This window comes from Roseburia inulinivorans DSM 16841 (assembly GCF_000174195.1).
GTDB classification, from domain to species: Bacteria; Bacillota; Clostridia; order Lachnospirales; family Lachnospiraceae; genus Roseburia; species Roseburia inulinivorans.
The window spans coordinates 1-57,671 of record NZ_ACFY01000004.1 but is presented as its reverse complement, the minus strand read 5'-3'; the positions used below and the strand labels follow the sequence as shown (position 1 = coordinate 57,671).

Annotated in this window: 46 protein-coding genes and 2 pseudogenes (1 of these 48 running past the window's edge); 46 read left to right on the top strand and 2 right to left on the bottom strand. The window is 48.2% G+C overall.

Features of this window, described 5'->3' with window-relative positions:
* The 3 genes from ROSEINA2194_RS00810 to ROSEINA2194_RS00800 all read left to right on the top strand — a co-directional run.
* Window positions 1–668: the 3' portion of a sensor histidine kinase gene (locus ROSEINA2194_RS00810; protein ID WP_007882187.1), read on the top strand. Its footprint begins 364 nt before the window's first position; only the last 668 of its 1,032 coding nucleotides appear in the window; the start codon falls outside the window, past its left edge; the stop codon is at window positions 666–668.
* Between the two features lie 141 nt (window positions 669–809).
* Window positions 810–1,475 carry an ABC transporter ATP-binding protein gene (locus ROSEINA2194_RS00805; RefSeq protein ID WP_005335790.1) on the top strand — a complete coding sequence of 222 codons (666 nt, stop codon included), beginning with the start codon at window positions 810–812 and terminating at the stop codon, window positions 1,473–1,475.
* 15 nt (window positions 1,476–1,490) lie between these two features.
* Window positions 1,491–4,001: an ABC transporter permease gene (locus ROSEINA2194_RS00800; RefSeq protein ID WP_007882181.1), complete on the top strand. Its 2,511-nt coding sequence runs from the start codon at window positions 1,491–1,493 to the stop codon at window positions 3,999–4,001.
* 305 nt (window positions 4,002–4,306) lie between these two features.
* Here the strand turns inward: ROSEINA2194_RS00800 and ROSEINA2194_RS00795 are convergent, their stop codons facing one another.
* Window positions 4,307–4,540 carry a hypothetical protein gene (locus ROSEINA2194_RS00795; RefSeq protein ID WP_044926718.1) on the bottom strand — a complete coding sequence of 78 codons (234 nt, stop codon included), beginning with the start codon at window positions 4,538–4,540 and terminating at the stop codon, window positions 4,307–4,309.
* Between the two features lie 45 nt (window positions 4,541–4,585).
* On the opposite strand from ROSEINA2194_RS00795, the gene ROSEINA2194_RS00790 reads away from it, so the two are divergent.
* From ROSEINA2194_RS00790 to ROSEINA2194_RS00685, 22 genes and pseudogenes are all read left to right on the top strand, one after another.
* Complete coding sequence (locus tag ROSEINA2194_RS00790) at window positions 4,586–4,999, top strand: sigma-70 family RNA polymerase sigma factor (protein ID WP_015516006.1); 414 nt, start codon at window positions 4,586–4,588, stop codon at window positions 4,997–4,999.
* 551 nt (window positions 5,000–5,550) lie between these two features.
* A complete protein-coding gene (locus tag ROSEINA2194_RS00785; RefSeq protein ID WP_007882178.1) occupies window positions 5,551–5,778 on the top strand; it encodes a helix-turn-helix domain-containing protein in 228 nt (75 codons plus the stop codon).
* Window positions 5,779–5,865: 87 nt separating this feature from the next.
* Window positions 5,866–7,083: a tyrosine-type recombinase/integrase gene (locus ROSEINA2194_RS00780; RefSeq protein WP_044926716.1), complete on the top strand. Its 1,218-nt coding sequence runs from the start codon at window positions 5,866–5,868 to the stop codon at window positions 7,081–7,083.
* 147 nt (window positions 7,084–7,230) lie between these two features.
* Entirely contained in the window at window positions 7,231–8,442 is a 1,212-nt protein-coding gene (locus tag ROSEINA2194_RS00775; protein ID WP_007882176.1) for a tyrosine-type recombinase/integrase, read from the top strand.
* Window positions 8,439–8,663, top strand: coding sequence for a hypothetical protein (locus tag ROSEINA2194_RS20780; protein ID WP_007882174.1), 225 nt, complete (start codon window positions 8,439–8,441; stop codon window positions 8,661–8,663). The genes ROSEINA2194_RS00775 and ROSEINA2194_RS20780 overlap by 4 nt, the downstream gene beginning before the upstream one ends.
* A 357-nt stretch (window positions 8,664–9,020) precedes the next feature.
* A complete protein-coding gene (locus ROSEINA2194_RS00765; RefSeq protein ID WP_002576413.1) occupies window positions 9,021–9,851 on the top strand; it encodes a phage antirepressor Ant in 831 nt (276 codons plus the stop codon).
* A complete protein-coding gene (locus ROSEINA2194_RS20775; protein ID WP_002576412.1) occupies window positions 9,848–10,015 on the top strand; it encodes a hypothetical protein in 168 nt (55 codons plus the stop codon). The genes ROSEINA2194_RS00765 and ROSEINA2194_RS20775 overlap by 4 nt, the downstream gene beginning before the upstream one ends.
* Window positions 9,996–10,670, top strand: coding sequence for a helix-turn-helix domain-containing protein (locus tag ROSEINA2194_RS00760; RefSeq protein WP_005929992.1), 675 nt, complete (start codon window positions 9,996–9,998; stop codon window positions 10,668–10,670). The genes ROSEINA2194_RS20775 and ROSEINA2194_RS00760 overlap by 20 nt, the downstream gene beginning before the upstream one ends.
* Entirely contained in the window at window positions 10,667–11,512 is an 846-nt protein-coding gene (locus ROSEINA2194_RS00755) for an ATP-binding protein (protein ID WP_005929990.1), read from the top strand. Before ROSEINA2194_RS00760 ends, ROSEINA2194_RS00755 begins: the two co-directional genes overlap by 4 nt.
* A 75-nt stretch (window positions 11,513–11,587) precedes the next feature.
* The gene (locus tag ROSEINA2194_RS00750; RefSeq protein ID WP_005929988.1) at window positions 11,588–12,496 is read left to right on the top strand and encodes a ParB/RepB/Spo0J family partition protein; all 909 of its coding nucleotides are present in this window, start codon (window positions 11,588–11,590) and stop codon (window positions 12,494–12,496) included.
* Window positions 12,497–12,509: 13 nt separating this feature from the next.
* Complete coding sequence (locus tag ROSEINA2194_RS00745) at window positions 12,510–13,016, top strand: hypothetical protein (RefSeq protein WP_005929984.1); 507 nt, start codon at window positions 12,510–12,512, stop codon at window positions 13,014–13,016.
* Window positions 13,017–13,026: 10 nt separating this feature from the next.
* Complete coding sequence (locus ROSEINA2194_RS00740; RefSeq protein ID WP_002576407.1) at window positions 13,027–13,662, top strand: DUF3846 domain-containing protein; 636 nt, start codon at window positions 13,027–13,029, stop codon at window positions 13,660–13,662.
* 18 nt (window positions 13,663–13,680) lie between these two features.
* Window positions 13,681–14,163, top strand: coding sequence for a PcfB family protein (locus ROSEINA2194_RS00735; protein ID WP_005929980.1), 483 nt, complete (start codon window positions 13,681–13,683; stop codon window positions 14,161–14,163).
* A pseudogene (locus ROSEINA2194_RS19990) lies at window positions 14,160–15,916 on the top strand (VirD4-like conjugal transfer protein, CD1115 family). The gene ROSEINA2194_RS00735 and the pseudogene ROSEINA2194_RS19990 overlap by 4 nt, the downstream one beginning before the upstream one ends.
* A gap of 208 nt (window positions 15,917–16,124) precedes the next feature.
* A complete protein-coding gene (locus ROSEINA2194_RS00720; RefSeq protein WP_002576404.1) occupies window positions 16,125–16,340 on the top strand; it encodes a Maff2 family mobile element protein in 216 nt (71 codons plus the stop codon).
* 306 nt (window positions 16,341–16,646) lie between these two features.
* Complete coding sequence (locus ROSEINA2194_RS00715; RefSeq protein ID WP_005929916.1) at window positions 16,647–17,513, top strand: VirB6/TrbL-like conjugal transfer protein, CD1112 family; 867 nt, start codon at window positions 16,647–16,649, stop codon at window positions 17,511–17,513.
* 17 nt (window positions 17,514–17,530) lie between these two features.
* Window positions 17,531–17,923 carry a PrgI family protein gene (locus ROSEINA2194_RS00710; protein ID WP_002576402.1) on the top strand — a complete coding sequence of 131 codons (393 nt, stop codon included), beginning with the start codon at window positions 17,531–17,533 and terminating at the stop codon, window positions 17,921–17,923.
* A 19-nt stretch (window positions 17,924–17,942) separates the two neighbouring features.
* Entirely contained in the window at window positions 17,943–20,330 is a 2,388-nt protein-coding gene (locus ROSEINA2194_RS00705) for a VirB4-like conjugal transfer ATPase, CD1110 family (protein WP_005929911.1), read from the top strand.
* 3 nt (window positions 20,331–20,333) lie between these two features.
* Window positions 20,334–22,103: a CD1108 family mobile element protein gene (locus ROSEINA2194_RS00700; RefSeq protein WP_005929907.1), complete on the top strand. Its 1,770-nt coding sequence runs from the start codon at window positions 20,334–20,336 to the stop codon at window positions 22,101–22,103.
* Window positions 22,104–22,138: 35 nt separating this feature from the next.
* Complete coding sequence (locus tag ROSEINA2194_RS00695) at window positions 22,139–22,390, top strand: DUF4315 family protein (protein WP_005929904.1); 252 nt, start codon at window positions 22,139–22,141, stop codon at window positions 22,388–22,390.
* On the top strand, window positions 22,387–23,550 hold the full coding sequence (locus tag ROSEINA2194_RS00690; RefSeq protein WP_005929902.1) for a CD1107 family mobile element protein: 1,164 nt from the start codon (window positions 22,387–22,389) through the stop codon (window positions 23,548–23,550). The genes ROSEINA2194_RS00695 and ROSEINA2194_RS00690 overlap by 4 nt, the downstream gene beginning before the upstream one ends.
* A 527-nt stretch (window positions 23,551–24,077) precedes the next feature.
* On the top strand, window positions 24,078–25,574 hold the full coding sequence (locus ROSEINA2194_RS00685; RefSeq protein ID WP_242410986.1) for a glycosyltransferase: 1,497 nt from the start codon (window positions 24,078–24,080) through the stop codon (window positions 25,572–25,574).
* 309 nt (window positions 25,575–25,883) lie between these two features.
* Here the strand turns inward: ROSEINA2194_RS00685 and ROSEINA2194_RS00680 are convergent, their stop codons facing one another.
* Entirely contained in the window at window positions 25,884–27,287 is a 1,404-nt protein-coding gene (locus ROSEINA2194_RS00680) for an IS1182 family transposase (protein WP_007882151.1), read from the bottom strand.
* A gap of 241 nt (window positions 27,288–27,528) precedes the next feature.
* On the opposite strand from ROSEINA2194_RS00680, the gene ROSEINA2194_RS00675 reads away from it, so the two are divergent.
* The 21 genes and pseudogenes from ROSEINA2194_RS00675 to ROSEINA2194_RS00575 form a co-directional block, all read left to right on the top strand.
* Window positions 27,529–29,607 carry a DNA topoisomerase 3 gene (locus ROSEINA2194_RS00675; protein ID WP_035393366.1) on the top strand — a complete coding sequence of 693 codons (2,079 nt, stop codon included), beginning with the start codon at window positions 27,529–27,531 and terminating at the stop codon, window positions 29,605–29,607.
* Entirely contained in the window at window positions 29,604–30,491 is an 888-nt protein-coding gene (locus ROSEINA2194_RS00670; protein ID WP_005929893.1) for an LPD16 domain-containing protein, read from the top strand. Before ROSEINA2194_RS00675 ends, ROSEINA2194_RS00670 begins: the two co-directional genes overlap by 4 nt.
* On the top strand, window positions 30,488–30,796 hold the full coding sequence (locus ROSEINA2194_RS00665) for a hypothetical protein (protein WP_005929890.1): 309 nt from the start codon (window positions 30,488–30,490) through the stop codon (window positions 30,794–30,796). The genes ROSEINA2194_RS00670 and ROSEINA2194_RS00665 overlap by 4 nt, the downstream gene beginning before the upstream one ends.
* Complete coding sequence (locus tag ROSEINA2194_RS00660; protein WP_005929886.1) at window positions 30,783–31,376, top strand: YodL domain-containing protein; 594 nt, start codon at window positions 30,783–30,785, stop codon at window positions 31,374–31,376. The genes ROSEINA2194_RS00665 and ROSEINA2194_RS00660 overlap by 14 nt, the downstream gene beginning before the upstream one ends.
* Window positions 31,377–31,583: a transposon-transfer assisting family protein gene (locus tag ROSEINA2194_RS00655; protein WP_005929883.1), complete on the top strand. Its 207-nt coding sequence runs from the start codon at window positions 31,377–31,379 to the stop codon at window positions 31,581–31,583.
* 409 nt (window positions 31,584–31,992) lie between these two features.
* Complete coding sequence (locus tag ROSEINA2194_RS23820; RefSeq protein WP_330370210.1) at window positions 31,993–32,730, top strand: TnpV protein; 738 nt, start codon at window positions 31,993–31,995, stop codon at window positions 32,728–32,730.
* Window positions 32,731–34,127: 1,397 nt separating this feature from the next.
* Window positions 34,128–38,969: pseudogene (locus ROSEINA2194_RS00650) on the top strand (helicase-like domain-containing protein); the annotation flags it as partial.
* Window positions 38,966–39,298: a plasmid mobilization protein gene (locus tag ROSEINA2194_RS00645; protein ID WP_002576391.1), complete on the top strand. Its 333-nt coding sequence runs from the start codon at window positions 38,966–38,968 to the stop codon at window positions 39,296–39,298. The pseudogene ROSEINA2194_RS00650 and the gene ROSEINA2194_RS00645, both read left to right, overlap by 4 nt.
* 154 nt (window positions 39,299–39,452) lie before the next feature.
* Window positions 39,453–39,758: a hypothetical protein gene (locus tag ROSEINA2194_RS00640; RefSeq protein ID WP_005929872.1), complete on the top strand. Its 306-nt coding sequence runs from the start codon at window positions 39,453–39,455 to the stop codon at window positions 39,756–39,758.
* A gap of 16 nt (window positions 39,759–39,774) precedes the next feature.
* Window positions 39,775–40,044: a hypothetical protein gene (locus tag ROSEINA2194_RS00635; protein WP_005929869.1), complete on the top strand. Its 270-nt coding sequence runs from the start codon at window positions 39,775–39,777 to the stop codon at window positions 40,042–40,044.
* 60 nt (window positions 40,045–40,104) lie between these two features.
* Window positions 40,105–41,571 (top strand): relaxase/mobilization nuclease domain-containing protein, encoded by a 1,467-nt coding sequence (locus tag ROSEINA2194_RS00630; protein ID WP_173016303.1) that lies wholly within the window; start codon window positions 40,105–40,107, stop codon window positions 41,569–41,571.
* A gap of 323 nt (window positions 41,572–41,894) precedes the next feature.
* On the top strand, window positions 41,895–42,122 hold the full coding sequence (locus ROSEINA2194_RS00620; RefSeq protein ID WP_005929859.1) for a helix-turn-helix domain-containing protein: 228 nt from the start codon (window positions 41,895–41,897) through the stop codon (window positions 42,120–42,122).
* Complete coding sequence (locus tag ROSEINA2194_RS00615; RefSeq protein ID WP_007882141.1) at window positions 42,103–42,711, top strand: DUF1819 family protein; 609 nt, start codon at window positions 42,103–42,105, stop codon at window positions 42,709–42,711. Before ROSEINA2194_RS00620 ends, ROSEINA2194_RS00615 begins: the two co-directional genes overlap by 20 nt.
* A 1-nt stretch (window position 42,712) precedes the next feature.
* The gene (locus ROSEINA2194_RS00610; protein ID WP_005929853.1) at window positions 42,713–43,288 is read left to right on the top strand and encodes a DUF1788 domain-containing protein; all 576 of its coding nucleotides are present in this window, start codon (window positions 42,713–42,715) and stop codon (window positions 43,286–43,288) included.
* Window positions 43,289–43,306: 18 nt separating this feature from the next.
* A complete protein-coding gene (gene brxC / locus ROSEINA2194_RS00605; RefSeq protein WP_099045440.1) occupies window positions 43,307–46,960 on the top strand; it encodes a BREX system P-loop protein BrxC in 3,654 nt (1,217 codons plus the stop codon).
* Window positions 46,961–46,980: 20 nt separating this feature from the next.
* Window positions 46,981–50,607 (top strand): BREX-1 system adenine-specific DNA-methyltransferase PglX, encoded by a 3,627-nt coding sequence (gene pglX, locus ROSEINA2194_RS00600; protein WP_007882137.1) that lies wholly within the window; start codon window positions 46,981–46,983, stop codon window positions 50,605–50,607.
* 26 nt (window positions 50,608–50,633) lie between these two features.
* Window positions 50,634–51,005 (top strand): chalcone synthase, encoded by a 372-nt coding sequence (locus ROSEINA2194_RS00595; protein ID WP_227192419.1) that lies wholly within the window; start codon window positions 50,634–50,636, stop codon window positions 51,003–51,005.
* Complete coding sequence (gene pglZ, locus ROSEINA2194_RS00590; RefSeq protein WP_005929841.1) at window positions 50,993–53,515, top strand: BREX-1 system phosphatase PglZ type A; 2,523 nt, start codon at window positions 50,993–50,995, stop codon at window positions 53,513–53,515. Before ROSEINA2194_RS00595 ends, pglZ begins: the two co-directional genes overlap by 13 nt.
* Before the next feature lie 23 nt (window positions 53,516–53,538).
* The gene (gene brxL, locus ROSEINA2194_RS00585) at window positions 53,539–55,659 is read left to right on the top strand and encodes a protease Lon-related BREX system protein BrxL (RefSeq protein WP_005929838.1); all 2,121 of its coding nucleotides are present in this window, start codon (window positions 53,539–53,541) and stop codon (window positions 55,657–55,659) included.
* Window positions 55,660–55,717: 58 nt separating this feature from the next.
* Window positions 55,718–56,398: a GTP pyrophosphokinase gene (locus ROSEINA2194_RS00580; RefSeq protein ID WP_005929834.1), complete on the top strand. Its 681-nt coding sequence runs from the start codon at window positions 55,718–55,720 to the stop codon at window positions 56,396–56,398.
* Between the two features lie 36 nt (window positions 56,399–56,434).
* Window positions 56,435–57,671: phospholipase D-like domain-containing protein (locus tag ROSEINA2194_RS00575; RefSeq protein ID WP_007882135.1), on the top strand; the 1,237-nt coding region annotated here is incomplete at its 3' end.

Sequence of the window (57,671 nt, the reverse complement as noted above, 5' to 3'; positions counted from 1 at the left end):
CTGACCTGCAAGAACTGATTTCCGACATTTCTCATCAGGTCAAGACCCCGATTGCGAACTTGAAAATGATTAACAGCACCCTGCTTGAAAATGAAGTCCCTGTGCAAAAGCAAAAAGAGTTTCTTACAGCACAGGCCAGCCAACTTGATAAACTGGATTTTCTCATGCAGATGATGATTAAAACCTCTCGTCTGGAAGCAGGTGTCATTTCTCTGGAAAAGAAAAGCCAGCCGCTTTATGACACGCTTGCCGCCGCATTGGGCGGTATTCTTCTGAACGCCGAGAAAAAACAGATCAATGTTCAAGTGGACTGCCCGGAGAACTTGGTCGTTTCCCATGACAGAAAATGGACAGGTGAAGCATTGTTCAATATTTTGGACAATGCGGTGAAATATACGCCGGAGGGCGGTCAAATCCGTGTTTCGGTTGAAAGTTGGGAAATGTATGTGAAAATCGACATTGCAGATACAGGCATTGGCATTTCAGAACAGCATCAGGGAGCAATTTTCAAGCGTTTCTATCGAGAGGACATCGTACATGATGTAGATGGAATTGGTATTGGTCTATATCTGGCTCGTGAGATCGTAACCTTGCAAGGCGGTTATATCCGGGTAACATCCGAGGTTGGGAGGGGTTCAACTTTTTCCGTCTTTCTGCCTCGACAATAAAATAAGTACGCTAAAAAACAAAATGTCACAGACCTATGACATTTGAGATTTAATTAAACAGAGGTATTTTGTTTCCCGTGACATTTCTGTGAGGTTTACCTTTTATGATAGAGCCATCAAAAAGAAAGGGTGGTGTTCTATATGAACATATTACAAACGACAGATTTGAAGAAATATTACGGCACCGAACCGAACATTACAAAAGCATTGGATGGCGTGACCCTATCCATTGAGGAAGGTGAATTTGTTGCCATTGTTGGTACTTCCGGCAGCGGTAAGTCTACTTTGCTGAACATGATGGGCGGGTTAGATACGCCAACTTCCGGCAGTATTAAAGTAAAAGGGAAAGAATTATCGAAACTCAAGGATGAACAGCTTACCATCTTCCGCAGACGTAACATCGGGTTTATCTTTCAGAATTACAATCTTGTTCCTGTGCTGAATGTCTATGAAAATATTGTCCTGCCGGTGGAGCTGGATGGTGATACTGTGGACAAGCGGTTTATGGATGAAGTAGTGAAAATGCTGGCTCTCGATGGGAAGCTGAACAGTATGCCTAACAATCTGTCCGGCGGCCAGCAGCAGCGTGTAGCGATTGCCCGCGCCCTTGTTTCCAAACCAGCTATTATACTTGCAGATGAACCGACAGGCAATTTGGATAGCCGGACAAGTAGTGATGTTCTTGGTTTGCTGAAAGTTACAAGTCAGAAGTTCCATCAAACGCTTGTAATGATTACCCATAACAATGAAATTGCCCAGCTTGCCGACCGAATTATCCGTATTGAGGACGGAAAAATCGCACAGTGACAGGGGGTGACATTGATGGATGATATTTTATTTGGGAACAATAATCAGGCAACAATCAATCGTCTTGCCAAAAGAAGCTACCGCGCTAATAAGCAGAGAAATGTTTTCGTTACCATCGCATTATTCTTGACCGCCTTTATGATTACATCTGTATTTAGTTTGGGGTGCAGTTATTTTGAAACCTATCAAATGCAGCAAATTCGTGCGATGGGCACGACTGCGGATGTGGCAATTACAAGTCTCTCAGAAGAACAATATGAAGAATTGAGCCGATCCAGCTTGGTATCCGTAGTTGGTGTCAGTCAGAGATTGGGCAGCATTGATACATCTGGAATGGACGATGCCCTGCTGAGTATTACTTGGATAGACGAAACAGAATGGCAAGAACACCGTGTACCAACAATTTCGGATATACACGGAGATTATCCGCAAGCAAAAAATGAAATTATGCTACCTACATGGGCTTTGCGTGCAATGGGGATTGATGATCCACAGATAGGGATGAATATTTCCCTTTCCTATCAACTCGGAACAGATTATCAATATATCTCCGATGAATTTGTTTTGTCGGGCTATTATACAGATTATTCGGCTTCACGTGCAGGCAACCGTGGTGCCGCTTATGTTTCGGAGCTTTTTGCAACACAAACAGGGCTTCCCTTTGATAGTGTGTCTACCGCAATGATTTCTTTTTCTGATGACAGTAATGCCCTGCGATCCTGTGAAAAACTAAAACGGAAGATTTCGTTTACAGAAAGTCAGTCCTTTGAAATTGTACCTATTGCTCAGAGCAATTCCGCCACCATTGTTCTTCCACTGGCTGCTATTATCGTCTTTATCATTATCAGCGGCTATTTGCTGATTTATAACATTCTGTATATCTCAATTTCAAGAGATACACAATTCTATGGACAGCTTAAAACGATAGGCACGACAAAAAGACAAATCAAGCGGATCGTGCGTTCTCAAATATTCAGAACGGCGGTGATCGGTATTCCCAGCGGCCTGATTGTCGGTGGTATTGTTTCGCTTGGACTTGTTCCGTTTGCCATGAATATGATGTACTCAAGCGATACAGACCTTGGGGAGATAGTGTCCTTTTCCCCCATTATTTTTGCGGGTGCCGCAATCTTCACATTTTTTACTGCAATCATCGGCAGCATGAAACCAGCGAAAATAGCTGCAAGTATTTCTCCTGTTGCGGCTTCACGCTATACGGAGGCAAATACAAGGAGTTACCGAGATCATAAGAGCCATAGAACAAAATTATCTCGGATGGCACGAGATAATATTTTTAGAAACCCTAAAAGCGCTTTCCTTACTTTTGCGTCCTTATTTTTAGGCTTAATATTGTTTTTGGTTTCTGCTGGTCTACTATCAAGCCTAAGTCCCGACAATTTTGTAAATCAATGGGGAGAAAGTGATTTCGCATTGACTTACAGCATTTCCGAAGAAGGAAACCTGCTCTCTGATGAAATGTTGCAGCAAATTGAAACAATGCAGGGAATTGAAAATCTGCGCGTCACTTATTCTGCTTCACCGTGGCCCACTATGGATGTCATTTACGACGAAAATGTATTCGGGAAATATATTGATTCCTTGGATGGCGTATCAGGTCTTGATTTTTCAAATGCGGAAACACGAAAAAACTATACAGATAATTTTTGGAGCGGCGTTTACGGAATAGATTCCAGATATATCGAAGAACTTAATAAAACGCTTGATAAGCCTATTGACTTAACCGCCTTTGAAAAGGGAGAGTTGGTGGTTTTGTCCGCTATGACGGATGATGAGGGAAACCTATTGATTCAGCCAGGGCAAGCAATCACCGTTGTCGGTGAGTCCGGGGAACAGGTCTTTACAGTGGCAACTGGCTTTCTGGACGCTGATTTTCAGAGTGGTCGAGGAAATGAGAGAGGTACTGCCCCTGATTTGTATATCAGTAAGCAGGCAATAGAGAAGTTGTCTGGAGAAACCAAAATCTTTCGGATTGCTTTTGATACGATTGATAGCAGTTATGACAAAGGGATTATGGAGCAGCTTCAATCCATTACTGCTTCGTCACCGGGCATTACGATTCTGTCACGATATGAAAAGCAGCAAGAAATGGCCGGATATTTGCTGACCTCAAGGATTATAGCCGCAGGGTTGTCCGCTGTATTTTTGCTGATAGGAATTATGAATTTCATTAACACAATGGTTGTTAGTGTAAATACTCGGAAACATGAATTTGCAACACTTGAAAGTATAGGAATGACGAAAAAGCAAATTAGAAATGTATTGCTTTGGGAAGGCGTGTATTATTGGAGTATTTCTTTCCTACTGCTTGCCACACTGGGAACAGCGATATATATTCCAATATACTCAGCCTTTAGAAGAATGGTTCCTTATGCAGCTTTTCACTATCCTGTAATTTCTCTGTTGGTTGTCGCAGCTATTGTTTTGCTGGTCTGCTTGGCAACCCCCGTCATAACTTTCATGCAAAATGTTAAGCAAAGCGTTGTAGAGAGACTGCGGCAGAATTAAATATTTGCGATGAAAACCGGGAGATTATTCTCCCGGTTTTTCAAATCTCACAGGTTCGTGAGATTTCAGCCCATTATTCTGTCGAAACAGCGTGTGTCAGTGACATTTCTGTGAGGATTGCTTGTTAAGATAAGCGCAAAAGGAACAAGCTGCCGCACGACGGCAAAAGAAAAAAAGCCGTCGTACAGCAGCCTATCAACACGCCCATTTGAAACGGCGGCTTTGATTTTCAGAGCCGCCGTTTCTTTGCGATTGCACAAACCAATGACGACTTGCAGGGACACGGTAGCCGATTGGAGGTTAATTTACCGTGTCCCGTTTGCTTTTTCAAAGCTCACATGATCTACATCAGTTAAAAAAAAGCATTGCTCCTCCTCCGGGCAAGTATAATATTGTATCGGCATTATCGTTCTATGTAATTCGGTATAATAATGGCTGTTCTTGGCGCGCCAGTTTTCCCCCACGGAAATCTGGCGTTTTTTGTTGCCGTTTTTTCGGAGATGACCCGGTTGTCTGCCGGTGTCGGTCTCCACCTCCATTCGATTCACCCGTCAATCACCCGTGAATCGAAATGGAGGTACATAATGAAGAAAATTAACCTTCGGGAACTTTATCCTGATGTTTATACAACAGACTTTTTTGTAGATGTGACAGAGGAAGTAATGGAGACTATTCGAGCAGCTGAACGTGCGGAGGCTGCGTATGAGCGAAAGATGTATCGTTATAAAGCACAGTATTCTCTGGATTGCGAGAATGGCATTGAAAATGCGGTGTTGTTGAAGCCGCAGACACCGGAGATGGTTCTGGAGGAAAAACAGTTTCAGGAGCAGGTCTATGCCGCTGTGATGAAGCTGCCGGAGAAACAGGCAAAGAGGATTTATGCCCGATACTATCTGGGAATGACGGTAAATAAAATTGCCGAAGTAGAAGGTGTAGACCCAAGCCGTGTCCGAGACAGTATCCGCCGTGGATTAAAGCAGCTTGTAAAATATTTTTGATAAAATTTCATTTGATACGCCTGTTTTTTGCCTTTTTTGTCAGTGTTAATAAGAAGGACAAGTTTTCCTCCTTCATCAGTACATTGACAATCGAATAGACAGCACAACAGGTACATAACCCATGTACGAGCGAATATGAAACGCCGCGAAGATGGAGCAGTCAGGGAGGTGATGAAAGAACTGCTTCGGAGCGATCTACGATTTCATAAAACGGATTGTGGCAGATTCGGCGCGATGACTGCATGGGGGCTTAAAGATACTTCCTCACGGCCCGCCAAAGACTTGGGGGGAACCCTGCGGCGCACGAGTAAAACGACGCCGCGGAGTTATGACAACCGCGCCAGCGGAGACCTGTTATGTTCCCATCGTCAGGGTTGCGTGGCAAATGTGACGAGAATTGAGTCATATTGAAATAGGAAGCGACTGCTCTTTTGGGTGGCCGCTTTCTATTCAAAATCAGATACCATGCGCTGGCAGTTTCGGCTGCCAGCGTATTCATGTGATTTTGAAAGCACGATGATAACCTTGACAGATTGGAGGGAATATAGTCTATGGAAAAGCTCATTACACGAAAAGAAGCTGCTGAAATCTTAGGAATCAGCATAGCAACGCTGGATGCCGCCCGTAACAACGGCTTGATCTCTTATGTGCAGTATGTTCAGAATGGCTGTGTGTATTTTACTGCGGCAGGTCTCCAGGAGTATATCGCAAAATGCACGCACAGAGCAAAACCAGTTGAGAGAAGCGCAACTTACCGTAAACCTCGAAGCGGAAGATAGTGAGCCGGTCCGTATCCTTGATGGAATCAGAGAGGTCTGATAAAACAAAGGTACAGCGCTGGAGATTATTCTTAGGAGGTGGAGGAATTGGCAAATAGAAAAATAATACTTCCTCAATATGGCACAGTCATGAAAAGAGGTGTCCTATATTATAGGACCAGAATCAAAGACGCGAATGGTAAGCTCGTAGCTATCTACGCAAAAACACCTGAAGAACTATATAACAAAGAAACGCTTGCGTTGGAACAGATTGAGAATGCTACTTTTCATCGGAAAACGCCCACAGTTGCAGAGTATTGTGAAAAGTGGCTGCTGATGCAGTCGGTTCATGTACGAGCCACTACCTTGACGGATTACACCTCAAAGGTCAGGCGGCATATTATAGCGGAATTGGGAGATAAACGGATGGGAGAGGTTAGTCTGGATGATATTCAACTTGCCCTTGTTCCGGTTTCCAAGAAATCTGCATCGGTTTATAAATCTGTGGTGATCCTTTACAAGTCTATCTTTCGCGCAGCGATGGAAAGCAGGATCATTGACCATAACCCAACGATTTATCTGACAACAAAAGGTGGCGGTGTTCCTCAAGAGGAGCGTCAGGCTTTGACAGATGAACAGGTGGAGCGACTTTTGGATGCTATCCGAGATTTGCCGCCTTATGTCTTTGTCATGATTGGTTTGTATGCGGGTCTGCGCCGGGAAGAAATTCTTGCTCTGCAATGGGATTCAGTATATCTGGATACGGATACTCCATATCTGACGGTAAGGCGGGCATGGCATACAGAACACAACAGACCGGTGATTTCGGATGAATTGAAAACCAAGGCTGCGGAGAGAAATATCCCCCTTCCTGTTTGCTTGGCTGAGTGTTTGAAAGCAGCAAAGGAAACTTCGACTTCGGAGTACGTGGTTTCAAACCGGGATGGCGAACCGCTGTCCTACACGCAGTTTAAGCGACTTTGGCAGTATATTGTTACGAGGACGGTCAAGGAGCGGAGCTATTATCGGTATGAAGATGGAAAAAGAGTAAAGCATACTGTCACACCTGTCTTGGGAGAAAAGGCTGCTCATAACGGAAAAGTGGTTTACAGTCTGGACTTTGAAGTAACACCCCATCAGCTGCGGCATACTTACATTACCAATCTCATTCATGCATCGGTAGATCCCAAAACGGTTCAATACCTGGCAGGCCATGAAAGCAGCAAGATTACCATGGACATTTATGCAAAGGTTAAGTACAACAGACCAGATGAGCTGGTCAGATCAATGAACTGTGCGTTTGCAAGCTGGGATGCAGCACAGTAATAACAAATAGGAAATGAAGAAGGAGCGAGGCAAGGATGTCTCGCTCTTTGTTTTACCTCAGCCGTATCTTTGATTAAATCGGGGCTTTCTGATAAAAAGAGAGTGTAGATACGGAGACTACACATTATCAAGAAAGGACGATCAAAGATGGCAAAAAAGAAAACACAGATCCCGAAGTACGGGACCATTACATTGAAAGGAATCCAGTATTACAGAACCAGGATTACGGATGCAGATGGCAAAGAGTTGAGTTTGTATGCCGCAACTTGTGAAGAATTGTATGAGAAGCAGTTAGAGGCCCGGAAGCAGGTGGAAGAAATTATCTTTCACCGGCAGCATCCGACAGTAGCCGAGTATGGCGAGAAGTGGCTGCTGATGCAGTCGGCAAAGGTGTCTGCGTCTACACTCAGAGGTTATACGAGGGATATGACAAACTATATCATCAAACCTCTGGGAGAGATGTATATGGAAGAAGTGACTGCTGACGATATTCGGCTGGCGCTTGTTCCATTGTCAAAGAAATCGGAAGGCTTATACAATAAGGTCAATATGCTACTCAAGTGCATTTTTTATGCGGCAGAGAGAAATCAAATTCTTGAACACAATCCCTGTGCGGGAATATCCGGTAAAGGCGGAAAACCGACAAAAAAGAAGGAAGCATTGACAGATCAGCAGGTAGCCGTGCTTCTGGATACAGTCAAGGGACTTCCTCCATATTTGTTTATTATGCTCGGTTTGTATTCCGGTCTGCGTCGGGAAGAAATTCTTGCACTGCAATGGGATTGTGTATTTCTGGACGAGGATACACCTTATCTATCGGTGAGGCGGGCATGGCGTACAGAGCATAACAGACCCGTGATTTCTACGGTGCTAAAGACTCCGGCGGCAAAAAGGGATATTCCGATACCGAAGTGTTTGGTGGATTGTCTGAGAGAAACGAAAGAAAATTCCATATCAGATTATGTGATTGCTGACAGCAAAGGGGAGCCGCTGGCTGCTTCGCAGTTTCAAAGAGTGTGGCAGTATGTCGTTGTCCGCTCCACTAAGCCCCGGAACTATTATAAGTATGTGAATGGGCAGAGCATCAAATACACGGTTACCCCAACGCTGGGCATGACCCAGAAAAATCAACCCAAAATCAGATATACGCTGGACTTTGATGTAACCCCGCATCAGCTGCGGCACACTTACATTACCAATCTTCTCTATGCTGGTGTTGATCCAAAGACCGTCCAATACCTTGCCGGACACGAAAACAGCAAAACAACTATGGACATCTATGCAAAAGTGAAGTACAATAAACCAGAGGAGCTGTTTGGGGTAGTAAATGGTGCGTTTCAGCAGGCTATTGCTGAATGAAAAAAGACCGTTTTTTATGGTCCGCACACCGGATAACTGAGAGGCAGAAAGCCGGAAAAGCCCGGAGTATCAAGGGAAAACAGCTCAAAAACTCGCGCAGTACGGCCTCAAAGCCGCTCGTCGCGCACCGCAGTTCAGCAAGCGATAATCTACAGCTTAATAATGCTAAAAAAGCCGAATACGCCATTTTCCGGGCTTTTTCTATGCCTGAAATCGCCTGATTCCGATGGTGAAATTTGAGGAAATTTGACTTCAAATTAACCCATTTTGATGGGTTTACCATGGGTTTACGGCCTATTTTTGAGCCTAATGGGTGGGAAAATGGGTTTACAGAAGGCCATTTTGGAGGGGAAATTAGCCCCATATCCTTGACAGATTTTCGGCAAAAATCCGGCTGAAACGGAATGAAAAACAGTGTCAGGTTCGTTTGGCGAGTTCTGACGAATTCTGCAAAAATTTAATATCAGGTATCCTGTTACATAGAGCCTTGGCTCATTCTTTGAAAACGAGAATGGGTCGAGGCTCTATTTTTTTCGCCCGAAATCCGGCGAGACAAATTTGAGCAGGAGGTAACAGGTATGACGGATTTCAATCAGAAGACCCATGACACCGATGTGGGCAGTCATGGCGGACAGTCAAGGCAGATGATGGAGGTGTTTGAGAACCAGGAGTTTGGTTCGATCCGCGTGTTGCAAGAGGCGGGCAAGACCTTCTTCTGTGCAAGCGATGTGGCGAAAGCGTTGGGGTATGTGAATCCCTACGCCGCAGTGAAACGCCATTGCAGAGGCCCCCTAACGAAACGCGAGGGGGTCGTTCAGAAGGTGAATCAGTATGGAGATGCTGGAGAGCAGGTCGTTGAAATCTCCTTTATCACAGAAGGCGATGTTTACCGGCTGATCGTTCACAGCAAGCTGCCATCGGCAGAACGATTTGAACACTGGGTGTTTGATGAAGTTCTCCCGTCCATTCGCAAGCATGGTGTGTATATGAGCGATTCCATTTTGGATCAGGTGATTCAGCATCCGGAGGTCATCTACACACTGGCACAGGAGCTTGTAGCCGAGAGAGAGCAGCTTGAGGGTATCCGCAAACAGCTGGATGCGGCACAGCCCAAGGCAGACTACTTCGACACCTTTGTAAATTCGGAAGATTGCACCTGCATCCGGAATTTCTGTAAGGAAATCGGAATCCCAGAGAAGACGGCAGTAGCTCTCTTACTGGATCACCGCTATCTGTACCGCAGTCCAAGCGGCTGGCTGATGCCTTTTGCAGACAAATCTGCAAGGGGCTATTTTATTGTCCGGGATTGCTACGGCAGAAGTGGAAAACTGGTGCAGCAGACGAGAGTGACCTGCAAGGGAAAGAATCATCTCTTTAAGTTGTTTAAGAAATGGGGTGTGATCGAATGACGCTTTTTACAGAGGGACGCCTTCAGGCGTTTGAACGCATGATGCAGGATACCGGCAAATACCATCGACGGGAGGACAGCGAAGATCGTCCGCGCAAATGTCCGAAGAAAAAAACGGAGCCTGCGAAAAAGGATGGTGAGCACCATGCCGGTATTCAGGGTTGAGAAAAACAGCAATTACACAACGATGTGCAATTACCACCTGCGGGATCAGGGTCTCAGCCTGAAAGGAAAAGGACTTCTCTCCATGCTGCTTAGTTTACCGGACACATGGAACTATTCGGTACGGGGGTTATCTTCGATTACGCCGGATGGCGTAGATGGAGTGCTTACGGCTCTGAAGGAGCTGGAGCGTCTTGGGTATCTGGAAAGGAACCAGCAGCGTGAGAGTAACGGTCGGATGGGCAGAGCGGAGTATGTGATTTATGAGATGCCAAGGAAAAAGCCGTGTTCGGAATCACCGTGTACGGAAAAGCCGTATGCGGTAAATCCGGATACGGACACACCGGTTACGGAAAATCCCGCGCAATTAAGTACTAATAGAACAAGTACTAAAACAATCAATAAAAGAGAGAAGAAGGAAATCCAACACCGGTATGGCTCATACGAAAATGTCCTTCTTTCTGACACGGAATACGGCAAGCTCCGGCAGGAGTTCCCAGGAGATTATCAGATGCGAGTGGAACGGCTCTCTGAGTATATGGCTTCCACCGGCAGGAGCTACAAAAATCACCTTGCCACAATCCGGAGCTGGGCAAAGAGAGAAAAGCCGAAGTATAACCCGGCAGACTACACATTTGAGGAAGGAGACAGCCTATGAGCGACATGGTGCCTGAAGTATTGAATGCGGCGTTGGATTCGCTCTTTACGCCGAAAGAACCCGGAGAGCAGGAATACCAGGGCGTGGACGGACTGCTGTATTGCCGGAACTGTCATACTCCGGTGCAGTGCAGGGTAAAGCTCTGGGGCAGAGACAAGATTGTTCCCTGCCTTTGCAGATGCCAGCAGGAAGCGATGGCGGAAAAGAAACGCCAGGATGAACTGGTGGAGCGGCAGCGTAAAATCAGGCAGCTGAAAGCAACTGGGATTCAGGAAAAGCATCTTCTGGAATGGAATTTTGGCGTTGCAGAAGACAACAAGGACATCCAGATGGCAAAACGTTATGTGGAGCAGTGGAAAAAGGTCAAGGCTGAAAACCTTGGCCTTTTGTTATGGGGAGATGTCGGAACCGGAAAGTCCTTTGTGGCGGCATGTATAGCAAATGCGCTGCTGGATCAGGGCATTCCGGTTTTGATGACGAACTTCTCCAAAATCCTGAACCAGATGGGTGCCATGTATTCGGAAGAACGATACCGGTATATCGCTTCGTTTTCCAACTATTCTTTGCTGATTCTGGATGATCTGGGAATTGAGCGCAGCACCGAATATGCGCTGGAGCAGGTCTACGCTGTCATTGATGAGCGGTATAAGTCCGGGCTTCCGGTCATTATCACAACCAATCTGAAAATTGCAGAAATCCGCAATCCGCAGGATGTGGCATACGCCCGGATTTACAGCAGGATTCTGGAAATGTGTACGCCGGTGCGAATCAGCGGAGAGGACCGCAGAAAGAGCATTGGAAAAGAAAAACAGCAGGTCGTTAAGGAGGTACTTGATCTATGAAGTGCAAGGCAAAAAAGGCGTTTTTCGCAGGTAAGAATGACATCTATCACCGCTGGAAGGAGGTTAAGAAGCTGAATGGCAAAAGCAAAAACCAGTATTACAACAGAAAACCGCAGTGGCTCAGCTGCCGACGCTGCGGCTAAGGAGAAGCGGACGGAGATGCCGCTTTCTGACCTGCATCCTTTTGAAGGGCATCCCTTTAAGGTGCTGGATGACGAGCTGATGGAACAGACCGTAGAGAGCATCAAGCAGATCGGTGTGGTATCACCACTGATTGTCCGACCTGACCCGGAAGGCGGATTTGAAATTCTTTCAGGACACCGCAGACTTCATGCGGCGCAGCTGGCAGGTTTGGAGACTGTGCCGGTCATCGTCAAGGAAATGGACGATGATGCAGCAATCATCTTTATGGTGGACAGCAACTTGCAGCGGGAGAATATTCTTCCCAGCGAGAGAGCGTTTTCCTACAAGATGAAGTTGGAGGCGATGAAACATCAGGGTCAGAGAAAAGATTTGACTTCGGAGCAATTTGCACCGAAGTTGTCTACGGAGATTATTGGTGAAGCTGTTGGAATGAGTAAGGATACGGTTAAACGCTATATCCGCCTTACCAACCTGATTCCTGAAATTTTGGATATGGTGGATGAGAAGAAAATCGCCTTTAATCCGGCGGTGGAGTTGTCTTACCTGAAACCGTCTGAACAGAAGGAATTTCTGGAGGCAATGGACTATGCACAGGCATCTCCATCCCTGTCGCAGGCACAGCGGCTGAAGAAGCTCTCACAGGAGGGCGGCTGCACGTTGGATGCCATGTGTGAAGTGATGAATGAAATCAAAAAGGATGAGCTTGACCATGTGACGATTAAAAACGAGGTTCTTCGGAAGTATTTCCCGAAATCCTATACGCCGAAGCAGATGCAGGACACGATTATCCGGCTGCTGGAAAAATGGCAGCGAAGTAAACAACGAGATATGGAACGATGAGAAGGAGATTTTTATGATGATGAACTTTAAGAAGAATCAGAACAACGCAGTGTGCAGCATGGATTGCAAGAACTGCCCGCACGGTGCATCGCAGCCCAATCCGATGGATGATCCCATGTTTGAGAAGTCCATTGCGATGCTTCATAACTGGCTGATGCTGGAGGCAATCCGTGAAGATCACCCGAAGGAGCGCATTGTGATGGTGATCCTGCCGGGGGCTGGCGGCGAACTCCTGACCGAGGATGGCAGTCGAGACATCTTTGAGGATGTTTACGATGAGATGGAGGCTGATCTGGTGGCAGATGGGGAACTGCTTCTCCATTATGATAAGAGCGATGTGATCGAGACTGACAGAACCCGCTATCTGTTGGGAGCTGCGGAGGTTTCGGAAATCGACCAGAACGGCAACGAATGCAGCATCAATCTGTTTACGCTGGAACGCACCATCGACTATGTGAACGAGAACCTGACGGTGGTTTCCATTGGCGGCGAGTTGGTTCCGGCACTGCGCCTGATCTAAGGAGGTGCCTATGAAGAAATTTGATGTGGAGATTACAGAGACTCTCCAGAGAAAGGTTTCCGTGGAAGCTGCCTCACAGGAAGATGCGGAACGCATGGTGACGCAGGCGTGGAACAATCAGGACTATGTTCTGGATTCCGGCGATTTCACCGGTGTGGATTTCAAGACCGTGGGAGAACATGAATTGGCAGAGACCAGGACAATGGATGTGCTGCTGGTACAGCCCAATGCCTATCCGAAGAAAATCAGTGTTGGCACGGAGCTGGAAGATTTGCAGGCCATGGTCGGCGGCGATATTGAAGTCACCTATCCATTTGAGGATGAAGTGGCCATTATTCTGAATGAATCCGGCAAAATCAATGGTCTGCCGCTGAACCGTGCGATTTACACCGAAGACGGGGATATGCAGGACATTTATGCCGGTGATTTTCTGGTGGTAGGGCTGACAGAGGATGACTTTGGTTCTCTGACTTCGGAGCAGATGCAGAAATTTGAGGAGCAGTTCCATCAGCCCCAGATGTTCGTTCGTATGGGGCGCAGCATCATGGCGATTCCGGTTCCGGATGACATGGTGAAGAAGATGGAGGAAAAGGCTGCAAAGCCCCAAGAAAAGAGTAAACCGGCACCGGACCGGGACAGTTTGTAAGGAAGGAGGCGGAGATTCATGCAGGAAGAAGTTGAAAATCGTACCGTCAATCTGGCAATCAGTACCACGAAACTGACATTTCGCACTATCGTGAATGGCTATAATGCGTGGAAACGGCACCATCAGGCAAAGGCGGCTCAGAAATCAGCGCAGATGCCGCTTGGAAAGCAGAGCATCAAAGAACTGATCGGTCAGAATCAGGGAGTCAGCAGTATCCCCATTGAGAAAACGGATTTGAAAGGCTTTGAACAGGTGGCGCGGAAATACGGTGTGGATTATGCCATTACGAAAGACCAAAATGTGATTCCACCCAAGTACACGGTGTTCTTTAAGGCGAAGGATGCGGATGCACTGACTTCCGCTTTTGAGGAATTCACCAACCGCAAGCTGAAAGCAAAGGAAAAACCGAGTGTTCTGGAGCAGCTTAACAAGCTCAAAGAACTGGTGGCTGCAATTCTGCCGGATAAGGTTCGTCACAAAAGTCAGGAGCGTGATCTATGAGTAATAAGACCAAGAAGCTGCTGATCCTGAACCTGCCGTACTTCATTGCCGGTCTTGTATGTACCAATCTGGGAGAAGCGTGGAGAATTGCCGAGGGCGCAGACATGTCTGAAAAGCTCCTCGGCTTTCTTTCTGCCCTGGGTGCAGCATTTTCCAACCCGATGCCAAGTCTGCATCCGCTGGATTTGCTGATTGGTGTGTGCTGCGGAGCGGGTCTGCGGCTTGCTGTGTATCTGAAAGGCAAAAATGCCAAGAAATATCGTCATGGTATGGAGTATGGCTCTGCCCGGTGGGGTACGCAGAAAGACATCGAACCGTTTGAAGATCCAGTGTTTGCAAACAATGTGATTCTGACCCGGACGGAGCGGCTGATGATGGGCAATCGCCCGAAGAATCCGGCAAATGCCAGAAACAAAAATGTGCTTGTGGTCGGCGGTTCCGGCAGCGGTAAGACGAGATTTTGGCTTAAACCCAACCTTTTACAATGTCACAGTTCCTACGTGGTCACTGACCCGAAAGGTGATATCGTAATCGACTGCGGCCAAGCCCTTTTGAAGAACGGATACAGTATCCGGATTTTCAATACTATCAATTTCAGAAAGTCGATGCATTATAATCCCTTCGCGTATATTCACAGCGAAAAGGATATTTTGAAGCTGACCACAACCCTCATTGCCAACACTAAAGGGGACGGCAAGGCCGGTGACGAATTCTGGACGAAGGCAGAGACCTTGCTGTATTGTGCTTTGATTGGTTATATCCATTATGAGGCACCGCTGGAAGAGCAGAACTTTGCAACGCTGATTGAATTTCTGAACGCGATGGAAGTGCGCGAGGATGATGAAACCTTTCAGAATCCAGTGGATCAGATGTTTGAAGCTCTGAAAAAGAAAAACCGAACCACTTTGCTGTCCGCCAATATGCCAAGTTCAAGCTGGCGGCGGGCAAGACCTTAAAGTCGATTCTGGTGAGCTGCGGTGCACGTCTGGCTCCCTTCGATATTGAGGAAGTCCGCGATATCACCATGTACGATGAGCTGTCGCTGGATACGGTGGGAGATAAGAAAACGGCTCTGTTCCTCATTATGAGCGATACAGACCCGACTTTTAATTTCCTGATTTCGATGATCTATACACAGCTGTTTAACCTGCTGTGCGAGAAAGCGGATGATATTTACGGGGGCAGATTGCCGGTGCATGTGCGCTGCCTGATTGATGAGTGTGCGAACATTGGTCAGATTCCAAATCTGGAAAAGCTGGTAGCCACCATCCGATCAAGAGAAATCTCGGCATGTCTGGTACTTCAGGCACAGAGCCAGTTGAAGGCAATCTACAAGGACAATGCCGATACCATCATCGGCAATATGGATTCTCGTATTTTCCTTGGCGGTTCGGAGCCGACTACGCTGAAAGAGCTGAATCAGGCATTGGGAAAAGAAACGATTGATCTGTACAACACTTCCGATACCAGAGGCAACAGCCCATCTTACGGCACCAATTACCAAAAGGTTGGGCATGACCTGGCTTCGGTGGATGAACTGGCTGTGCTGGATGGCGGAAAGTGCATTTTGCAGCTGCGCGGTGTCAGACCGTTCAAGTCAGATAAATACGATCTGACCCAGCATCCGAACTACAAGCTCACTGCCGGTGCTGATAAGAAAAACACGTTCAGCATCGAGACGTTTCTCGATCATCGGCTGAAGCTCAAGCCCGGTGATAAGTACGAAGTAGTTGATGCAGATCATGCCAAATAAGTTTGTTCCGGTGACGAAGATGTCATGGGTACGCTGCTGGTAACAGAATAAGATAAGGGGCGGCGAGCTGCCGCCTCTTTACATAGCCAGGTTTCTGATTGGGATTGGAGACCTGGCTATATGTTTGCCCATTTGCAGGTGCACATGCAGATGGAAAATCACTATTCATTAGCCCGCAAGGGCGCATCGTACAAGGAGGTACACATTTATGGCATTTTTCAACAGCGCAGTAACCGTTCTTCAGACTCTTGTCATCGCACTGGGTGCCGGTCTCGGCATCTGGGGAGCCATCAACCTGCTGGAGGGCTACGGCAACGACAACCCCGGTGCCAAATCCCAGGGTATGAAACAGCTGATGGCTGGCGGCGGCGTGGCACTGATCGGTACGACTCTGGTGCCGCTGCTTTCCGGTCTGTTCGGTTAAGCAAAAGCTGTCGGAGCGAAGATTCCGGCCGGGCGGCGAAAGCTGCCTGTTACATAGTCAGGTGCAGGCAATCTCCGCAGCTGGCTATTTTCTGCGCTCTCTGGCAGGTGCACATGTTGGAAGTATGGCGCAGAACCGCAGTTTAGAATCGCACCGGCGGATAGGCCGGACAAGTTACAGGAGGACAAATCTATGGCGTTTCTTACTACAACTGCATCGGCACTGTCTCTTTTCTCTCAGCTGTTCATGCTTCTGTCCCGGATGGCGAAGCTGTTCGGCGTGTTTGCGTAAGGAAGGAGGCGGCTCATGCAGAGTATCCTTGAACAGATCACAGATTGGCTCAAGAGCATGATCATCAGCGGTATCATGGGAAATCTTTCAGGGATGTTCGATTCGGTCAACCAGCAGGTTGGACAGATCGCAGGCGATGTGGGAACCACACCGGCGAACTTTTCACCTGCTGTTTTTTCTATGATCCGCAACATCTCGGAATCCGTGATCCTGCCCATTGCCGGAATGGTGCTGACTTTCATCGCCTGTTATGAGCTGATCCAGATGCTCATTGAGCATAACAATCTGGCAAATTTCGAGACATGGACATTTTTCAAATGGGTCTTTAAGACCTTTCTGGCAGTGACCCTGATCTCGAACACATTCAATATCACGATGGCTGTCTTTGATGTGGCGCAGCAAGTGATCTCCCGAAGCGGCGGGCTGATTTCCGGCAGTACGTCCGTCAGCGATGCGACCCTGACAGCAATGCAGGCCACGCTGGAAGGCATGGACTTAGGACCGCTGCTGGGACTGTATTTGCAGACCTTTGTGGTTCAGGTCACGATGCTGGCGTTGTCGGCTATCATCTTTGTCATCGTGTATGGCCGAATGGTGGAAATATATCTCATGGTGAGCCTTGCGCCGATTCCGTTCGCAACCTTTGGAAACCATGAGCAGAGCCATACCGGTCAAAACTATCTGCGCTCCCTGTTTGCACTGGGATTCCAGGGCTTTCTTATCATGATCTGTGTAGGCATCTATGCAGTTCTGATTCAGAACCTGTCCTTTTCGGATAACATCATCAGCAGCATTTGGGGCGTTTTGGGCTATACGGTTTTGCTGGCATTTACGCTGTTTAAGACGGGAAGCCTCGCGAAATCCGTGTTTGCAGCGCACTAAGAGAGGAGGAATGATTCATGGCATCTTATATTTCTGTGCCGCGAGACCTTTCAAAGGTCAAGACCAAGGTCTTTATGAACCTGACCAAACGGCAGATTCTCTGCTTCGGAGCCGGTGCGCTGATTGGCGTTCCGGTTTTCTTTTTGCTCAAATCCAGCGGAAATCTGAGCCTTGCTGCACTTGGCATGATGGCAGTGATGCTGCCGCTCTTCTTTCTTGCCATGTACGAGAAAGACGGTCAGCCGCTGGAAGTGGTGGCAAAGCATTTCTATGAGGCGAAGTTCAAGAGGCCGAAAACGCGGCCTTACAAAACGAAAAATTACTATGCACTGCTGGTTCAGCAGGCAGACGTGGAAATGGAGGTAAATCGCATTGTTCAAAATTCTCGAAAAGCTGACAGCGAAGAATAAAAAGCAGGATGACATCCGAATGCCGTCTCATCTGTCAGCCGCAGAGCAAAAACAGGTGCAGACGGTGATTGATCGTGCAAGGGGTGACCGCACGGTTCCGCATTCGGCACAGGAGAGCATTCCTTTTCAGCGGATGTTCCCGGACGGTATTTGCCGTGTGACGGACAATTACTACACCAAAACCATTCAGTTTCAGGACATCAATTACCAGCTGGCGCAGCAGGAAGATCAGACGGCTATCTTTGAGGAATGGTGCAGCTTCCTGAACTTCTTTGATTCCAGCATCCGCTTTGAGCTTTCTTTTATGAATATGGCTACGGATGCCTCGAATTTTGAGAAGATGGTGCGCATCCCGTACCAGAAGGATCATTTTAATCCGGTACGCACAGAGTACAGCACCATGCTCCGCCGTCAACTTGCCCAGGGCAACAACGGCCTGACCAAGACGAAGTACCTGACGTTTGGCATTGAGGCGGAATCCATGAAGCAGGCAAAGCCGAGGCTCATTCACATCGAGATCGACCTGATGAACAACTTCAAACGCTTGGGTGTCCGGGCAAAATTGCTTAACGGCAAGGAACGGCTTCATTTGATGCACGATATGTTCCACATGGGTGACCATGACCGATTCAATTTCGATTGGAAGTGGCTGCCGGAGAGCGGGCTGTCGGTAAAGGACTTTATTGCACCGACCGGTTTTGCCTTTCCGAAGAACCGTGTTTTTCAGATGGGTGGGATGTATGGTTCCATGTCCTATCTCCAGATTACGGCTTCCGACCTGTCGGATCAGCTGCTGAAGGACTTTCTGGATATGGAATCCAGCCAGATTGTAACCATGCACATTCAGTCGGTAGACCAGAACAAAGCAATCAAGTCTATTAAGCACACCATCACGGAGCTGGATCGTTCCAAGATTGAGGAACAGAAGAAAGCTGTACGTTCCGGATACGATATGGACATCATTCCGTCCGATTTGGCAACTTACGGTAAGGACGCAAAGGCACTGCTGAAGGAATTGCAGAGCCAGAATGAGCGTATGTTCCTGCTGACCTTTCTGGTGATGAACACCGGCGAAACGGAGCAGGAGCTGGAAACCAATGTGTTTCAGGCTTCCAGCATTGCACAAAAGTACAACTGCAACCTGCGCCGTCTGGACTTCCAGCAGGAGCAGGGGCTGATGAGCTGCCTGCCGCTGGCACAGAACCTGATTGAGATTCAGCGCAGCATGACTACCAGCAGCACGGCAATTTTCGTGCCGTTTACCACCCAGGAACTGTTTCAGACCGGGAAAGAGGCTCTGTACTATGGGCTGAATGCTTTGTCCAACAACCTGATTATGGTTGACCGGAAAAAGCTCAAAAACCCCAACGGGCTGATTCTGGGTACCCCCGGTTCCGGTAAATCCTTCTCTGCCAAGAGAGAAATCGCCAATGCGTTCCTGGTGACGGATGACGATGTAATCGTGTGCGATCCCGAAGCTGAGTACACAGCACTGGTGCAGAAATTTGAGGGGCAGGTCATTAAAATCAGCCCTTCCAGCACGCAGTATATCAACCCAATGGACATCAATGCGAACTATTCGGAAGAGGATAATCCGATTGCCCTGAAAGCAGATTTCATCCTGTCCCTGTGTGAGCTGATCGTGGGCGGAAAAGAAGGCTTGCAGCCGGTAGAAAAGACGGTCATCGACCGCTGTGTTCATCAGATTTACCAGACCTATTTTGAACACCCGGTGCCGGAGAACATGCCCGTTTTGCAGGATTTGTACGAAGCTCTGCTCCGGCAGGATGAAAAGGAGGCACACCATGTGGCAACGGCACTGGAAATCTATGTAACCGGTTCTCTGAACCTGTTCAACCACCGCACCAACGTAGATATCAATAACCGGCTGGTCTGCTATGACATCAAGGAGCTGGGCAAGCAGCTGAAAAAGATCGGGATGCTGGTGGTGCAGGATCAGGTCTGGGGGCGTGTGACCGCCAACCGTAATGCCGGTAAAGCCACCCGCTACTATATGGACGAGTTCCATCTGCTTTTGAAAGAAGAGCAGACAGCGGCCTACAGCGTGGAAATCTGGAAGCGATTCCGTAAATGGGGCGGTATTCCCACCGGCATCACCCAGAATGTGAAAGACCTGCTTTCTTCCCGCGAAGTGACGAACATTTTTGAAAACAGCGACTTCATTTATATGCTGAATCAAGCAGCCGGTGATCGTCAGATTCTGGCGGATCAGCTGAATATCAGCCCACATCAGCTGTCCTATGTGACCCACTCCGGTGAAGGCGAAGGACTGCTGTTCTACGGAAATGTGATTTTGCCGTTCGTTGATCGTTTCCCGACCGATCTGGAACTGTACCGGATTATGACGACAAAATTAACCGAAGTGCAGGAAGCGAAGGAGGCGTAAGCGATGGCTGGCAAGAAAAATCCGAATCTCGGAGACAAGCTGCGGCAGGAGCGCGAGGGTGCGGAGAACACCCTTCGCGATTCCAGAAGCAAAACCGCAGATAGCAGTACGGGAGACGGCGGCAAGAAAAAAGCGGAACACCGAAGGCAGATTCGTCACGAGGCCGATCTTGCTAAGATGCGCAGTAAGAAGCTGAAATCAGATCAGGAAGTAAAAGCGAAAAAGAATGCAGCAGCTTCCGGGAAAAAAGGCGGAAAGCCAAAGAAGCCGGGAAATCTTGCGGCAGATGCACTTTCAGCCAAGGCACATCAGAGTGTGCGCAATGCCGACCAGGATAATAATTCTGGTGTGGAGGCAGCGCATTTTACCGAAGGCTCAGCGGAAGGTGCAGCCCGTGCTGGTTCCCGGTTCCAATATGGTCGAAAGCTGCGGCAGTACAAAAAGCTGGAGCGGTTGGAGAAAAAGGGAAATAAAGATGCCGTAGATTCCATCTTTGCGGAACGCATGAAGTCTGATCCGCAGGCTGGTTCCAATCTCTTTTCCCGATGGCGGCAGAAGCAGGCCATCAAAAAAGAGTATGCCGCTGCGAAGGCAGGTGCGGCCGCTGCGGAGAACACAGCATCTGGCACAGCCAAAGCTGCACAGGGTACTGTCAGTATAACGGAAAAGGCATTTCAGTTTGTGCAGAGCCACTCGCATATCATCATCGGTATCGCAGCCGTGGGACTGCTTGTTTTGGTGATTGCCGGGTCGGTTTCGTCATGCTCCGTCTTGATCAATGGCGGCGGCAATGTGGTGCTGGGGACTTCCTACACGGCAGAAGATGAAGATTTGAAAGGCGTGGAGACGGATTATACCAGGCTGGAAGATAAACTTCGCAAACAAATCGACCGCATTGAAACCGACCATCCGGGCTATGACGAGTATCGCTACAATCTGGCAGAGATTGGTCACAATCCCTATGAGCTTGCATCTCTGCTGACCGTAGAATTTGAAAACTATACGAGAAGCCAGGTGCAGGCGCGGCTCCAGAGTATTTTTGAAGCGCAGTATGAGCTGAAGTTGGAGGAAAAGGTGGAAATCCGGACAAGGAAGGAAACCCGTGTGGGCTATCGCTACAATCCAATCACCGGAACCGGACACACCTACACCTATCAGGTGACGGTACAGTATGAGTATAAAATCCTCAATGTAACACGGCTCAATCGGGGCGTTGACTATGTTGCAAGAAATTCCGGCTTTACAGATGACCAGCTGCAACGATACGAAGTCACACTGGAGTGCCGGGGCAATCGAGATGACCTGTTTGCAGGCATAGCCTTTGCAACGCCGGATGGCGCGGGTTCCAGCGGAGAATACCAGGATTACGACATTCCGGGCGAAGCTCTGACGGATGAAAAATTCCGGAAGATGATTACCGAAGCAGAGAAATATCTCGGTTATCCCTATGTTTGGGGCGGCAGCTCGCCGAGTACCAGTTTTGACTGCTCCGGTTTTGTAAGCTGGGTCATCAACCACTGCGGCAATGGCTGGAATGTAGGCAGGCAGACGGCCAACGGTCTGATGGGAAAATGCGACATTATCCCGAAGAGTGAGGCAAAGCCCGGAGACCTGATCTTCTTCCAGAAAACCTACAACACCAGTGGCGCATCCCATGTGGGCATTTATGTCGGCAACGGGATGATGATCCACTGTGGCTCACCAATTTCCTATGCTTCCATTGAGACGAGCTACTGGCGGCAGCACTACTACTGCATGGGAAGAATTCGATAAAAATAGGGCGTTTATTCGCCCGGAAAGGATACGATATGAGCTTGAAACTGGAAAAGATTGCTGCGGAGCGCGAGAAAGCCCGCAGGAAACGCGATGAATGGGAGGAGCGCAGAAAGGAATGGGACAGAAAGTACCACGAGCAGGAAAACAGCGAAATCTGTGAAATGGTACATGCCCAGAGCCTGACCCCGGAACAGCTGGCAGTCATCATTCAGCTGGCGCAGGCTGCGGTTCCCAACCCGGAGAACCTGAAACTGGATGAGAAAGAAACGGAGGATATGGAATGAAAAAGATGATGGCAATGCTGCTTGCCAGCGTGATGGCGGCAGGAACCTTTACGACCACTGCATTTGCCTATACGGGCGATGATGTGCAGAAGAACACGCCTGTCAGTACCGCTGCACAGGAGACGGATGCAGCAGAAAGCACAAATGCGGGGAAAACGGACAATACCGACAGCATCGAAATCGACCCGGACATGCAGGTTCTGCCGGATGGCTATGAGGTCTCTACGGATGCGGATGGGAACCTGATCGTTACGGTGGGCGGCAAAGAATACAATATCGGCAGCGAAAAGTCCCAAAAGCAGACTGGTACGGTGGTGCCGGGGATCACCAGTCTGCATTTTCGTTCCGGTCCCGGCATGGATCAGGAGATTATCGGATATCTGCATTCCGGCGATACGGTGGAGATTGTCGAAAAATGCGGTGACTGGTATAAGGTAAACTTCAACGGCAAAACCGGGTATGCACATGGAAAGTACCTGAATGTCACGGATTCTGCAAAAGACAGCAGCATGTTCAGTGAAGATGCGCTGAAGCTGTTTCTGGATCTGATGCAGAGTGGAATGTCATACGAGGATGAGACGAAATCCAGTGCAGCTTTGACTCCGGAAGGAAATATGACGCTGGTGGACGATATCGGTGAGGAAGAAGATAAATCCAGCCAGCAGTTCATTACGCTGGTGACAAAGGCGGGCAACACCTTTTATCTGATCATCGACCGCGATAAAGACGGCAACCAGAATGTGCATTTCCTGAACATGGTGGACGAGGCCGATCTGCTTGCGCTGATGGATGAAGAGGAAGCTGCCAAGTATCGGGAGAAGGAGCCGGAAGTCACGGAACCTGCGGAAACCGAAAAGCCGCAGGAGACGGAACCGGCACCGGAAGAGCAGAAAACAGAGAGCGAGCAGAAGAAATCGTCTCCGCTTCCGATGATTATGCTGCTTCTGTTTGTGATCGGTGCAGCCGGTGTCGGCGGTTATCTCTATATCAAGATGAAGGGCGTAAAGCCTGCGTCCAAGAAAAATCAGCCGGACCCGGATGCGGATTATCACGATGAGGATGAAGATACGCTCCAGCTGCCGGAGGATGATGGTGACGAGGACGAAGAAGTGGATGTCAACGAGGATTATGAAGCGGAATCGGACGATGAACCTGTCTGATTAACGCAGCGTTGACCGGTGGGGCGGCTGAAAAGCCGTCCCCTTTACATAGCCAAATGGTTGGTGGGTGAACTGTTTTGAGCTATGAAGCTATGGACTCTGTAGGCGATATCTGATAAAATAGAAAGTAAGAACAGCTCAACAACTCGGAATTTTACCATTCAGATTTCCGTGCTCTGCCACTTTTATGAGCGTTCTTTTCAGTATTTTGCCACTTTCATGAGGGAATAATCCGTGCTTCATTACACTTTCATGAGCGAATTTATGCTGTAATATGACATTTTCATGAGGGAATTGGTGCTTCGATGCGACGTGAGGAGGTAGTGGGCGGAGGCATGGGCGCGATAAAGGCAACGAGTGCGAATGGGTGGACGCGACGTGAGAAGGTGGAGGGTGCGGACGCGTGGGCGCGGAGTGAGCAGGCGGAGGGCCGAGACATTGGCCCGGGAAAAGTGAGCAGAAATATACGAGTGTCAACGGGAGGGTTTTATGGTACAACTAGAAGTAGTTTTTTGATGGAGGTGCCTATGGAGCCGAAGGTCAGTATCATCGTGCCGGTGTATAACGCGGAGAAGAGTCTCGCGCGCTGTGTGGACAGTATTCTGAATCAGGAGTTTCGGGATTTCGAGCTGATCCTCATGGATGATGGAAGTAAGGATCGGTCCGGGGAGATCTGCGACGGATATGCGCGGGCGGATGCGCGCGTGGTGGTCGTGCATAAGGAGAATACGGGGGTGTCGGATACGCGAAACCAGGCGATCGCGCGGGCGCGGGGTACGTTTCTGCAGTTCGTGGACAGTGATGACTGGCTGACGGCGGATGCGACGAAGCTGATGGTGCGGGCGGCCGAGGAGACGGGCTGCGACATGGTGATCGCGGATTTCTATCGTGTCGTCGGAGAGATGGTGTCGCAGAAGGGGGATATCGACGCGGACCAGGTGATCGGGCGTGAAGCGTTCGTTGGCTTCATGATGGAGAACCCGGCGGACTACTACTATGGGGTGCTGTGGAATAAGCTGTACCGGCGCTCGCTTGTGGAGGCGCACGGGATCCGGATGGATGCGAAGCTCAGCTGGTGCGAGGATTTTCTGTTTAATCTCGAGTATGTGCGCTATGCGACGACGTTCTATGCGCTGCGGACGCCGGTCTACTATTATGTGAAGACGAAGGGTTCGCTGGTGAATCAGAAGATCAGCTTCGCGCGGACGGTGGAGATGAAACTCGCGATGTTCGAGTGCTACAACGACTTCTTCAAGCATGTGCTGGATGAGGATGCGTATGAGCGGAAGCGGCTGCAGGTCTATCATTTTCTAGTGGATGCGGCGAAGGATGGTTTCGTGTTCCCGGCGACGATTCCGGGGACGCAGAAGCTCGGTGAGGAGCGGAGCCAGGCGCTGCAGGAGGTGATTTCGGAGGATGGGATCATCGTGGAGAAGTACCGCGACCGGAAGCTGCTCGAGCGCTATCTCGAGTCGGTGGCGCTGAAGTATGATATGACGCTGGCGGAGCTGTCGCTGCTGCTGTATCGGAAGGACGCGGGAAAGGCGCTCACTCGAGGGGCTGAAGCGCAGATGCCTGCGCGGGAAGATGCCGTGGAGGCGACTGATCGAAAGGATGCCGGAAAGGCGCTGAGCCGGAAGGATCTCGCGGAGCTGATGCATATGAGCCGCGGGGATCTGCGCGCCGCGCTGCAGAAGCTGGTCTCACGCGGGATGCTCGAAGTGGTCGACGTGCCGAGGAAACGACGTGAAGCGGCGGAAATAGCCGAGGCGACCGGTCTTTTCGGAAAGCGTGGCGAGGCACAGGATGCAGACGCGAACGGAATGACGAAGAAAAAACGCGAGCCGCGGAAGATTCGTCTCGAGCTGCTGCCGGCGTCGGATGCGGTGCTGCAGGATATCGCGGCCGCGGAGCGTGACTACGAGCAGGCGAAGTTCCGGGGATTTACCGAGGACGAGCTCCGGCAGTATACAGCGCTCGAGCGGCGTGTGCAGGAGAACGAAAAGCAGATACTGCAGAAGTGAGGATGGGCAGACGAACACCATCAGCGATGCCTGGCGATGAGTCAGCGAGGGGCAGAATGCGTTGCGGCGAGGCACAACGCATGCGCGGAGTGATGATGTGGAGGGCCGAAACATGGGCACAAGCGAGTAGGAGGCGGTGACTAGCCGCCGTCCTCTCACACCACCGTGCGTCAGACTGTCTAACAAAACCCTTTTGAGGTGGTAAAATCGACAGTCTGATAAACGGATTCTCATATTTTTCTTCATTCTATTGAATAGAGGGCTACTCCAAAAGCTATTTCTGATATCCTGTTTTGTTTTTCTTTGTAACTATTCAAATTTTTTAATCAATTCCTGTGTCGAGAACAAACTTAATAATCGCTTAAAATTATAAGCGATAAACATGGATGCTGCTTCAGCATCAACATTTTCCTTTTTACGCCTAAGAAAGAAACTATACCCCAAAGAGCGTTTGACCGTTCCAAATGGATGTTCTACGATGCATCGTCTCTGTCTATAAACGTTGTTGTTTTCCAATGTTGATTTATGAACATCAGCAAGGATATTTTCATATTCCCAACGTTGAAGCGTCCTTCCAGTTTTAGATGATGTACAACTATTATGGTATTTACACGTAGAACAGGATGTACACTTATATTTTTTATATCTCAATCCATTCTTTGACGTGTTTTCAAAAAATAATAATCGTTCACCTGCTGGGCAAGTGTATGTATCATTTTCCGAGTTATAGGTGAATTTTTCTTTACGAAATTCATTGTTCTTTGTACTATTATTGGCTTTTGATTTTTTGATATATACAGTCATACCATCATCAATACAGTTTTTAATTTCAGTCGCATTATAATAGCCGGTATCAGCGATGACAGTACATTCCTCGATATCTAAAAGCTTTTTTGCGTTCTTAGCCATGACATGAAGCTGATTTTGGTCATTGATATCATTTGTTGTAGATATATCTACGACAAAATGATTTTGTGAATCAACTACAGACTGTACATTGTAACAAATATCCAAAGACCCGTTATTTTTCATTCGCCTGGAATCAGGATCGGTAAGACTTTTTTGTTCTAACCCTTTTTCTGAAAGTTCCTTCTTTTGGCACAAGTATTCTTCTTTTAGCTTCTGATAGGTTTCCAACTTATCTTTATATTCAGAATCAACAGGAGTTTCTTTTTCGATAGCCATAAGATACGAATTTATTCTCTCATCAGCATAAGCAATTTTTTTATCCAAACCGCTTTGGGTGATACAATTGTGCTTGCTGTTTTGCGCACGAATTTTAGTGCCGTCAATTGCCATTAGCTTTCCATCGATCAATCCCCATCCTTTAAGGATAAGTGTCAATTGCTGCAATGTGTTATGAAACGCTTTTCTATTCTCTTTTACAAAGCCAGCGATAGTTCCATGATCTGGTGTTATTGCGTTGATCAACCACATGAGTTCAAGGTTTCGTTTACACTCTATTTCCAGAGCTCTGCTCGATCTGATTTTATTTAAATATCCGTAAATGTGCAGTTTCAACAAATCGGAACGACGATATGGAGATTGTCCTCTATTAGTCCCATTGTATTCTGTAAAACCCAGTTCGAGTAAATTTAATGAATTAACATAGGCATCAATTGCGCGAACCGAATTATCTTTATCAATTAGATCATCTAACGATGCAGTAATCATTCTGGATTGATTTCTGTCTGTTCCAACAATATATGCCATAATTAAGCCCCCAATCTCTATATCTTGTAACTTAATTATATCATGAATACCAATCGTTAGACAGTCTGGCGTACCGTTCGGTACACGGCGGTTTCAACAGTTGACGTGCATAGACTGATAAGCTGTGGCAAGATCATAAAAGCCCCAGTTTGTAGACCTAAAACAGAATACCGTTCCTTACATAGCAGTCATGCGCTTCGGTGCCTGGCTGCTAATTTTTTTGCGAAAGGAGCAGTATCGAATGAAGCTTGTATTAGCGGAAAAGCCCTCGGTTGCCATGAGTCTCTCGAAAGTGATCGGGGCAGATCAGCGCGGGGACGGTTATATGGAGGGCAATGGCTACCTTGTCAGTTGGTGTGTGGGGCATCTGGTGGAACTTTCCCAGCCGGAAGCCTATGATGAAAAGTATGCAAAGTGGAAGTATGATGATCTTCCGATTTTGCCGGAACATTGGCAGTATCAGGTGTCCGCCAGCACGAAAAAGCAGTTCGGAATCCTGAAAAAGCTCATGCAGCGGAAAGATGTGGAGAGTCTGATCTGTGCAACCGATGCAGGGCGTGAGGGCGAACTGATTTTCCGACTGGTTTACCATCAGTGCGGCTGCAAAAAGCCGGTGGAACGGCTTTGGATTTCATCAATGGAGGACAGTGCTATCCGGGAAGGCTTTCAGAAGCTCAGACCGGGAACAGAATATGATGCCTTATATGAGGCGGCTTTATGCCGGGAGCGAGCCGACTGGATTGTCGGAATCAACGCCACCCGGCTTTTTTCATGTCTGTATGGGCAGACCCTGAATGTGGGGCGCGTGATGACACCAACGCTTGCGATGGTGGTTATGCGAGATGCAGCAATCCGGGCGTTCAAGCCGGAGCCGTTCTACTCGGCAGAATTAAAATTTCGGGATTTTCAAGCGGGCGGTGAGCGAATGAAAGAAAAAGCAGAAGCAGAAAAACTGGTGGCAGAGTGTTGCCAGGCAGGAAGTGCCATCATTACCAAGGTAGAGCAGAAAGAAAAATCAGAGAAGCCCCCGGCCTTGTTTGATCTGACATCGCTTCAGAGAGAAGCAAACCGGCAGCTGGGATTCACTGCCCAGCAGACCTTGGATTACACGCAGGCTCTGTACGAGAAGAAACTCGTGACCTATCCCCGTACCGACAGCCGGTATCTGACGGATGATATGGCACCGCTTGTGCCGGAACTTGTTTCCGTGATTCAGCAGAGCTTTCAGATTCAGCCGGATGCACCGGCACCGGTGAATACAGCACAGGTCATCAATACCAAGAAAGTTACCGATCACCATGCTATTATCCCTACAAAAACAGCGGCGGGTTATGACATTTCCTCTCTTCCCAGTGGAGAACAGGCGATTCTTACCATGCTGACGGTGCGGCTGATTTGCGCGGTAGGCACTCCCTGCCGCTATGCAGAGACCATAGTAGAAGCCGAGTGCGCCGGTCAGAAGTTCCGCACGAAAGGCAAAACAGTCACGGATATGGGCTGGAGGCAATATGCAGGAAAGGCAGTTGAAGATGCTGAGAAGAATGCAGAGGCAGGTGAACTTCCGATACTTTCGGAAGGCATGACACTGGAACTTGCCGGTGTCGATCTGAAAGAGGGCAAGACCAGCCCGCCTAAGAGATTTACCGAAGATCTTCTGCTTTCAGCGATGGAGAGTGCCAGCTCGGATGAATTTCCGGCTGGTGTAGAGCGAAAAGGCATCGGCACACCAGCTACACGCGCTGCCATCATCGAAAAACTGGTGCAGAAAGGCTTTATCGAGCGTAGGGGTGATAAGAAAACGAAATACCTTTGCTCTACGGACAAGGGAAATGCGCTGGTGACGGTGGTGCCGGAACAGATTCAGTCTCCATCCATGACGGCAGACTGGGAGGAAAAACTGCTGAAAATAGAACACGGCGAGTATGACAGCGATGCCTTTATGGGCGAAATCAGCAGCATGGTCAGCGGACTTGTTAAAACCTACGAGGCTGTAAAAGGAGCCGATGTGCTGATGCAGCCGGAATGCAAAGTCATTGGTTCCTGTCCCGCCTGCGGCAGTGATGTCTGCGAAACGGCAAAAGGATGGTTTTGCAGGGATAAGAGCTGTAAATTTGCGCTCTGGAAGGAAAACAGGTTTTTTCAGACACTGGGAAAGCAGATGACAGAGGAACTGGCAAAGCAACTGGTAAATCGTGGAAAAGCACGGCTTACCCATTGCTATTCCAGGAAGTCCAATCGTTACTATGACACAACCGTTCATGTAGAGACCGGCGAGGACGGTGCAGCAGCATTTAAGCTGGAGTTTGGAGGTAAAAAATGAGCATGAAAATGATGAATGCAGCTTATCTGGTGGATAATGTCGCTCTGCTTTCCTTGCAGGAAAAGCAGGACGGCGTGGAATTCCATTGTTTTGATATGGACAGCAAGGTGCAGATTGCCGAGGGACACATTGGCTGGGATGTGTTGGATAAACAGCCGTTTTCTACGCTGGAAGAAAGCGCGAGGGTGGCAGCACTCAAGGAGATTCCCCAGCTGGACGGTCTTACCGTTGCGCCGGTAGCCCCGGAGATGCTGGAGCAGATGCGCGGCGGCAGAAAGGTTCTTTGGCAGATGAAAAAGGCTGATCCTGAACTGGAGAATGCTAAAAATATCCGGTTTATCACCAGCAGCTACGAGGATCGTTTCAAAATTCCGGATGGCAGTGCAGTGGAGATCGAGTATCCGAACCGGAAGTTCTCAGCTCGCTGCGAATATATGGACGAATATCATTTGCGCCTGGGGTATGATGTTTTGCACATCTGTCAGCTGGCAGAAATGCTGGAACGCGGCGGTGGTACATGCCGCCCGGAGCCGCTGATTACGGAAGAACGCAGTGCATGGGATTTGGGAAGCAAGGGCTTTCTTGCCATTCAGACCTGTGAGGACGGTTACGACTATACCTTATATCATAAGGACTTTACGGAAATTGACGGTGGACAGATCGACAACCCGGAAATCAGCATGAATGCAGCCAGAGACCAGATTCTTTCGGATTATGGGTTCGGTGGCCGCACCATGACGCGGATTGACTATGATGAACTTTGTGATCGTGCAGAGGAAGCGGAAATCAGCAGACGGGAATCTGTGCTGGGTAAACTCTCGGATTTGTCTTCCAGAACGGATACGCCGGTGAAAGCTGCCAAGGCGAAGGAGGCAGAGCGATGAAATACAAGCTTACGAAGGCAGAGCAGGAAACCGTCATCAATTTTGATAATGAACTGGATAACGCCAGCATTTATACCCATGACAGCCGCCTGATTAAGAAGCTTCGGGAACTGCGAAAACAGTATCCGGAGCAGTTTATTTTGGAGCACCGGGAGCATGGGTCGGTCACTTATACGATTCCGAAACGCTGCGTTGGTATCCGACCGCCTTATAGTGAAAAGCGGCGGGAACAGCAGCGGAAGGAAGCAAAGGAAAACGGCCTGCCGTTTATGGAGAAGGGAGAAATGAACGATGGCAAGAATTGAAAAATGGGATGAAGTGCATGGAACGCAGGCACCGGACGAAAGAATGATGGCATTTCTCGACAGTACTACCGACCAGTATGCGATTTTGCAGCTTCGCCGCAGCGAGGATACGGTATATGAACGCTTTTCGTCTATGCGCGAACTGGAACGGATGGGGCTGGAACCGGATATTGACCATTATGAGGTGGTTTATACGGCTCCGCTTCTTCCCTACAAGGATCAGAATACGATGTTGGAGGAACTGTATGCGAAATTCAATGTTTCCCGCCCTGATGATTTTACTGGTCATAGTCTTTCTGTGTCTGACATCGTGGCTTTACGGCAGAATGGTGTTGTAAGCTGTCACTATGTGGATTCCATCGGCTTCCAGGAACTGCCCGGATTTTTGAAACCGGAGAAATACCTGAAAGCCGCAGAAATGGCGATGGAGGACGATTACGGCATGATTGACGGCGTAATCAATAACGGAAAGAAGGAAGAACCGGTGGAGAAAGCATCGGTTCTGGATCAGCTGAAGGAAAAGCAGGAGGCTGTGCCGCCTGCGCCGCCTCGCAGGTGCTGCGAAGAAAAGGAGTTATAAATGCGTTTTACGGATGACGAATGGATGCTCATGATGCTTTACAGCCCTGGCACACGGACAGGGCTGATCGAAGAGCTTCAAAAGATGCAAAAAAGTCTGACGGGCAGAGACAGAAACCTGCGCAGGTGGACGGCCTCGCTGCTTGCAAAACTGGCAGAGATGACGGATGCAGAATATGAGGCACTGGATTTGTATCCGGACGAATAAAGGAGAGGAGGAAAAAGACAGATGATGACGAAAACGGCTTATTATATGCAGATGGCGCAGGAAGCTGCGGCACAGATCACTGGCAGCAAAGAACAGTGGACAGCGTTTCTGACCACATCCGCGCGGCTTTATAAGTATCCCTTTGCGGAGCAGCTGATGATCTATAAGCAGAGGCCAGAAGCGACGGCCTGTGCAGAGTACGATCTCTGGAATGATCGGATGAACCGCTATGTGAAGCGTGGCTCCAAGGGCATTGCTCTTTTGGACATGCGCGGCGAGCAGCCGAAACTGCGGTATGTATTTGATGTGGCAGATACCGGAGAACGGAAGAATTCCCGACCGGTACAGCTCTGGAAAATGAATGCGGAGCATGAGCAGCCAATCATTCGCGCACTGGATGTAGCATTTGATGTTCCTGCCGGTGCTGGGTCTCTGGAAAATCATATCATGGAAGCGGCAGAACGCCTTGCAAGGGATTACTGGGAGGAAAATCGCAGGCAGATCAGTGACATCGTTGCAGATTCCTATCTGGAAGGATATGATGAACTCAACATCGGAGCTTCCTTTAAGAGAGCTGCCGCTGTCAGCATCGCATATTCCGTCTTTACCCGGACGGTGGGCAATGCAGATGACTATTTTGAGCACGAGGATTTTCTGGACATTTTTGATTTTAATACGCAGGCTGCCGCCAATGTGCTGGGAACTGCGGTCAGCGAAATGTCCAGCCAGATCTTCCGGGAAATTGAACGCACGATCCGAACCTATGAAAAAGACAAGCAGGCAGAAAGGAGCCAAAACTATGATGGAGCTGAATTACACGAAGAACGGCGATTACCTGATTCCGGATATCCAGTTGTCGGTGCAGGAACAGAAGCCTCTGGGCAAGTACGGGAGGATGCGCAGAGCGTTCCTGCAGGAGAACAACACGCTGCTGTACAATCACCTTATCCTGACCGAGAAGCTGTATCCGCACCTGTGGGAGATTCAGGAGACCGCGACCGCACGGATGGAGCAGATGATGGCGGAGCTTCTGAAAGCGAATCCGGCACCGGACAAGAAATCGAACCAAATGGCCTGGGTGCAGCACATGAACATGCTGAAAGCGCAGGCAGAGGAAGTCATTCTGACGGAACTTATCAACAGCTAAACTTTATGAGCCTGTTTCAGTCCGAGGCAGAGCAGATTCAGAAAATTGATGCGGCGGCAGAAAATGCAGCCAGAGAAGCGGAGAGCGAAAAGCCCTCCGCTTTTGTCATTTCTGAGGATGAAATCGACCGGATGTTGCGAGCAGGTTCTAATTTTGAGGGCGGAAAAATCCGTATTTATGCGCTGTATCAGCAGCAAGGGGACGCGAAAGAACGAGCTGCATTCTTGAAAGCGGAATACGGTCTCGGTGGCCACAGCTATACCTTTATGGATGGCAGTCGCGGTTTTGCCGATTATAACGGAAGAGGTATTCTGCTTCGCAATTATGACCATGACCGGGAAGTGCGACTCACATGGTCGGCGGTGGATAAGCGGTTAGACCGGCTTGTGGAAAATGATCAGTACCTGACCGCGCTGGAAATGGAAGAGTATCGGAAGCTGGAGCAGGAATACGGCGCGCCGCTTCCTATGCCGACTGCCGCCCATGTGTTTCCGCCAACGCCACCGGAACGCTACGATACCGGAAATGAGCATGTGGACAACATGCTGAATACGGCTGCGGATGTATATGCCCGGAGTGAACTGGCGGCACCACAGCGGTTTACCGTGATGGAGACAGACGATGGTTATGCGGTCTGGGATGATATTCAGGACGGCATTCATGTGGAGCCGGATGGCGTCAGCGAAGAGTTTACCAGCGAATGGGAGGCAGAGACCTACCGCCAGCAGTTGATTGAAAAAGTTCAGGAACGGGAAGCAAAAGACTGGCTCTATGTTGAACAGAGCAAGCAGAATTTGCAGCAGGACATTCCATTCCCAGATGTGGAATCCGAAGAAGTACAGGAATCGGCTCACGCAGAGACAGATCCTCTGGTACTGGAAATGCAGGAACACGCCAGCGAACTTTCCAGAGAGTCTGGCTATGCACCGGATGAACGGTTTGTGGTCACAATGACCGGCGAGAACTTTCCGGATTCTAAAGATGCGTTTGCCATCTGGGATTATGTCAAAGAAGAGTATTACGGATATTCGGACGGAAAAGTGCAGACATTTGCCGATTATGTGAGTGCATCAGAGGCGTTGCAGGAGATTCGCGGCAGGAACATGGAGGCTGAAAAAGAGCCTGCAACTGTGCAGCCAGAACCCGCAGCTCCGGTGCAGCCGGATTATCGCGTTGGCGATACGCTGTATCTGGACGGAAAGGCATTTACGATTGAAAAAGTCGGGCTTTTCGATGTGGAACTTCGGGACCCGGATTCCGTGTATCCGATCTTCCGCTCGGAAAGCAAGGAAAATCTGGCAAGAATTTTGGGGCATGAGGAAAATGTTCACCTGCACAATCTGGTGGTTGATCTGAATTCTGGAAAAAAAGAAGCGTTCCGGGCAGGGCATGAAGCAAAACATGCGGAGAACTACCGCATCAACAGCTTTCACCTCGGCGAAGGCAGTCCTAAGCAGAAATTCCGTGCCAACATGGATGCCATCTACACGCTGAAAGCCTTAGAAAATCAGCATAGGGATGCGACACCGGAGGAACAGGAAACGCTGGCCAATTATGTCGGCTGGGGTGGGCTGGCAGATGCCTTTGACGCAGAGAAAACTGCCTGGACAGGCGAATATAAGGAGCTGAAAGCAGCTCTTACGGAAGAAGAATATGCCGCAGCCAGGGCTTCGACTCTGAATGCGCATTACACCAGCCCTACCGTGATCCGTGCAATCTATGAGGCATTGGACGGTATGGGATTTGAGAAAGGCAATATTCTGGAACCGTCGATGGGTGTCGGCAACTTCTTCGGTATGCTGCCGGATTCCATGCTGGGAAGCAGACTGTATGGTGTGGAACTGGATTCCATCACCGGGCGCATTGCGCAGAAATTGTATCCGCAGGCAGAAATCAAGGTGGCAGGCTTTGAAACCACCGACCGGCGCGACTTCTATGATCTGGCCGTGGGCAATGTGCCCTTTGGCAACTACCGTGTCAGCGATAAGCCCTATGATAAACTCGGATTTTCTATCCACAACTATTTCTTTGCCAAGGCATTGGATCAGGTTCGTCCCGGTGGCATCGTGGCCTTTGTTACCAGCCGCTACACGATGGATTCCAAGAATCCGGACGCGCGAAAGTATCTGGCGCAACGGGCAGAACTCCTGGGAGCCATTCGACTTCCTAACAACGCATTCCGTGCCAATGCCGGTACAGATGTAGTGTCGGATATCATTTTTCTGCAAAAGAGAGACCATCCAATTGATATCGAACCGGATTGGGTGCATCTGGGGCTGACATCGGAGGGTATTACCCTCAACAGCTATTTTGTTGACCACCCGGAAATGGTGCTGGGTGAGATTACAACGGAAAGTACCCAGTACGGCAAGGAAGAATGTACGGTCATTCCGATTCCGGATGAGGATCTGGGAGACCAGCTGCATGAGGCTGTGCAGCATATCGGCGGTCACTATGAAGCGCAGGAGCTGGCACCGGAGGAAGAACTGTCCTTGCAGGGCGAAACCATTCCGGCAGACCCCAATGTAAAGAACTTCTCCTATGCGGTGGTGGATGGGGATGTCTACTTCCGTGAGAACAGCATCATGCGAAAGGCTGACCTTTCTGCGACAGCCACCGGCAGGATCAAGGGCATGGTGGAGCTTCGTACCATTGTGCAGGAACTGATCGACTATCAGCTGAACGATTATCCGGAGGACGCGATTGCCCAGAAACAGCGGGAACTGAATGTAGCCTATGACCGATTCGCCGATCAGTATGGGCTTATCAACTCCCGTGCAAATGCGCAGGCTTTTTCAGAAGATTCGTCTTATTATCTGCTCTGCTCTCTGGAAAATGTAGATGAAAACGGCAGGCTGGAATCCAAGGCGGATATGTTCACCAAACGGACGATTCGACCGGAACGGGCTGTTACCAGCGTAGATACTCCGGCAGAGGCTCTGGCAATCTCCATCGGAGAGCGCGGCAAAGTGGATTTGCCCTATATGTCGGAGCTTTTAGGTACACCGGGAGAATTTGAAAAAATCCAGCAGGAACTGCATGGTGTCATTTTCAAAGACCCGATGACGCAAGGCGGCGAGGAAACCGGCTGGGTGGCGGCTGATGAATATCTGTCCGGCAATGTCCGGGAAAAACTCCGCGTGGCAGAACTGGCTGCGGCTTCTGACCCTGCCTTTGCGGTAAACACGGAATATTTGAAGAAAGCACAGCCGAAAGACCTGGATGCGTCGGAGATTGATGTGCGCCTTGGTGCCACATGGGTCAATCGGGATTATATCCAGCAGTTTATGGAAGAAACCTTTGAACCGCCGTTCTATCTGCGCAGAAATATTGAAGTGAAATTCTCTCCCATGACGGCAGAATGGCAAATTACCGGCAAGAGTACACCGAGCCGGAATGATGTTCATGCCTATATGACCTACGGCACCAGCCGTGCCAATGCCTACCGAATTCTGGAGGATACGCTGAATCTGCGGGATATTCGTATTTACGATACCGTGGAGGATGCAGACGGCAAGCAGAAGCGGGTTCTGAATAAAAAGGAGACCACCCTCGCCCAGCAGAAACAGCAGGCCATTAAGGATGCGTTCCAGAACTGGGTGTGGAAAGACCCTTATCGCCGCGCGGAACTTGTGGAAAAGTATAACGAGCTGTTCAACAGCACTCGTCCCCGTGAGTATGATGGTTCTCATATCCGCTTTGGCGGCATGAATCCGGAAATCCGGCTGCGGGAACACCAGCAGAATGCCATTGCTCATGTGCTGTACGGCGGCAATACGCTGCTGGCCCACGAAGTGGGTGCCGGTAAGACTTTCGAGATGGCCGCTTCTGCTATGGAGGCAAAACGGCTGGGACTGTGCCAGAAATCCATGTTTGTCGTTCCGAATCATTTGACCCTTCAGTGGGCAAACGAGTTTCTGCGTCTGTATCCGAGTGCAAAATTGCTGGTGGCAAGCAAAAAGGACTTTGAAACTGCCCGCAGAAAGAAGTTCTGCGCACGAATTGCTACTGGTGATTACGATGCAGTCATCATCGGGCATTCCCAGTTTGAGAAAATTCCGGTGTCCGCAGAACGGCAGGAGCGGATTTTGACTGTCCAGATTGATGAAATCGAAAACGCCATTGCTGAGATGAAATCCCAGAATGGCGAACGTTTCTCCATCAAACAGATGGAAAAGACCCGGAAAGGATTGGAGGCGAGATTGGAGAAACTTCGGGCAACCGACCGAAAAGACGATGTGATTACCTTTGAGCAGCTGGGCGTAGACCGACTGTTTGTAGACGAAGCACATGCCTTTAAGAATCTGTTCCTCTACACAAAAATGCGCAATGTTGCAGGCTTGTCCACATCGGAAGCGCAGAAATCTTCGGATATGTTTATGAAGTGCCAATATATGGACGAGTTGACAGGCGGGCGCGGCATCATTTTTGCGACCGGCACCCCGGTTAGCAACAGCATGACGGAGCTTTACACCATGATGCGGTATCTCCAGTACGGCACGTTGCAGCAGAAAGGGCTGACCCATTTCGACAGCTGGGCTTCAACCTTTGGTGAGACCACCACGGCCATTGAACTGGCACCGGAAGGAACCGGATACCGGGCAAGAACAAGATTTGCAAAGTTCTTCAACCTGCCGGAGCTGATGAACATGTTCAAGGAAGTGGCGGATATCAAGACCTCCGATCAGCTGCATCTGCCGGTGCCGGAGGCAAAGTTTGAAACCGTGGTGGTGCAGCCATCGGAGCATCAGCAGGCGATGGTGGCGGAGCTTTCGGAACGGGCGGCGGCTGTGCATTCCGGTGTGGTAGACCCGTCGGTCGATAACATGCTGAAAATCACATCGGACGGCAGAAAACTGGGATTGGATCAGCGGCTGATGAATCCGCTCCTGCCGGATGACCCAAATAGCAAGCTCAACGCCTGTGTGCGGAATGTGCTTCGGATTTATGAGGAAGGACAGTCGGATAAGCTGACCCAGTTGCTGTTCTGCGACCTCAGCACGCCGAAGAACGATGGAACCTTCAATGTCTATGAGGATATCCGCGCCAAACTAATTCAGTCCGGTGTGCCGGAAGAAGAAATCGCATTTATTCATGATGCCGATACTGAGGCAAAAAAGAAAGATTTGTTTGCCAAAGTGCGTACCGGACAGGTACGGGTATTGTTAGGTTCGACACAGAAGATGGGTGCAGGCACGAACGTGCAGGACAGGCTGGTGGCCGTGCATCATCTGGATGTGGGCTGGCGGCCTGCGGACATGACCCAGCGAAATGGTCGTATCATCCGTCAGGGAAACCGAAACAAAGAAGTGCAGGTTTATCAGTATGTGACGGAAGGAACTTTTGATGCCTACCTCTATCAGACACTGGAGAATAAGCAGAAATTTATCAGCCAGATCATGACCAGCAAATCTCCGGTACGTTCCTGTGATGATGTAGATGAGCAGGCTCTTTCCTATGCAGAGATCAAGGCACTTTGTGCCGGAGACCCGCAAATCAAGGAGAAAATGGACTTGGATGTAGATGTTGCAAGGCTGAAAGTATTGAAGGCGGATCATCAGAGCCAGCAGTACCGATTGGAAGATAAATTGATGAAATATTTCCCTGCGGAGATTGAGAAAACGCAAGGGTTCATCAAGGGCTTTCAGTCGGATATTCGGACGGTGGCGGCACATCCGCTGCCGGAAGAGGGGTTCTGCGGTATGGAGGTGAATGGCACACAATTTACTGAAAAAGCCGAGGCCGGTGAAGCAATTCTTGCGGTCTGTAAAGCCAATCAGAGTTTGGAGCCGGTGCCGCTTGGCAGCTATCGTGGTTTCAAGATGGAGTTGTCATATGACAGCTTCCAGAAAGAGTATCAGGTGCTGCTGAAAGGCGAGATGACCCACCGGGTGCCCATCGGCACCAGTGCTGCGGGCAATATCCAGCGTTTGGATAATGCTCTTGCCGGGATTCCTGCAAGGCTGGAGAAGGCGGAACAGCAGCTGGACAATCTTAGGAGCCAGCAGGAAGCTGCGCAGGCCGAGCTTGGAAAGCCGTTCCCCCAGGAGGCAGAACTGGCGGAAAAGAGTGCAAGACTGGCAGAACTGGACGCACTGCTGAATATGGATGACCGTGAAAATGATGATCCAGACCGTGAGAGAACAACGGAAAAGCCGTCTGTCCTGGCAGAGCTGCGTGACCGTGCAGGGCGCATTCCGCCGATGACACATCGAAATGATGAGGAGGTGGCACTATGAGTGTTCGGGAACACTGGATCAATGTCCGGGTAAACCCGGAAGAGCTGGCGAGGATTCGTGAAAAGCAGAAAGAATTGGGGATTCGGAATACCGGTGCCTATATGAGAAAAATGGCGATGGACGGGTACTGCGTAAATCTTGATTTGTCGGATGTGGCGCAGGTATCCACACTTCTTCGCCGATGCAGCAACAACCTGAACCAGTACGCAAAACGCGCCAATGAATCTGGAAGCATCTATGCGGAGGATATCCGGGATTTGCAGAAGCGACTGGATGAACTCTGGGAGATGCAAAAGCTGATCTTAAAGAGGCTTTCTGGTATTCGATGACGGCGCAAACGTGCGGAATTTCTATTGCACATGGCACAGATGAAACAGTCTGTGTCATTACATATTTTTTGCAGGTCTTCCTGTTGACATCGTGGTGTTTGACAAGCGGGTACGATAAAATGAAGATGAAAAGAAAAACGAAGGGGTGAAATCCATGAAGGTCGTATGTTTTTTGTTGAAGCTGGTGCTGAAAATCCTGTTGCTGCCGGTTGCGTTTCTGCTGCGATTTCTGTGCTTTATCTGGAATCTGCTGATGCAGCTATCCCTGTGGGTACTTTCGCCGGTTATGCTTTTCGTTCTTGGCTGCGGTATCTATTCGGTGGTTCGGGCGAGCTGGACGGATGTGTTCCTGCTGACCCTGATTGAGATGGGACTGTTCGCAGCTGCGGTTGGAGCGGGCGGCATCATGGAACTGATGGAACGGCTGTGCGAGTGTATAGAGGATGTTTTGACAATTTGAGTTCAGGAGGGATTGGATGGATATTCAGTTTATGAAAGATTATTATGATTTGCGGTACGAGGAAACGGATGGAGAAAATCATTTTGTGGATGAGACTGCTTATCAGGAAAAACAGTCTGAGCAATCGAAGATGGAAGACCAGCTGATGGAGATGGTGGGAGGCAGCGAATCTAATGTGTGGAAGCTGTACGAAAGCATCATGTGTGTCTATTTCGATATGGAAGAGATCATCAAGCAGGCCGTTTATTTGCAGGGAGCTTATGACCGGGAACGGATGTTAAAATGAGAATAGTAGATTGGTAAGAGCTGCCTTCGGGTAGCTCTTTTTAGATGGAGGAATATGAAAATGGCGGCTACAAGACTAATTGCGCTGCATATCAATAAAGGAAAGACGGTAGCGCAGTGTCTGGCTGACCGTACTGATTATTCTGAGAATGCAGCAAAGACGGAAGATGGAAAATATATCAGCGCGTATGCCTGTGATGCAAAGACCTGTGATGAAGAATTTCTGCTTTCCAAACGGCAGTATGAGCATATTACCGGTAGAACACAGGCGCATGATGTGATTGCATATCAGATTCGACAATCCTTTAAGCCCGGAGAAATCACGCCGGAGGAGGCGAACAAGGTTGGGTATGAGACAGCCATGCGATTCACCAAGGGAAAACACGCATTTATCGTGGCTACCCATGTTGATCGCGCGCACATTCATAACCACATTATTTTTAATTCGACTACATTAGACTGCACCAGAAAATTCCGAGATTTTCGCTTATCCGGTCTTGCGCTGGCAAGGCTCAGTGATATCGTCTGCCTGGAACATCGGTTGTCGGTCATTGTCCGAAAGCCCTACGGGGAGCGGAAGAAGAGAACGGAATACCCGGAGAAAAAGTCGCAGCGGGATGAAATCTGTGAGGCCATTGATGCAGCATTGGAAAGAAAGCCAAAAGACTTCCAGGAACTGATTGGAATTTTGCAGGAAGCAGGGTACGAGTATAAAGAGGGAAAACAGCCTGCCCTGCGGGGGAAAGGCCACGCCAGATTTGCTCGTTTCCGTTCTCTTGGTAAAGGATATTCGGTTGAAGAACTCTGCGAAGTGATTGCCGGGAATGCGGTTCATAAAAGTAAATTTGCAGAGAAAAACCGCACAAGCGCACGGTCGGCGCAGGTGCATCAGAAGGCGGAGTTGTCGTTCCTTATTGATGTCCGTGCCAAAATGCAGGCGGGCAAAGGCGCAGGGTATGCGCGCTGGGCGAAAGTCTTTAATCTGAAGCAAATGGCAAAAGCCATGATGTTCATGGAAGAGCATGGAATCAAGAGCTATGCAGAGCTGAAAGAACAGGCAGATGGAATTTCTGAAAAATGTGATGCGCTGCTGGAATCTGTAAAGGCAGATGAGGCACGGATGTCGGAAGTGTCGGTGCTGCGAAAGCATCTAATCAATTATGCCAAGACAAAAGATGTTTTTGCCGCGTATAAAGCATCCGGCTACAATCGGGAGTTCTATGAAGCCCATCGGGATACGCTGGCCTTGCGCAGCGCAGCGAAAAAGGCGTTCGATGCCTATAAGAAAGAGAACGGTTCTGACAAAAAGCTTCCACGCATCAGCGAGCTGAACGCAGAGTATGCGATGCTTCTGGAACGAAAGAAAAGCTCCTATGCAGAGTACCGCAGGACCAAATCGGAAATGCAGGATTGGCTTGTGGCACAGAAGATTGTGCAGGAAATTCTGAAAGAGGACGAACAGAAGAAAGAGCAGCTGCATGAGCAGGAAGTACGGCAGGAAGAAGAAAATAGACAAAGCAGTCGATGATGGAAAGTCCGGTGCAGTGTGGGCGTAATGCTCATGCTGCACCGGGCCTTTTTTCTTTGGCAGGAACTGCCGTTAAAGCATCCGGAACGGATGCGCAGCCCGATGCCGCAGGCAGCGTTCTATGGGGATTGGGGAGTTTCCCCAACAAGCAGAAAATCGCTTTCGTGTCACGAAAGCCCTGCTTGCAGAAGAGTGGGTTCTAAAAAAATCGTTCAAAATTTGGAAGAACTTTCGATTGATTTTGTTCGTTTCTTGGAGTAGAATATAAATGAGAAATTTTAACTTGCTGCGAGTGACTTTAGACATCGAAAAAGAGGTTCCGTATGGATTTCATGACGATTAAGCAGGCTTCTGAAAAATGGGGCATCTGCACAAGGAGAGTACAGACATTATGCACGGAAGGGCGAATTGATGGTGCCGAGCGTTTAGGCCATCAGTGGGTCATTCCTATTAACGCCGAAAAGCCGAAGGATGCCAGAATCAAAAGCGGCAAATACATTAAAACAAAATCCGGAAATGGAGAGAACGAAGATGGAAAGAAAACCGTATAGTGCCGGAGCAGTGAAATTTTCGTTCTGGTTCATGGAATTTCGGAAAACCGTGCAGCTTTTGAGCGAGGGTAAGAGCTTTGCGGATATTAAAAAGTTGAATGAAGAGACAAACATCTATGGTGCACCGACAAAACTACGAGCGCAGCAGATTTATTCTACCGTAACAGCCCGTATCAAGACATTAGATGAAAGCTTTTATCCAATCTTTTTGAGCAGTGATCTTGCTACACAAAAACTATTTGTGCTGACTGCGGCTCTTTTGCATGACACGCTGTTCTTTGATTTTGTGTATGAAGTAGTGCGGGAAAAAATGATTCTTGGTTCCGATGAGCTGACGGATGCAGATATCCGGATATTTTTCAAAAATAAGCAGGAACAGAGTGAGAAAGTGGCTTCTCTTCAAGACTATACGCTGCGCCGCCTCGGTTCCTGCTATAAAACGCAGCTTTATGAAGCGGGGCTTTTAGAAAGCAACCGGGCAAACAGCACAAGAAAAATACTGAAGCCAATTCTTGATATTGCATTTGAGCATTGGCTTTATGACCATGATCTTGGCATCATGGTAAAAACACTGACGGGGGTAAGATGAAATGGATTTAAGCCAAAGACTGGACGAGATGGAGCTTGCAATCCATAAGCCATCTTTCCGAAAAGGAACAGGCCGCGCAAATGAGGTCAACTATTGGGTGTTTGATTATCCACCGGAAAAGGAACTGGAAGTTCGGGAGCGTGTAGAGTATCTGAAAAATAAGAATGACCGGGGCGATGATGATTTTGAGCTTGTGGTCTTTGACCTGTATGATATCATCATTGACTTTTTGGAAAAGAAAAACTTTATGGAAAAGTGCTATGACTTTGAAAAAAAGCGAGGAATCGAGCGTATCGTCAAGGCAGTGACCAACTCCATGAAGGTGAATGACGATGACAGCCTGATCGTGCAATATATCAAAGAACATACGCCGGAGAATGCAGTCGTGTTCTTAACCGGTATCGGCAAGTGCTATCCGATTTTGCGCTCCCACAAGGTGCTTAACAACTTGCATCAGGCATTTGTGCGCTGCCCGGTCGTGATGTTCTTTCCGGGAACCTATAATGAACAGGAGCTGATTCTGTTCAATGAGATTAAAGACGATAACTATTACCGTGCATTCCGACTGGTAAAGTAATGGATGGAGGAAACTGTTATGCAGATCAAGGACATGTTCCGAAAGAAAATTGACCGTGAGATACAGGGCGTTATCATTGTCGGTCAGGGTGAAGAAACAAATGTAGCGCAGGAGCTGGAAGAGTACGTTGTGACCCGTGAGCTTCAGCGTCATTTTGCGGATTTCTTTGCAGCATATAAAAAAGGTATTCAGGGAACCACACCGAAAATGGGTGTCTGGATTTCCGGCTTCTTTGGAAGTGGTAAATCTCATTTCCTGAAAATCCTGTCCTATCTGCTTCAGAATAAACAGGTCGGAGACAAACATGCCATCGACTACTTTATCGAGGATCAGAAGATTACCAATCAGATGGTGCTGGCAGATATGCAGCTGGCAGCAAACACCCCATCGGACGTAATTCTTTTCAATATTGATTCCAAAAGCGATTCTAATGGCAAAGAAAATAAAGATGCCATTGTGAACGTATTCCTGAAGGTTTTCAATGAGATGCAGGGCTTCTGCGGTTCCATGCCGCACCTTGCTGACCTGGAGCGCAGGCTTTCCGAGGAAGGACGTTTTGAAGAGTTTAAGGAAAAGTTTGAAGAAGAGTATGGCGATCCGTGGGAAAGCTCTCGTCAGGACTTCGATTTCATTCAGGATTCCGTTGTCGATGTTCTTTCTGACATGGATTTCATGAGCGAATCAGCTGCCCGTAACTGGTGCGAGAAAGCAACCGAGAGCTACCAGATCAGCATTGAGGATTTCGCCAAGCGTGTAAAGTCCTATATTGATAAAAAAGGGAACAACCATCATGTTGTCTTCCTTGTGGATGAGATCGGCCAGTACATTGGTGATGATTCTAAGCTGATGCTGAACCTTCAGACAGTGACGGAAGAACTGGGCAAGGAATGCATGGGCAAGGCTTGGGTAATCGTAACGAGCCAGCAGGATATCGACTCCATTACCAAGGTGAAGGGTAACGACTTCTCCAAGATTCAGGGACGTTTCGATACACGTCTTTCTTTGTCCTCTGCCAATGTGGACGCTGTTATCAAAAAGCGTATTCTGGATAAGACAGAGACCGCAGCACAGAGCCTGCGTCTGCTTTATGACCAGAAAGCAACCATCATCAAAAATCTGATTGTCTTCAACGACGGCGTGGAGAAAAAACTGTACGCCAACGCAGAAGATTTTGCAGAGGTTTATCCTTTTGTTCCATACCAGTTTAATTTGCTTGCCAGTGTGCTGACCAGCATCCGTACCCACGGTGCATCCGGTAAGCACCTGTCCGAAGGTGAACGTTCCATGCTGGCTCTGTTCAAAGAGTCTGCCATGCAGCTGATGGACGATGAGATGGGAGCAATCGTGCCGTTCTATCGATTCTATGATGCATTGGAGAATTTTCTCGACCACAGCCACAGCAGCGTGATCATCCGCGCCTATGACAACAGCTATATCAACCCGGAAAAGAAGGAAAAAGATGTCTTTGCGATCAATGTGTTGAAGACCCTTTTCCTGATTAAATATGTTCTGGAGATCGAAGCCAATGTAGACAACATCGTCAGCCTGATGATTACCAGCATTGACGATGATCGCATCTCTTTGAAAGCACAGGTGGAGGATGCACTGAAAGTGTTGATGCGCCAGATGCTGATCCAGAAGAATGGCTCCATCTATGTATTCCTGACCGATGAGGAACAGGAAATCAACAACGAAATCGAAAAAGAAAATGTGGAGATGCCGGAGGTCATCACGAAGATTGCGGAGATGATCTATGAGGACATTTTCTCCAGTAAGAAGTATCAGTACCCCAGCTTTGGTGGGCGGTATGCATTCTCCTTCAATCAGACAGTGGATGACCGCCCCTATAAGGCAAACCAGAATTACGATATCGGCCTCCGTGTGCTGACCCCGTGGTATGAGGGCGGCACCGATGATGGTACGCTGCGCCTGCTCTCCGGCCAGGGCAAGGAAGTCCTTGTGGTTCTGCCGAATGATGATGCGTTCCTGACGGAAATGCGGGCATACTTGAAAATTGAGCGGTTCCTGCGCAAGAATACCTCTGTGCAGCTTGCCAAGTATGAGACCATTAAGGAAGCAAAGCGCGTGGAGATGCGGGAACGCAACGGTAACGCCAAGCTTTATCTGACGGAAGCTCTGAAAGAGGCTACCATCTATGTCAATGGCGATGTGCTGCACACCTCCGGCAAGGAAGTGACCAGCCGCATCAACGAGGCTATCGGACGACTGGTGCAGACGGTTTACCACAAGCTGTCCTATATTGATGCAGCGATGGGTGAAGCAGACATCCGGAAGATGTTCAAGACCAGCAACCAGCTGTCGCTGGCACTGGGAGATACCGGAGAATCCAATGTTCACGCACTGGATGATGTGCTGCAATTTGTGGCAGGCAATTCCCGGATGCACATGAAAACTTCTATGAAAACCATCAAGGATCGCTTTATGAAAGCACCCTATGGCTTTGTGGAAGATGACATCCATTGGCTGGTGGCACGTCTCTTTAAGCGTGGAGATCTGTCCTTTACGGTCAACGGTGAGAGCGTCAATCTGAACAACCGCTCCGAAGAAGAAATCATCGGCTACATCACGAAGAAGCAGTTCGTGGATAAACTGCTGACGGAAGTGCGCGTCCGTGTGCCGGAAAACCAGAAAAAGGCCGTCCGCACCGTGATGAAAGAGCTGTTCAAGGTGGCACCGCCTGCCGATGACGAAGATACCATCATGAAGAACTTCCAGCATTACTGCGAGAATCGAATCACCGAGATCGAGCGGCTGGAACCAAAATATGAGAATTACGCCTATCCCGGAAAAGAACTTCTGGAAAAGGGCAAGAAGCGGCTTTCCGCACTGGTGCAGATTCAGGCACCGCTTGAATTCTTTAAGACCGTATTTGACGAGCAGGATGATCTGATGGATTTTGGCGAGGACTATGAGCCTATCCGTGATTTCTTTGGCGGTGAGCAGCTGACCATCTTCACCCGTGCGCTGGATATGCTGAATATCTACGAGGACAGTAAGACCTACATCGTGGATGCAGAACTGGAAGACGTGGTGGCCAAGATGCGCACCATCGTCCGGATGCCGAAGCCCTACAAGGAGATTCCGAAGCTGCCAGAGCTGCGCGAGAAGTTTATGAACTGCTATATGCGCATTCTGGAAGAGCAGGCAGAGCCGGTCAAAGATTCCATCAATCAGGATCGGAACCGTGTCTTTGAAGTGCTGAACACCAAGCCCTATAAGGATGCGAAGTTCAACCGTTATCTGGAACTCTTTAAGGAGATCATGGACGGTGCGGAGCACTGCAACAATGTTTCCACTCTGCGCAGTTATGCAGATAAGGCGGAGGCACTGAAGCTGCGCCTGCTCAACGAGATGAACGCAGAGGACATTCGCCTTGCGAAGGAGGCAGCGGCAAAGGCCGAGGCAGAGCGTAAGCGTCAGGAAGAAGAGGCGGAAAAGCGCGGCGAGACCGTGAAACCGGCAGAAAAGTTGGCAGAACCGCAGCCGGTATATAAGGTGCGCACCACGAAGAATGTTTCCATCAAGACGGTTGCCAAGACTGCATCGTGGCGGCTGGAAAGTAAGGATGATGTTGATAAATACCTTGCTGCATTGCGTGAAAACCTGCTGAAAGAGATGGACGAAGATACAATCGTCAACATTGAACTATAAATGACAGGAGGATTGGCTCCATGAACAAAGCAGCCATAAAGAATTTTGCGATCTGGGCGCGGAATAAGCTGATTGCAGATGTCAGCTATGATGCCCGCCTGATCGGTATTACGGAGGACGGCATTGCAAAGCCGTTGCCGCAGAGCTTCGGCGGCACTCAGTTCTTCGATATCGGCACTGCAGAACCGTATTCGATTTCCGGCGAGGCCGTGCGCCAGCGTGACAAGCTGATAGAGGTCATCCAGCAGAAGGAAAAGGATACCGACTACAAAACCGCATATCAGTATGTGATCGAGGAGGTTGCCTATACATGGTTTAACCGCCTGATCGCCATCCGTTTCATGGAGGTCAATGACTATCTGCCTTCCCATATTCGAGTGCTTTCTTCCGAGAGCGGAAAGTTGGAGCCAGATCTGGTCACGACACCGTTTGACGCAGAGCTTCCCTTCACTGCGGAGGAAGAAGCTCAGATTTTCCAGCTGAAGCAGGACAATAAGCTGGACGAAGTGTTCCGCATCCTGTTCCTGAAACAGTGCAACGCCCTGAACGAGATTTTGCCAGCGCTGTTTGAAAAGACAAAGAACTACACCGAGCTGCTGCTCAGCTTGTCCGTTATTGACCAGGATGGTGTAGTCTATCACCTGATTCACGATATCCCGGAGGATGACTTCAACATCGAGCGCGGCGGTCAGGTGGAGATCATCGGCTGGCTGTACCAGTATTACAACACTGAGCCGAAGGCCGCTGCCTTTGCCAAAAGCGGCAAGATCACCAAAGAGGAAATCCCTGCCGTGACCCAGCTGTTTACCCCGGACTGGATCGTTCGTTACATGGTGGAAAACAGCCTTGGCCGTCTGTGGGTGGAAGGACACCCGGAATGCGACCTGAAAGAAAACTGGAAATACTATCTGGAAGAAGCACAGCAGGAGCCGGAGGTGCAGGTAAAACTGGCAGAAATTCGCAAAGAGTACGCTGCCCTGAACCCAGAAGATATCAAGCTCATTGACCCCTGCATGGGTTCCGGTCATATCCTGGTATATGCTTTTGATGTGCTGATGCAGATTTACGAGAGTGCCGGCTACAGCCAGCGTGATGCTGCAAAGAGCATTCTGGAACATAACATCTACGGTCTGGATATTGATGATCGTGCCTATCAGTTGGCGTACTTTGCCGTGATGATGAAAGCACGGCAGTACAACCGCCGTATCTTAAACGGTGAGAACACCTGCCATGTCTATGCCATTCAGGAGAGCAACAGCATCAACCGTGCACACCTGAAATATTTCGGCGCAGGAATGGACGATATCGAGAAGAACGCGGCCAAAATGCAGCTGGAAGGTTTGCTGGACACCCTGACCGATGCCAAGGAATACGGCTCTATCCTGAATGTGGAGAGCTATAACTGGGATTTGCTGCGTCGGTTTGTGGCAGCGGAAGATACCGACGGTCAGATCAGCATGGACAGCGTGGGCGTGGAAGATACCGCCGAGCAGCTGAACCGACTCATTGATATCGGTGAGACGATGGCACGGAAGTATTGGGTTACCTGCACGAATCCGCCCTATGCTGGAACCAGCAAATTGGATAAAAGAGTAAATGCTTTTCTGAAAGACAATTATGTGGACAGCAAAGCTGACCTATACGCTGTTTTTATTGAACATTGCAAGGAAATGATCGTAGCCAATGGATTTCAAGCAATGATAACACAACATTCTTGGATGTTCCTAGCAACATTTGAGAAATTGCGCAAGAAGATGCTTCAGATGGATATAGTTAATATGGCGCATTTGGGAGCTCGTGCGTTTGAAGAAATTGGTGGTGAAGTTGTTCAGACTGTGGCATTTGTACAGAGAGAAAGTTATGTGCCAGAGTATAATGGTAGTTATTGTCGGTTAATCAGTGCAACTACACCAAAAGGAAAAGAAGAATTATTTATAAAAAAAGATACGCTGTATACTGCTAACCAAGCAGATTTCAAAAATATCGCTGGAAGCCCTATTGCATACTGGACAAGTTCTCACGTGTTCAAATTGTTTTCAGAGGATTGCTTGAGAAGCCATATTGATGCGCGAAATGGTATGTCTACTACAGATAATAATAGGTTTCTACGATTTTGGCCGGAATGCAGCTTTGAAAAGATTGGATTCTCGTCTAAATCGGCTGAGCAGGCAAAAGTAAGTCAAAAGAAATGGTTTCCTTATAATAAAGGTGGAGAGTTTAGAAGATGGTATGGTAACAATTCGTATGTTGTTAATTGGTTTAACGACGGCGAGGAAATGAAGAAATGCGTAACGGAAAATTATGGAAGCTACAGCAAGGAACTGAGAAGTGAAGATAAATATTTTGCAGAGGGAATTTCTTGGTCTGCATTAAGCTCTGGTAACATATCAATGCGTTATTCGGAACCGGGATACATTTTTGATAGTAAGGGCTCTAAAGCATTTATGCGTGATGAAACGAATGTTTTTTTGATTCTATCATATTTGAATTCTTGCGTAGCACAACATTTTTTGGGAATTTTATCCCCAACCTTAGACTACAATAACGGGAACATTGAAAAACTTCCATATATTTCCACTAAAAACGATGATGTTATTATTGACTTGGGAATTGATGCAGAAGAGCAAAGCAAAGCCGATTGGGATTCTTTTGAAGTCTCTTGGGACTTTAAGAAGCACCCATTACTCCGCAACGTTTCCACGATTTACGAAGCCTTTACCCTGTGGCAGTCAGAATGTGAAGACCGCTTTAACCAGCTAAAAACCAACGAGGAAGAGCTGAACCGCATTTTTATTGACATTTACGGCTTACAGGACGAGCTGACCCCGGAAGTGGAAGATAAAGATGTGACGGTGCGTAAGGCCGACTTGCAGCGGGATATCAAGAGTCTGCTCAGCTACGCCGTGGGCTGCATGTTTGGCCGCTACTCGCTGGATGTAGAAGGATTGGCCTATGCAGGCGGCGAGTGGGATAGCAGCAAATACCAGAGCTATATTCCGGACGAAGATAATGTTATCCCTATCACCGATGAAGAATATCTGGACGATGATATCGTATCGCGCCTGTGTGCATGGCTGAAAGCGGTGTATGGTGCAGATACGCTGGAAGAAAACCTCGATTATATCGCAAAAGCCCTTGGCAATAAGGGCAGCACCAGCCGGGAGATTATCCGTAACTACTTCCTGAACGATTTCTTCAAGGATCACTGCCAGACCTATTCTGTTACCGGTTCCGGCAAGCGTCCGATCTACTGGCTGTTTGACAGTGGCAAGCAGAACGGCTTTAAGGCACTGGTTTACCTGCACCGCTATACGCCGGATACCATCGGCAACCTGCGTATCGACTACCTGCACAAAATGCAGCGCGTGTACGAATCTGAGATTAACCGGATGCAGGATATGATGGATCACAGCGGGAATGCCCGCGAGGTGGCAGCAGCCTCCAAGCGCAAGGATAAACTTGCCAAGCAGCTGAAGGAATGCCGGGAATACGATGAGAAGATCAGCCATCTGGCACTTTCCCGTATCGAGCTTGACCTTGATGACGGCGTAAAGGTCAACTACCGTAAGCTCCAGACCGCCCAGGACGGCAAGTTCTATGAGGTGCTGGCAGACAGTAAGAATATCATGGTGAAAGAAAAGAAATAAGAAAAATGACCGGAGGGAGTGGGAAAATGCAAAATCACTGGACAAAGGATGATGTCGCGGCGGCATGGCAGCGTTTTGAACGTACATATGCCCATGATCCGGTGGCATACCGCTTCCTCTGCGGTCATTGTATTCAAGATGAAACCGATGAAGATGCGTTGGATTACAATATCATTGGTGTCTGGCTTGTCTGTCATAGAAAATATCGTGACTGGTCAACCGAGAAATCCTATGATCTGGCATGGATACTGGAATTTATGCAGGCGTATCACATGACGATTCCACGGTACATCAAAAGAACAAAGTTCTACCGGAAAAAGATGAAGCTATTGCTGAGTTCTCTTGTAAGAGATAAAGACCAATCACAGGAAAAAAGGACAATGATATGGCAGAATTGAACCTGAAACAAATTATAGACCGCCTGAATGCGGAATTTACCGGGGAGACCCGGAAACTGGTTTTCTGGTACGATGACAAGGCGGAATTTGCCGAGGATATGGAGACGGTGGAGCTTCAGAATGCGAAGATCTACCATCTCCAGCCGGATAACCAGTTCTATACAAAGTATTTTCTTGAGCGTGTGGATAAGACCACGAATTATCTGATCTATGCACCGTTTCCTAAACCGGATGTAAGGGACAACCATCTGGAAGACACAATGCTGTATTCCAGACGGTTCTTTGCTGACCGAGCCTCCTTGCTGTCGGTTGACCTGGGTATTGAGGAAAAGTACAAGCCGGTTATTGAGAAGCACATCAAGTTTTTCGCCAACAAAGAGCGCACTCAGCGGTTCTATGATTTGGAAATCGAAAACTTCAATGAAGAAAATATCCTTGTCGGTCTGCTAAGTGCAGTCTGCAAGGCGCGTACCTGCTCTTTTGAGGAAGTCGTGCGCATCGTGTTGACAGATGGCGAGCTGGTGGACAATGCTTTCTTGCAGGAGTTTGAAAAATACGACCTGCTGTCTGCATTCTGGCAGCTCTGTGAGCAGCATTTCGGATACACCGATACAAAACCGAGTTTGGAACGGCTGCTGGTAACATTGTTCGTTACTTATACTGGGCGATATGTGCAGGCAGAGCTTCCGGCAGCATGGAAGAGCTTTGTCTCCTACAAGTCCGGCAATATCATCGCATTTCTCGATAGCCTGATGAACAGCGTCCTGTACCGGGACAAATACGACGCTCTGTCGACGCACGTTGCCAAAGGGCTGAATGTTCTTTCGGCATTTGCAGGAATGCGAGTGGACGATTTGGTGGAGTGCGACACTTTCCTTGCCGTGGATCAGGTGCTGGTAAAGTGGCTCATTGGCAGACTTGTTTCGGAAGATATCGGTGCAATCGTAAACGGATTTACCATTCCGGAACTCTGTGAAAAACGGGCTAAAATGCACTTTGGCAGAAAGACCGGGAAAACCTATCAGATGCTTTCCAGTGCATACAGCATGGTGAAGGAAGCGGATTACCATGCCGCAGATGGCTTAAAGCCAATCATCGACCGATATCTTGCTGCGGATTACAATATGGATCAGCAGTATCGGAAATTCTACTATTATTACGACCAGCTGGAGAGCACGGAAAGCTTTGAGTCGCTTCGGGAGCTGGTGGAAAATATCTACACGAACGAATATCTGGCTTGTCTGCTCCCAGCATGGAATGCTGGAATCCAGCAGGATGCCGCATTTTCGGCAATTCCGTTGCAGCGGGAGTTTTACAATGCCAACCTGCGCTATACCAAGGAACGCACCGTGGTCATCATTTCGGATGCCATGCGTTACGAGGTCGGACAGGAATTGTTTGCCCGAATGCAGGATGACCCGAAATGCACGGCAAAACTTTCCGTACAACTAAGTGTCCTGCCGTCTTATACAAGGCTCGGTATGGCAGCACTTTTACCGCATAAAACACTGGAGATGACGGATGACTTCCAGGTGCTGGTAGATGGTATCCTTTGCGATAATCTGGCAGGTCGGCAGCAGGTGCTGCAAAGCTATAACCCGGATAGTGTCTGTGTACAGTTCGATGATATCAAAAATCTGAAAGTGGCAGAGCTGCGAGATGTGCTGACAAAACGTCAGATCATCTATGTATACCATAATCAGATCGACGCGCGTGGAGACAAGGCAAATACCGAGGATGAGGTGTTTCATGCGTGTGAGGAAGCCGTTCAGGAAATTGTGGATTTGATTCATCGAATCTCCGTCAGCGGCAACACCTATCATTTTATCGTCACTGCCGATCATGGCTTTATTTACAAGCGTGATAAGCTGACAGAAAGTGACAAGATTTCCGGGAAAAGTGCGGACAAAGCATTTGTCAATCGCAGATTTATTGTGTCCAAGGCGACACTGGAAGATGATGGCATCGACCATATGAGCATGGGACGCATTCTGGGGAACGAGGACAGCAAGGTGGTGTCCTATCCTGTCAGCAGCAATGTCTTTAAGGTGGCCGGAGGCGGTGCTAACTATGTGCATGGCGGTTCCTCACCGCAGGAAATGCTGGTGCCGGTGCTGGAGTTTAAGATGGAGCGCGGTCACATGGAAACAAAGAATGCAGAGATTGCTCTGGTCAGCATTGTCCATAAGATTACGAACCTGATCACGTCCATGGACTTTATTCAGTCGGATGCCGTTAGCGATACTGTAAAAGCTGCAAAATACCGCATTTTCTTCCTCTCGGAAGACAATGAGAAAATCTCGAACGAAAACAGTTATGTGGCGGACAGTCGTGAGGAAAATGCGCAGAAGCGTATCTTCCGGATGCGGTTCACATTCAAGAATAAGAAATATGACAAGGACAAGCAGTATTACCTTGTGGTTTACGACGAAGAAAGCGGTCTGGAGCAGTGGAGGCAGCCTGTCATCATGGACATTGCCTTTGCAGATGACTTTGGATTCGGATTCTGATATAGAGGAGGCAGGAATTCCGTATGGAAATGATGGATATGGCGGCAGATGATACCCGTGAAGAACTGCGCCGGAAGCTGCGCAGCAACTTTGACGGTCGGATCGTCCGCAAAGACCTGACAAAGAAAATAAAAGAAGGAGCGAATGTTCCGGTCTATGTGCTGGAGTTCCTGCTGGGTCAGTATTGTAGTTCAGACGATGAGACAATCATTGAGCAGGGCGTTCAGAATGTAAAACGAATTCTGGCAGATAATTTTGTCCGCCCGGATGAGGCTCAGAAAATTCTCTCACAACTGCGCAAGAACGGTCACCATACCATTATTGATATGGTGACCGTGCATCTGGACATCAAAAAGGATTGCTTTTTTGCAGAGTTCTCTAACCTTGGTCTCACCAATGTGCCGATTACGGATGATTATCCGGAAAAATATGACCGGCTGCTTTGCGGCGGTATCTGGTGCATCGTGCAGCTGGAATATGAGTCTGAGGGAGACAGCAACTTTGGAATCACGGATATAGATGGACAGCCGATTTCCTCTAAACAGAAAAAGCAGAAGGACATCTCTCCCATCAGCATCCATAAGCTGACTCCGATTCAGATGCCCCATGTCGACATTGAAGAAGTTCGAGAGGGACGCAAGGCATTCACACAGGAAGAGTGGATGGATGTTATGCTGCGTTCCTGCGGATATGAGCCAGAACAGTTGAACAATCGGGAAAAGTGGCTGCTGCTTGCGCGTATGCTGCCGTTGGTGGAGAACAACTTCAATCTCTGTGAATTGGGGCCGCGCAGCACAGGCAAGTCCCATATCTATAAAGAAATCAGCCCGAACAGTATCCTGGTATCCGGTGGTCAGACGACCGTTGCAAATTTGTTTTACAATATGGGGCGCAAAACCGTAGGTTTGGTAGGCTTATGGGACTGCGTTGCCTTTGATGAGGTTGCCGGAATCAAGTTTAAGGACAAAGACGGCATTCAAATTATGAAAGACTATATGGCTTCCGGCTCCTTTGCCCGCGGCAAAGAGGAAAAGGCAGCATCGGCTTCTATGGTCTTTGTAGGAAACATCAATCAGAGCGTGGATGTGTTGCTTAAGACTTCCTCTCTGTTTGACCCGTTCCCGCCGGAGATGGGAACGGACACCGCCTTTCTTGACCGTCTGCATTGCTACATTCCAGGCTGGGAGATTCCGAAGTTCCGTCCGGAGCATTTTACCAATGATTACGGCTTTATCACGGATTACTTGGCAGAGTTTATCCGAGAACTGCGGAAAGAACAGTATGGTGATGCGTTGGATAAGTATTTCCGCCTTGGAAAGAACCTGAACCAGCGCGATACGATTGCTGTCCGCAAGATCGTAGGCGGCTATGTGAAATTGCTATATCCGGATGGGGAGTTCACGAAGGAACAGATTGAAGAAATTCTTGTATTTGCGCTGGAAATGCGCCGTCGCGTCAAGGAGCAGCTGAAAAAACTGGGTGGAATGGAATTCTATGATGTGAACTTCAGCTATATTGATCTTGATACCTTTGAAGAAAAATTTGTTTCCGTGCCAGAGCAGGGCGGCGGCAAACTCATTCCTGATGGTATCTGCAATCCTGGACAGGTATATACCGTAAGTCAGGGTAAGTCCGGTATGATCGGTGTATTCCGCCTCGAAAGCCAGATGCTGCCCGGCAACGGAAAATTTGAACGTACTGGCCTTGGCAGCGATCGTGACTGCAAGGAATCCACGAATACGGCGTTCAATTTCCTGAAAGCTAACGGAAATCGCATCAGTGGCAGCATCAGTACTACGATGCGGGATTACATCATCAACTATCAGGATTTACAAGGCATTGGCATGACTGGAAAGCTGGCATTGCCTACATTGATTGCACTATGCAGCATCGCTCTTGGACGGCCTACAGTCAGTACACTTGCCGTGCTGGGAGAAATCAGCATCAGCGGCACGATTCTGAAAGTGGACGAGCTTGCCAATAGTTTGCAGGTGTGCCTCGATAGCGGAGCAAAGAAAGTGCTGCTTCCGATTACCAGTGCAGCAGACCTTGGCACTGTGCCGCCGGAGCTGGTGGGGAGTTTTAATCTGATTTTCTACAGCAGTGCGGAAGATGCGGTGTTTAAGGCGTTGGGGGTAGAGTAACAGGTCTCTGAATGAAAGAATGTTTTGAAATCAGGAATGAGGTAGAAAGGAAAGTTCCATGACAAAAGATGAAGTAAAAAAACTCAGGATGGACAGTCCGGAATCACTACAGTTTTTAAATAATGCTACAAAATTTTATAATTTAATGATGATGTATCGTTGTGCTATTCGGGAGATACAAACTAAACTTGAGGTTTTGGATGATGAATTTTCAGCTGAGAACAATCGAAATCCTATTTCTTTTATAAAAACAAGAATTAAGAAGCCCAATAGTATTTATAATAAACTGCAGAAAATGGGACATGATTTTACAACAGAGAATATACAAACATATCTAAATGATGTAGCGGGTGTTCGAATAGTTTGTGCGTTTATTGATGATATTTATATGATATCTGATTTGATCACACAACAAGATGATATCAAAGTTATTGAAGTAAAGGATTATATAAAAAATCCCAAACCAAATGGCTATCGAAGCTATCACATGATTGTTGAGATTCCTGTATTTTTTGCTAAGGGTAAAACACCTATGCGTGTAGAACTTCAAATACGAACTAATGGGATGGATTTTTGGGCAACGTTGGAACATCAGCTTCGTTATAAAAAAGGCATTGAAGAAATGCCTGGATATGAAGAGATAAGTGAAGAATTACTTCATTCTGCAAGAGCTATCATTGATGCAGATAATGAAATGCAGAGAATAAAAGACAAAATTGGTATGTTCCACGAAATTTAAGCAGAAATTTGATCGAGTAGAAAGGTTGGAATATATATGAAACAAGATACTTTAGAAGGAAAAGCGAAAACAAAAAACGGAGTAAAACGATTGTGTTTTTCCATAGTCTGCATTCTTCTAGAAGTAGTTTTTATTATTACTATTGTAACACGCTTAAATGAATATGCAGAAATCATAAATCTATTTACAAGGATTTTAAGTGGAATTTTAGTTTTGGGATTGTATGCATCAGATAAGACATCCTCTATGAAAATGCCTTGGGTCATCTTAATTCTAATTTTCCCAATTATGGGTGTAGGCCTGTATTTGTTGATTGGTTTGAATGGCGGCACACATAAAATGCGTGAGCGATATGCAGAAATTGATAGCAAATTGTTACCAATGCTTTCCGATAATCAGGAGTGCTTAAACAGAATAAACGAAACGATTCCGAAGGCAGGAAATATTGCAAGTTATATACAAAGAAATTCGCAGTATCCAATCTATCAGAATACGGATATTGTGTATTTTGATGAAGCAGTGAAAGGATTAGAGGCACAGCTTAAGGATTTGGAGAAAGCACAAAAGTTTATCTTTATGGAATATCATGCGATAGAAGACGCTGAAGCATGGCATAAGATTCAAGATGTTCTGGAAGAGCGAGTAAAAGCAGGTGTGGAAGTTAGAGTATTCTACGATGATATGGGTTCTATAGGCTTTATTAACACAGATTTTGTGAAAAAAATGGAGGCAATAGGAATTCATTGCCGTGTATTCAATCCGTTTATGCCAGGTTTAAATCTGTTTTTGAACAATCGTGATCATAGAAAAATAACAGTTATTGATGGAAAAGTCGGATTTACAGGTGGATATAATCTAGCAAACGAATATTTTAATTACACACACCCGTATGGACAGTGGAAAGATACAGGTATTCGTTTAGAAGGAGATGCTGTTCAGTCGCTTACAGTGACATTTTTAGAAATGTGGAATGCTGTTAGTGAAAAAGCTACGAATGATACTGATTTTAGTAAATACATTATTCATTACGATTATAAAGCACAGCAAACAGGTTTTGTTCAGCCTTATGCAGACAGTCCTATGGATAATGAGCAGGTCGGAGAAGAAGTTTATATCAGTATGATAAATAAAGCTGAAAAATATTGTTGGTTTATGACTCCATATCTAATCATAACAGATGAAATGACGCATGCGTTATGTCTGGCTGCTAAGCGAGGGGTAGACGTAAGAATTATCACACCTGGTATCCCTGATAAAAAATTCATTTATAATG

Excerpts from the sequence above, each read along its gene's own strand:
- ROSEINA2194_RS00805 (WP_005335790.1), top strand. The coding sequence starts at position 810 with ATGAACATATTACAAACGACAGATTTGAAGAAATATTACGGCACCGAA.
- ROSEINA2194_RS00800 (WP_007882181.1), top strand. The coding sequence starts at position 1,491 with ATGGATGATATTTTATTTGGGAACAATAATCAGGCAACAATCAATCGT.
- ROSEINA2194_RS00795 (WP_044926718.1), bottom strand. The coding sequence starts at position 4,540 with ATGGAGGTGGAGACCGACACCGGCAGACAACCGGGTCATCTCCGAAAA.
- ROSEINA2194_RS00790 (WP_015516006.1), top strand. The coding sequence starts at position 4,586 with ATGAAGAAAATTAACCTTCGGGAACTTTATCCTGATGTTTATACAACA.
- ROSEINA2194_RS00785 (WP_007882178.1), top strand. The coding sequence starts at position 5,551 with ATGGAAAAGCTCATTACACGAAAAGAAGCTGCTGAAATCTTAGGAATC.
- ROSEINA2194_RS00775 (WP_007882176.1), top strand. The coding sequence starts at position 7,231 with ATGGCAAAAAAGAAAACACAGATCCCGAAGTACGGGACCATTACATTG.
- ROSEINA2194_RS20780 (WP_007882174.1), top strand. The coding sequence starts at position 8,439 with ATGAAAAAAGACCGTTTTTTATGGTCCGCACACCGGATAACTGAGAGG.
- ROSEINA2194_RS00765 (WP_002576413.1), top strand. The coding sequence starts at position 9,021 with ATGACGGATTTCAATCAGAAGACCCATGACACCGATGTGGGCAGTCAT.
- ROSEINA2194_RS20775 (WP_002576412.1), top strand. The coding sequence starts at position 9,848 with ATGACGCTTTTTACAGAGGGACGCCTTCAGGCGTTTGAACGCATGATG.
- ROSEINA2194_RS00760 (WP_005929992.1), top strand. The coding sequence starts at position 9,996 with ATGCCGGTATTCAGGGTTGAGAAAAACAGCAATTACACAACGATGTGC.
- ROSEINA2194_RS00755 (WP_005929990.1), top strand. The coding sequence starts at position 10,667 with ATGAGCGACATGGTGCCTGAAGTATTGAATGCGGCGTTGGATTCGCTC.
- ROSEINA2194_RS00750 (WP_005929988.1), top strand. The coding sequence starts at position 11,588 with ATGGCAAAAGCAAAAACCAGTATTACAACAGAAAACCGCAGTGGCTCA.
- ROSEINA2194_RS00745 (WP_005929984.1), top strand. The coding sequence starts at position 12,510 with ATGATGATGAACTTTAAGAAGAATCAGAACAACGCAGTGTGCAGCATG.
- ROSEINA2194_RS00740 (WP_002576407.1), top strand. The coding sequence starts at position 13,027 with ATGAAGAAATTTGATGTGGAGATTACAGAGACTCTCCAGAGAAAGGTT.
- ROSEINA2194_RS00735 (WP_005929980.1), top strand. The coding sequence starts at position 13,681 with ATGCAGGAAGAAGTTGAAAATCGTACCGTCAATCTGGCAATCAGTACC.
- ROSEINA2194_RS00720 (WP_002576404.1), top strand. The coding sequence starts at position 16,125 with ATGGCATTTTTCAACAGCGCAGTAACCGTTCTTCAGACTCTTGTCATC.
- ROSEINA2194_RS00715 (WP_005929916.1), top strand. The coding sequence starts at position 16,647 with ATGCAGAGTATCCTTGAACAGATCACAGATTGGCTCAAGAGCATGATC.
- ROSEINA2194_RS00710 (WP_002576402.1), top strand. The coding sequence starts at position 17,531 with ATGGCATCTTATATTTCTGTGCCGCGAGACCTTTCAAAGGTCAAGACC.
- ROSEINA2194_RS00705 (WP_005929911.1), top strand. The coding sequence starts at position 17,943 with ATGCCGTCTCATCTGTCAGCCGCAGAGCAAAAACAGGTGCAGACGGTG.
- ROSEINA2194_RS00700 (WP_005929907.1), top strand. The coding sequence starts at position 20,334 with ATGGCTGGCAAGAAAAATCCGAATCTCGGAGACAAGCTGCGGCAGGAG.
- ROSEINA2194_RS00695 (WP_005929904.1), top strand. The coding sequence starts at position 22,139 with ATGAGCTTGAAACTGGAAAAGATTGCTGCGGAGCGCGAGAAAGCCCGC.
- ROSEINA2194_RS00690 (WP_005929902.1), top strand. The coding sequence starts at position 22,387 with ATGAAAAAGATGATGGCAATGCTGCTTGCCAGCGTGATGGCGGCAGGA.
- ROSEINA2194_RS00685 (WP_242410986.1), top strand. The coding sequence starts at position 24,078 with ATGGAGCCGAAGGTCAGTATCATCGTGCCGGTGTATAACGCGGAGAAG.
- ROSEINA2194_RS00680 (WP_007882151.1), bottom strand. The coding sequence starts at position 27,287 with ATGGCATATATTGTTGGAACAGACAGAAATCAATCCAGAATGATTACT.
- ROSEINA2194_RS00675 (WP_035393366.1), top strand. The coding sequence starts at position 27,529 with ATGAAGCTTGTATTAGCGGAAAAGCCCTCGGTTGCCATGAGTCTCTCG.
- ROSEINA2194_RS00670 (WP_005929893.1), top strand. The coding sequence starts at position 29,604 with ATGAGCATGAAAATGATGAATGCAGCTTATCTGGTGGATAATGTCGCT.
- ROSEINA2194_RS00665 (WP_005929890.1), top strand. The coding sequence starts at position 30,488 with ATGAAATACAAGCTTACGAAGGCAGAGCAGGAAACCGTCATCAATTTT.
- ROSEINA2194_RS00660 (WP_005929886.1), top strand. The coding sequence starts at position 30,783 with ATGGCAAGAATTGAAAAATGGGATGAAGTGCATGGAACGCAGGCACCG.
- ROSEINA2194_RS00655 (WP_005929883.1), top strand. The coding sequence starts at position 31,377 with ATGCGTTTTACGGATGACGAATGGATGCTCATGATGCTTTACAGCCCT.
- ROSEINA2194_RS23820 (WP_330370210.1), top strand. The coding sequence starts at position 31,993 with ATGTTCCTGCCGGTGCTGGGTCTCTGGAAAATCATATCATGGAAGCGG.
- ROSEINA2194_RS00645 (WP_002576391.1), top strand. The coding sequence starts at position 38,966 with ATGAGTGTTCGGGAACACTGGATCAATGTCCGGGTAAACCCGGAAGAG.
- ROSEINA2194_RS00640 (WP_005929872.1), top strand. The coding sequence starts at position 39,453 with ATGAAGGTCGTATGTTTTTTGTTGAAGCTGGTGCTGAAAATCCTGTTG.
- ROSEINA2194_RS00635 (WP_005929869.1), top strand. The coding sequence starts at position 39,775 with ATGGATATTCAGTTTATGAAAGATTATTATGATTTGCGGTACGAGGAA.
- ROSEINA2194_RS00630 (WP_173016303.1), top strand. The coding sequence starts at position 40,105 with ATGGCGGCTACAAGACTAATTGCGCTGCATATCAATAAAGGAAAGACG.
- ROSEINA2194_RS00620 (WP_005929859.1), top strand. The coding sequence starts at position 41,895 with ATGGATTTCATGACGATTAAGCAGGCTTCTGAAAAATGGGGCATCTGC.
- ROSEINA2194_RS00615 (WP_007882141.1), top strand. The coding sequence starts at position 42,103 with ATGGAAAGAAAACCGTATAGTGCCGGAGCAGTGAAATTTTCGTTCTGG.
- ROSEINA2194_RS00610 (WP_005929853.1), top strand. The coding sequence starts at position 42,713 with ATGGATTTAAGCCAAAGACTGGACGAGATGGAGCTTGCAATCCATAAG.
- brxC (WP_099045440.1), top strand. The coding sequence starts at position 43,307 with ATGCAGATCAAGGACATGTTCCGAAAGAAAATTGACCGTGAGATACAG.
- pglX (WP_007882137.1), top strand. The coding sequence starts at position 46,981 with ATGAACAAAGCAGCCATAAAGAATTTTGCGATCTGGGCGCGGAATAAG.
- ROSEINA2194_RS00595 (WP_227192419.1), top strand. The coding sequence starts at position 50,634 with ATGCAAAATCACTGGACAAAGGATGATGTCGCGGCGGCATGGCAGCGT.
- pglZ (WP_005929841.1), top strand. The coding sequence starts at position 50,993 with ATGGCAGAATTGAACCTGAAACAAATTATAGACCGCCTGAATGCGGAA.
- brxL (WP_005929838.1), top strand. The coding sequence starts at position 53,539 with ATGGAAATGATGGATATGGCGGCAGATGATACCCGTGAAGAACTGCGC.
- ROSEINA2194_RS00580 (WP_005929834.1), top strand. The coding sequence starts at position 55,718 with ATGACAAAAGATGAAGTAAAAAAACTCAGGATGGACAGTCCGGAATCA.